Origin of the sequence: Streptomyces sp. NPDC085866 (assembly GCF_044541035.1) — a bacterium.
GTDB lineage: Bacteria > Actinomycetota > Actinomycetes > Streptomycetales > Streptomycetaceae > Streptomyces.
In genome coordinates, this window is sequence record NZ_JBITSQ010000023.1 from 1 (window position 1) to 57,671 (window position 57,671).

The 57,671-nt window shown below is 69.9% G+C and carries 47 protein-coding genes and 1 pseudogene (1 of these 48 running past the window's edge); 16 read left to right on the plus strand and 32 right to left on the minus strand.

Features of this window, described 5'->3' with window-relative positions; genetic code table 11:
- Positions 1–332: 332 nt before the first annotated feature.
- From ACIF83_RS40490 to thyX, 3 genes are all read right to left on the minus strand, one after another.
- Entirely contained in the window at positions 333–2,018 is a 1,686-nt protein-coding gene (locus ACIF83_RS40490; RefSeq protein ID WP_393483675.1) for a ribonuclease J, read from the minus strand.
- 156 nt (positions 2,019–2,174) lie between these two features.
- A complete protein-coding gene (dapA, locus tag ACIF83_RS40495; protein WP_393483672.1) occupies positions 2,175–3,074 on the minus strand; it encodes a 4-hydroxy-tetrahydrodipicolinate synthase in 900 nt (299 codons plus the stop codon).
- A gap of 211 nt (positions 3,075–3,285) precedes the next feature.
- Complete coding sequence (gene thyX, locus ACIF83_RS40500; protein WP_393483670.1) at positions 3,286–4,026, minus strand: FAD-dependent thymidylate synthase; 741 nt, start codon at positions 4,024–4,026, stop codon at positions 3,286–3,288.
- A 173-nt stretch (positions 4,027–4,199) separates the two neighbouring features.
- Between thyX and ACIF83_RS40505 the strand changes: the two genes are divergently transcribed.
- A complete protein-coding gene (locus ACIF83_RS40505; RefSeq protein ID WP_393483667.1) occupies positions 4,200–4,436 on the plus strand; it encodes a hypothetical protein in 237 nt (78 codons plus the stop codon).
- Positions 4,437–4,526: 90 nt separating this feature from the next.
- Positions 4,527–5,081 carry a hypothetical protein gene (locus ACIF83_RS40510; protein WP_393483665.1) on the plus strand — a complete coding sequence of 185 codons (555 nt, stop codon included), beginning with the start codon at positions 4,527–4,529 and terminating at the stop codon, positions 5,079–5,081.
- Positions 5,082–5,175: 94 nt separating this feature from the next.
- On the opposite strand, the gene ACIF83_RS40515 is transcribed toward ACIF83_RS40510, so the two are convergent.
- From ACIF83_RS40515 to rpsO, 5 genes are all read right to left on the minus strand, one after another.
- Entirely contained in the window at positions 5,176–5,628 is a 453-nt protein-coding gene (locus tag ACIF83_RS40515) for a hypothetical protein (protein WP_393483662.1), read from the minus strand.
- Between the two features lie 13 nt (positions 5,629–5,641).
- Positions 5,642–6,394 carry a 4-hydroxy-tetrahydrodipicolinate reductase gene (dapB, locus tag ACIF83_RS40520; protein WP_393483659.1) on the minus strand — a complete coding sequence of 251 codons (753 nt, stop codon included), beginning with the start codon at positions 6,392–6,394 and terminating at the stop codon, positions 5,642–5,644.
- A gap of 27 nt (positions 6,395–6,421) precedes the next feature.
- A complete protein-coding gene (locus tag ACIF83_RS40525) occupies positions 6,422–7,801 on the minus strand; it encodes a M16 family metallopeptidase (protein WP_393483656.1) in 1,380 nt (459 codons plus the stop codon).
- Positions 7,798–10,017, minus strand: coding sequence for a polyribonucleotide nucleotidyltransferase (locus ACIF83_RS40530; RefSeq protein WP_393483653.1), 2,220 nt, complete (start codon positions 10,015–10,017; stop codon positions 7,798–7,800). The genes ACIF83_RS40525 and ACIF83_RS40530 overlap by 4 nt, the downstream gene beginning before the upstream one ends.
- A 339-nt stretch (positions 10,018–10,356) precedes the next feature.
- On the minus strand, positions 10,357–10,644 hold the full coding sequence (gene rpsO / locus ACIF83_RS40535) for a 30S ribosomal protein S15 (RefSeq protein ID WP_033529274.1): 288 nt from the start codon (positions 10,642–10,644) through the stop codon (positions 10,357–10,359).
- 272 nt (positions 10,645–10,916) lie between these two features.
- Between rpsO and ACIF83_RS40540 the strand changes: the two genes are divergently transcribed.
- A complete protein-coding gene (locus tag ACIF83_RS40540; protein ID WP_393483650.1) occupies positions 10,917–11,210 on the plus strand; it encodes a DUF397 domain-containing protein in 294 nt (97 codons plus the stop codon).
- Positions 11,211–11,287: 77 nt separating this feature from the next.
- Here ACIF83_RS40540 and eccD read toward each other — a convergent pair whose 3' ends face one another.
- Complete coding sequence (eccD, locus tag ACIF83_RS40545) at positions 11,288–12,796, minus strand: type VII secretion integral membrane protein EccD (RefSeq protein ID WP_399735105.1); 1,509 nt, start codon at positions 12,794–12,796, stop codon at positions 11,288–11,290.
- A gap of 337 nt (positions 12,797–13,133) precedes the next feature.
- On the opposite strand from eccD, the gene eccCa reads away from it, so the two are divergent.
- Entirely contained in the window at positions 13,134–17,099 is a 3,966-nt protein-coding gene (gene eccCa / locus ACIF83_RS40550; RefSeq protein ID WP_399734962.1) for a type VII secretion protein EccCa, read from the plus strand.
- Between the two features lie 130 nt (positions 17,100–17,229).
- On the opposite strand, the gene ACIF83_RS40555 is transcribed toward eccCa, so the two are convergent.
- From ACIF83_RS40555 to ACIF83_RS40590, 8 genes are all read right to left on the minus strand, one after another.
- Positions 17,230–19,269: a protein kinase gene (locus tag ACIF83_RS40555; RefSeq protein ID WP_399734965.1), complete on the minus strand. Its 2,040-nt coding sequence runs from the start codon at positions 19,267–19,269 to the stop codon at positions 17,230–17,232.
- 179 nt (positions 19,270–19,448) lie between these two features.
- Positions 19,449–21,644, minus strand: a complete 2,196-nt coding sequence (locus ACIF83_RS40560) for a protein kinase (RefSeq protein ID WP_399734968.1) — start codon at positions 21,642–21,644, stop codon at positions 19,449–19,451.
- 15 nt (positions 21,645–21,659) lie between these two features.
- Positions 21,660–22,634 carry a serine/threonine protein kinase gene (locus tag ACIF83_RS40565; RefSeq protein WP_399734971.1) on the minus strand — a complete coding sequence of 325 codons (975 nt, stop codon included), beginning with the start codon at positions 22,632–22,634 and terminating at the stop codon, positions 21,660–21,662.
- 111 nt (positions 22,635–22,745) lie between these two features.
- Positions 22,746–23,045 carry a WXG100 family type VII secretion target gene (locus tag ACIF83_RS40570; protein WP_399734974.1) on the minus strand — a complete coding sequence of 100 codons (300 nt, stop codon included), beginning with the start codon at positions 23,043–23,045 and terminating at the stop codon, positions 22,746–22,748.
- A gap of 77 nt (positions 23,046–23,122) precedes the next feature.
- Positions 23,123–23,473, minus strand: coding sequence for a WXG100 family type VII secretion target (locus ACIF83_RS40575; RefSeq protein WP_094221042.1), 351 nt, complete (start codon positions 23,471–23,473; stop codon positions 23,123–23,125).
- Positions 23,474–23,627: 154 nt separating this feature from the next.
- On the minus strand, positions 23,628–24,842 hold the full coding sequence (locus tag ACIF83_RS40580; protein ID WP_399734977.1) for a S8 family serine peptidase: 1,215 nt from the start codon (positions 24,840–24,842) through the stop codon (positions 23,628–23,630).
- 99 nt (positions 24,843–24,941) lie between these two features.
- Positions 24,942–26,744: a hypothetical protein gene (locus ACIF83_RS40585; RefSeq protein WP_399734980.1), complete on the minus strand. Its 1,803-nt coding sequence runs from the start codon at positions 26,742–26,744 to the stop codon at positions 24,942–24,944.
- A gap of 2 nt (positions 26,745–26,746) precedes the next feature.
- Positions 26,747–27,151, minus strand: a complete 405-nt coding sequence (locus tag ACIF83_RS40590; RefSeq protein ID WP_399734983.1) for a hypothetical protein — start codon at positions 27,149–27,151, stop codon at positions 26,747–26,749.
- A gap of 778 nt (positions 27,152–27,929) precedes the next feature.
- Between ACIF83_RS40590 and ACIF83_RS40595 the strand changes: the two genes are divergently transcribed.
- Both ACIF83_RS40595 and ACIF83_RS40600 read left to right on the plus strand, forming a co-directional pair.
- Positions 27,930–28,664: a hypothetical protein gene (locus ACIF83_RS40595; protein WP_399734986.1), complete on the plus strand. Its 735-nt coding sequence runs from the start codon at positions 27,930–27,932 to the stop codon at positions 28,662–28,664.
- Positions 28,665–28,768: 104 nt separating this feature from the next.
- Entirely contained in the window at positions 28,769–29,179 is a 411-nt protein-coding gene (locus ACIF83_RS40600) for a hypothetical protein (RefSeq protein ID WP_399734989.1), read from the plus strand.
- A gap of 101 nt (positions 29,180–29,280) precedes the next feature.
- On the opposite strand, the pseudogene ACIF83_RS40605 reads toward ACIF83_RS40600, so the two are convergent.
- Both ACIF83_RS40605 and ACIF83_RS40610 read right to left on the minus strand, forming a co-directional pair.
- Positions 29,281–29,830 (minus strand): annotated as a pseudogene (locus tag ACIF83_RS40605) (transposase family protein); the annotation flags it as partial.
- 176 nt (positions 29,831–30,006) lie between these two features.
- A complete protein-coding gene (locus ACIF83_RS40610) occupies positions 30,007–30,234 on the minus strand; it encodes a GntR family transcriptional regulator (RefSeq protein WP_399734992.1) in 228 nt (75 codons plus the stop codon).
- A 126-nt stretch (positions 30,235–30,360) separates the two neighbouring features.
- On the opposite strand from ACIF83_RS40610, the gene ACIF83_RS40615 reads away from it, so the two are divergent.
- Positions 30,361–30,654: a hypothetical protein gene (locus tag ACIF83_RS40615; RefSeq protein ID WP_399734995.1), complete on the plus strand. Its 294-nt coding sequence runs from the start codon at positions 30,361–30,363 to the stop codon at positions 30,652–30,654.
- Positions 30,655–30,917: 263 nt separating this feature from the next.
- Positions 30,918–31,631, plus strand: a complete 714-nt coding sequence (locus tag ACIF83_RS40620) for a hypothetical protein (RefSeq protein WP_399734998.1) — start codon at positions 30,918–30,920, stop codon at positions 31,629–31,631.
- Positions 31,632–31,720: 89 nt separating this feature from the next.
- On the opposite strand, the gene ACIF83_RS40625 is transcribed toward ACIF83_RS40620, so the two are convergent.
- From ACIF83_RS40625 to ACIF83_RS40635, 3 genes are read right to left on the minus strand one after another with little or no spacing between them, the layout of a single operon-like run.
- Positions 31,721–32,236, minus strand: a complete 516-nt coding sequence (locus ACIF83_RS40625; protein ID WP_398141154.1) for a hypothetical protein — start codon at positions 32,234–32,236, stop codon at positions 31,721–31,723.
- Between the two features lie 33 nt (positions 32,237–32,269).
- Positions 32,270–33,541, minus strand: coding sequence for a putative T7SS-secreted protein (locus ACIF83_RS40630; protein WP_399735002.1), 1,272 nt, complete (start codon positions 33,539–33,541; stop codon positions 32,270–32,272).
- Positions 33,542–33,573: 32 nt separating this feature from the next.
- Positions 33,574–33,795, minus strand: coding sequence for a hypothetical protein (locus ACIF83_RS40635; RefSeq protein ID WP_393483613.1), 222 nt, complete (start codon positions 33,793–33,795; stop codon positions 33,574–33,576).
- Between the two features lie 458 nt (positions 33,796–34,253).
- Here ACIF83_RS40635 and ACIF83_RS40640 point away from each other — a divergent pair, with 458 nt between their 5' ends.
- The 5 genes from ACIF83_RS40640 (at position 34,254) to ACIF83_RS40660 (ending at position 37,723) form a co-directional block, all read left to right on the plus strand.
- Positions 34,254–34,595 carry a DUF4333 domain-containing protein gene (locus ACIF83_RS40640; protein ID WP_393483610.1) on the plus strand — a complete coding sequence of 114 codons (342 nt, stop codon included), beginning with the start codon at positions 34,254–34,256 and terminating at the stop codon, positions 34,593–34,595.
- Positions 34,596–34,729: 134 nt separating this feature from the next.
- Positions 34,730–35,170: a hypothetical protein gene (locus ACIF83_RS40645; RefSeq protein ID WP_393483608.1), complete on the plus strand. Its 441-nt coding sequence runs from the start codon at positions 34,730–34,732 to the stop codon at positions 35,168–35,170.
- 76 nt (positions 35,171–35,246) lie between these two features.
- A complete protein-coding gene (locus ACIF83_RS40650) occupies positions 35,247–36,572 on the plus strand; it encodes a hypothetical protein (protein WP_399735005.1) in 1,326 nt (441 codons plus the stop codon).
- Between the two features lie 80 nt (positions 36,573–36,652).
- Positions 36,653–37,150 (plus strand): hypothetical protein, encoded by a 498-nt coding sequence (locus tag ACIF83_RS40655; RefSeq protein ID WP_393483603.1) that lies wholly within the window; start codon positions 36,653–36,655, stop codon positions 37,148–37,150.
- A gap of 60 nt (positions 37,151–37,210) precedes the next feature.
- Entirely contained in the window at positions 37,211–37,723 is a 513-nt protein-coding gene (locus tag ACIF83_RS40660) for a hypothetical protein (protein WP_399735009.1), read from the plus strand.
- A gap of 202 nt (positions 37,724–37,925) precedes the next feature.
- On the opposite strand, the gene mycP is transcribed toward ACIF83_RS40660, so the two are convergent.
- Entirely contained in the window at positions 37,926–39,200 is a 1,275-nt protein-coding gene (mycP, locus tag ACIF83_RS40665; RefSeq protein ID WP_393483597.1) for a type VII secretion-associated serine protease mycosin, read from the minus strand.
- Positions 39,201–39,227: 27 nt separating this feature from the next.
- A complete protein-coding gene (gene eccB, locus ACIF83_RS40670; protein WP_393483594.1) occupies positions 39,228–40,751 on the minus strand; it encodes a type VII secretion protein EccB in 1,524 nt (507 codons plus the stop codon).
- Positions 40,752–40,957: 206 nt separating this feature from the next.
- Here eccB and eccE point away from each other — a divergent pair, with 206 nt between their 5' ends.
- The 3 genes from eccE (at position 40,958) to ACIF83_RS40685 (ending at position 46,945) form a co-directional block, all read left to right on the plus strand.
- Positions 40,958–42,328: a type VII secretion protein EccE gene (eccE, locus tag ACIF83_RS40675; RefSeq protein WP_393483591.1), complete on the plus strand. Its 1,371-nt coding sequence runs from the start codon at positions 40,958–40,960 to the stop codon at positions 42,326–42,328.
- Positions 42,328–43,092, plus strand: a complete 765-nt coding sequence (locus ACIF83_RS40680) for a hypothetical protein (RefSeq protein ID WP_393483588.1) — start codon at positions 42,328–42,330, stop codon at positions 43,090–43,092. Before eccE ends, ACIF83_RS40680 begins: the two co-directional genes overlap by 1 nt.
- A gap of 361 nt (positions 43,093–43,453) precedes the next feature.
- Positions 43,454–46,945, plus strand: a complete 3,492-nt coding sequence (locus tag ACIF83_RS40685; RefSeq protein ID WP_399735015.1) for an SCO5717 family growth-regulating ATPase — start codon at positions 43,454–43,456, stop codon at positions 46,943–46,945.
- A gap of 111 nt (positions 46,946–47,056) precedes the next feature.
- On the opposite strand, the gene ACIF83_RS40690 is transcribed toward ACIF83_RS40685, so the two are convergent.
- The 8 genes from ACIF83_RS40690 to nusA form a co-directional block, all read right to left on the minus strand.
- Positions 47,057–48,004: a bifunctional riboflavin kinase/FAD synthetase gene (locus tag ACIF83_RS40690; RefSeq protein WP_393483582.1), complete on the minus strand. Its 948-nt coding sequence runs from the start codon at positions 48,002–48,004 to the stop codon at positions 47,057–47,059.
- 131 nt (positions 48,005–48,135) lie between these two features.
- Positions 48,136–51,684: a trypsin-like peptidase domain-containing protein gene (locus ACIF83_RS40695; protein ID WP_399735018.1), complete on the minus strand. Its 3,549-nt coding sequence runs from the start codon at positions 51,682–51,684 to the stop codon at positions 48,136–48,138.
- A 272-nt stretch (positions 51,685–51,956) separates the two neighbouring features.
- The gene (truB, locus tag ACIF83_RS40700) at positions 51,957–52,862 is read right to left on the minus strand and encodes a tRNA pseudouridine(55) synthase TruB (RefSeq protein ID WP_393483576.1); all 906 of its coding nucleotides are present in this window, start codon (positions 52,860–52,862) and stop codon (positions 51,957–51,959) included.
- On the minus strand, positions 52,859–53,320 hold the full coding sequence (gene rbfA / locus ACIF83_RS40705; RefSeq protein WP_386576392.1) for a 30S ribosome-binding factor RbfA: 462 nt from the start codon (positions 53,318–53,320) through the stop codon (positions 52,859–52,861). Before rbfA ends, truB begins: the two co-directional genes overlap by 4 nt.
- Positions 53,321–53,360: 40 nt before the next feature.
- Positions 53,361–53,654: a DUF503 domain-containing protein gene (locus ACIF83_RS40710; RefSeq protein ID WP_067301563.1), complete on the minus strand. Its 294-nt coding sequence runs from the start codon at positions 53,652–53,654 to the stop codon at positions 53,361–53,363.
- A gap of 194 nt (positions 53,655–53,848) precedes the next feature.
- Positions 53,849–56,935: a translation initiation factor IF-2 gene (gene infB, locus ACIF83_RS40715; RefSeq protein ID WP_399735022.1), complete on the minus strand. Its 3,087-nt coding sequence runs from the start codon at positions 56,933–56,935 to the stop codon at positions 53,849–53,851.
- Positions 56,936–57,101: 166 nt separating this feature from the next.
- On the minus strand, positions 57,102–57,383 hold the full coding sequence (locus ACIF83_RS40720) for a YlxR family protein (protein WP_393483568.1): 282 nt from the start codon (positions 57,381–57,383) through the stop codon (positions 57,102–57,104).
- A gap of 101 nt (positions 57,384–57,484) precedes the next feature.
- Positions 57,485–57,671, minus strand: the end of a protein-coding gene (gene nusA / locus ACIF83_RS40725; RefSeq protein ID WP_393483565.1) for a transcription termination factor NusA. Its footprint extends 812 nt past the window's final position; the window shows 187 of its 999 coding nt (coding positions 813–999); its start codon lies beyond the right edge, outside the window; the stop codon is at positions 57,485–57,487.

Below are 57,671 nucleotides of genomic sequence, written 5' to 3' on the forward strand. Positions count from 1 at the left end.
ACGCTGTTGAGTTCTCAAGGAACGGTCGCTTCCTTTGTACTCACCCTCTCGGGCTTTCCTCCGGGCTTCCCTTCGGTGTTTCCGACTCTATCAGACCTTTTCTCGATCCGATTTCCTCGGCGCTTTCCAGGTTCCCGCTCTCGCGGTTTCCTTTTCGGCGGCTCCGACTTTATCAGAAGTTCTGAGCCGGATTTCCCACCCGCTCCGGGGCACCGTCGTCCAGCACGCGAGGTACTGGGGGGTTCCCGGTTGGGCGGAGCCGTAAACGTACTGGAGCGGGGCACCCCGATGCAAATCGAGGGGCCCCGCTCCAAGTTCACGCCGACGAGGTGTCAGACCTCCACCACGACCGGCAGGATCATCGGCCTGCGGCGATACGTGTCGGAGACCCACTTGCCGAGGGTGCGCCGGACGAGTTGCTGCAGCTGGTGGGGCTCCACCACGCCGTCCTGGGCCGAGCGCTCCAGAACCTCCGTGATCTTCGGGAGGACGTCGGCGAAGGCGGAGTCCTCGATGCCGGAACCCCGGGCCTGGACGTGCGGGCCACCCGTGATCTTGCCGGTGGAGGAGTCCACCACCACGAAGACCGAGATGATGCCCTCGTCGCCGAGGATCTTGCGGTCCTTCAGGGCCGGCTCGCCGACGTCGCCGACGGAGAGGCCGTCGACGTAGACGTAACCCGCCTGAACCTTGCCCGAGATCTTGGCCTTGCCCTCGATCAGGTCGACCGCCACGCCGTCCTCGGCGATGACGATCCGGTCGTGCGGGACACCCGTCATCGCGCCCAGCTCGGCGTTGGCGCGCAGATGCCGCCATTCGCCGTGGACCGGCATCAGGTTCCTCGGGCGGCAGATGTTGTAGAAGTACAGCAACTCGCCCGCGGAGGCGTGGCCGGAAACATGCACCTTGGCGTTGCCCTTGTGGACGACGTTGGCGCCCCAGCGGGTCAGGCCGTTGATCACCCGGTAGACCGCGTTCTCGTTTCCGGGGATGAGGGACGAGGCCAGGATGACCGTGTCGCCGTCGACGATGCGGATCTGGTGGTCGCGGTTGGCCATGCGGGACAGGGCCGCCATCGGCTCGCCCTGGGAGCCCGTGCAGACCAGGACCACCTCGTGGTCCGGCAGGTCGTCCAGCGTCTTGACGTCGACGACCAGGCCCGCGGGCACCTTCAGGTAGCCGAGGTCGCGGGCGATGCCCATGTTGCGGACCATGGAGCGGCCGACGAAGGCGACCCGGCGGCCGTACTCGTGCGCCGCGTCCAGGATCTGCTGGATGCGGTGGACGTGGCTGGCGAAGCTCGCCACGATGATCCGCTTGCGGGCGCCGGCGAAGACCTGGCGCAGGACGTTGGAGATGTCCCGCTCGTGCGGGGTGAAGCCCGGGACCTCGGCGTTCGTGGAGTCGGTGAGCAGGAGGTCGATGCCCTCCTCGCTCAGCCGTGCGAACGCGTGCAGGTCGGTGAGGCGGTTGTCCAGCGGGAGCTGGTCCATCTTGAAGTCGCCGGTGTGCACCGCCATGCCGGCGGGGGTGCGGATGGCGACGGCCAGGGCGTCCGGGATGGAGTGGTTGACCGCGATGAACTCGCAGTCGAAGGGGCCGATGCGCTCGCGGTTCCCCTCCGCCACCTCCAGGGTGTACGGGCGGATCCGGTGTTCCTGGAGCTTGGCCTCGATGAGGGCGAGGGTCAGCTTGGAGCCGATCAGCGGGATGTCCGGCTTCTCGCGGAGCAGGAAGGGGACACCACCGATGTGGTCCTCGTGGCCGTGCGTGAGGACGATGCCCTCGATGTCGTCGAGGCGGTCCCGGATGGACGAGAAGTCCGGCAGGATCAGGTCGATTCCGGGCTGCTCCTCCTCGGGGAAGAGCACTCCGCAGTCGACGATCAGAAGACGGCCGCCGTACTCGAAGACCGTCATGTTTCGGCCGATCTCACCGAGGCCGCCGAGCGGGGTGACTCGCAGGCCGCCCTCGGGGAGCGGCGGGGGCGGGCCGAGTTCAGGATGCGGATGACTCAAAAGACTCTCCTCACCATGCACGCCACGTACCGGTCGGGCACGTGGCGCGCATGACGTTCGTGCAGAAGCAGTTGTCGTTGTGGGGTGCGGGCACCGGTGGCCCGCTTATGCGGTTGTGGATTCAGTTGTGAAGCTCGGGTGGTGCCAAGTCTGTTGTCAGAGCTGTACCCCGCCGGCGGCAAGATCGATCTTGAGCTGGGCGACCTCCTCGGCCGAGCACTCGACCATGGGGGCGCGCAGGGGCCCGGCGGGAAGTCCCTGGAGGGCGAGCGCGGCCTTCGTGGTCATCACGCCCTGGGTGCGGAACATGCCCGTGTAGACCGGAAGCAGCTTCTGGTGGATCTCGGTGGCCTTGACCACGTCGCCCGAGGTGTACGCGTCGACGAGGGCGCGCAGGTCGGGGGTGACGAGGTGGCCGACGACCGAGACGAAGCCGACCGCGCCCACGGAGAGCAGGGGCAGGTTCAGCATGTCGTCGCCGGAGTACCAGGCGAGGCCGGACTGGGCGATGGCCCAGCTGGCGCGGCCGAGGTCTCCCTTGGCGTCCTTGTTGGCGACGATCCGGGGGTGCTCGGCGAGGCGGACGAGCGTCTCGGTGTTGATCGGGACGCCGCTGCGGCCGGGGATGTCGTAGAGCATGACCGGCAGCCCGGTGGCGTCCGCGACGGCCGTGAAGTGCCGGTACAGGCCCTCCTGCGGGGGCTTGTTGTAGTACGGCGTGACGACCAGCAGGCCGTGAGCGCCGACACGCTCGGCTTCGCGGGCCAGCTCGACGCTGTGGTGAGTGTCGTTGGTGCCGACGCCGGCGACGATGTGGGCGCGGTCGCCGACCGCCTCCAGTACGGCTCGTACGAGGTCCGATTTCTCCGCGTCGCTGGTGGTGGGGGACTCGCCGGTGGTGCCGTTGATGATCAGGCCGTCGTTGCCTGCGTCCACCAGGTGGGTGGCGAGCCGCTGCGCGCCGTCGAGGTCGAGTGCGCCGTCCGCCGTGAAGGGCGTGACCATGGCGGTGAGGACCCGCCCGAAGGGGGTCTGCGGAGTCGAGGTCGGAGCCATGGGTAACACGCTACTCGGTGCTCCATGCGTGGTCTGCCCTTGGGGTGCCTGGAAAGTCCGGACAAATGCGGAGCCCGGCACTGCCTGCTCGGGGGTTCAAGCAGTGCCGGGTCCGTTTGATCAGGCTAGATGAACTTCTCTAAATGCCGCAATACGGACACTTCGCGCGGCTGATCCGTACATCCGTTCCGCGTGGGGGAACAGGGCTTCGTTACGGGGCCACACGGCCGTTCGCATTGAAGGCAGCGTAGGTGAGCGGCATGAGCCTGGCCCACTCCGCCTCCATCTTCTCGCCGACCATCTCGATCTCCCGCTGCGGGAAGGACGGCACCTTCGCCAGCTCGTGCTGGGTGCGCAGGCCGAGGAAGTGCATCAGCGAGCGGGCGTTGCAGGTGGCGTACATCGAGGAGAAGAGGCCGACGGGGAGGACCGAGCGGGCGACCTCGCGGGCGACGCCGGCGTCGAGCATCTCCTGGTAGGCCGTGTAGGCCTGCAGGTACGTGTCCTCCATGACGCGGCCGACCAGCTCCTGCTGGGCCTGGGTGCCCTCGACGAAGACGTACTTGCCGGGGCGGCCCTCCTGGACCAGCTTGCGAGACTCGTCCGGGACGTAGAAGACCGGCTGCAGCTCCCGGTAGCGGCCCGACTCCTCGTTGTACGACCAGCCGACCCGGTGCCGCATGAACTCGCGGAACACGAAGATCGGGGCGCTGATGAAGAAGGTCATCGAGTTGTGCTCGAACGGGCTGCCGTGCCGGTCGCGCATCAGGTAGTTGATCAGGCCCTTGGAACGCTCCGGGTCCTTGTTCAGCTCGTCCAGGGACTGCTCCCCGACAGTCGACACACGGGCCGCGAAGAGAACGTCCGAGTCCGCTGCGCTGTGTTTGACCAGTTCGACGGTGACATCACTACGCAGATCGATCTTGAGTTCGTCGTCGGGGGTGGGGGTCACGATTCGGCGGGTCCTTCCCATCTCGTCTGTTGCGGACGCCACTCTACGGCCCGCCAAACGGGGCGTTCGTCGTCGTGCCTGAATGAAATCGGTGAAACCGGGCACCGATTGCGACGCTTGTTCGTCTGTGTGGGTGAGACTCATCCGTTTCATCCCGAAGGGAGCCGTACCCCATGTTCCGTCGGCGTGAGCCCGTGCCCTTCGCCTTTGTGGCCGACGCGGACAGGTTCCGCAGCAACGTCGCTCCCCCGCCCCGTCAGCGGGCGTCCACCGGCCGGATAGCCGGGAACTGGCTTCTGGGCCTCACCATCGTGGCCGGGCTCGTCGGCGCGGTGATCCTCGGCATGCCGGCCCTGTCGACGCCGTCCAGTACGCCGGCTCAGCAGTCCCAGGCCTCACAGGGGCGCTGACCCTTACGGCCGTCCAAGGGTGGTGAGCGGGAACCCGGCCGGATAGCCTCACCGGGCACAGCACCAGCAAGGATTGAGTGAGGACCAGCCGTGCCCCTGCCCTTCCTGACGGCCGACCGCACCTTCGAGGCGGCTTCCGAGAGCCCGCTGCCCTTCGACGACCGCGAGCGCTGGCGGCGCCCCTACCGGCCCGGCCCCGGACGCGTGGGCGGGGCGGCCCTGGGGCTGCTGCTGTCCTCGTTCGTGCTGTTCGCGGCGGTCCTGATCGCCCTGACCGGCTCGGTGTCCTCGGCCGGCGTGGTCCTCGGCCTGGCGCTGGCGGTCATCGTCTGCGCGCTGCGGATGCTGCGCATGGGCGTGTGGGTGAGCGCACGCGGACTGCGCCACGTCAGCTTCCTGATGACCCGTACGGTGCCCTGGCAGCGGGTGATCTCGGTGCGGACGGCCCAGCAGCCGGTGCGCTGGCTGGGGCTGCCCCGCACGGTGCAGGGGCAGGCCCTGACGCTCGTACGCAAGGACCGACCCACCGAGGACACGCCGCCCCTGCTGACCACGCACGGCCTGGACTTCCTGAACCGCCCTGCGGCCTTCGACCGGGCGGCGGACACGGTGGAGGCGTGGGCCGCGGAGTACGGGCTCCGCTGACCGGTACAGACAAGCCGGAGGGGCCGGTCCGCTGTGCTGCGGACCGGCCCCTTCGACGTGCAGGGTCTCTTCTTCGGCTTGCCGCCGCTGCGGCTCAGGCCTGGACGGGTCTGCCGTCGTGCAGAGCGATGGCGCGCTGCATCGCCTTGCGGGCGCGCGGGGTGTCCCGGGCGTCGTGGTAGGCGACGGCGAGCCGGAACCAGCTGCGCCAGTCGTCCGGAGCCGCCTCCGTCTCGGCCTTGCGCCTGGCGAACACCTCGTCGGCCGAGTCGCGGTCGATACGGCCGCCCGGGGTGCGCTTCAGCTCGTCGACGGGCAGACCGCCCTCGGCGTCGAGTTCGGCGGCGAGCTGGTTGGCCTTGCGGACGAACTGGGTGTTCTTCCACAGGAACCAGAGGCCGATGACCGGCAGGATGAGCACCGCGATCCCGAAGGTGACGGTGAGGATCGTGCCGGACTGGATGAGCATGACGCCGCGGCTGCCGACCAGCACGAAGTAGAAGAGCAGGACGGCGGCCGTGACGAGGTAGGTGATCTTCGCGCGCATGACGTCTTCGGGCTCAGCTCAGGTCCAGGAAGTTCTCCAGGCCGAAAGTCAGGCCCGGAGTCGACACCACACGGCGGGCGCCGAGCAGGATGCCCGGCATGAAGCTGCTGTGGTGCAGGGAGTCGTGGCGGATGGTGAGGGTCTCGCCCTCGCCGCCCAACAGCACCTCCTGGTGGGCCAGGAGGCCGCGCAGCCGCACGGCGTGCACCGGGACGCCGTCGACGTCGGCACCCCGGGCGCCGTCCAGGGCCGTCACCGTGGCGTCCGGCGCCGGGGCGGTGCCGGCGGCGCGGCGGGCCTCGGCGATGAGCTGGGCGGTGCGCGTGGCGGTCCCCGAGGGGGCGTCCACCTTGTTCGGGTGGTGCAGCTCGACGACCTCGACCGACTCGAAGTACGGCGCGGCGATCTGCGCGAACTTCATGGTCAGGACGGCCCCGATGGAGAAGTTCGGCGCGATGAGCACGCCGGTCTCCGGGGACTGGGCGAGCCAGCTCTTCAGCTGCGCGAGGCGCTCGTCGGTCCAGCCCGTCGTACCGACGACCGCATGGATGCCGTGGCGCACGCAGAAGTCGAGGTTGCCCATGACGGAGGCGGGGGTGGTCAGCTCGACGGCGACCTGGGCGCCGGTCTCCGCCAGCGTCTCCAGCTTGTCGCCCCGGCCGAGAGCGGCGACCAGCTCCATGTCCTCGGCGGCCTCGACCGCCCGTACCGCCTCGGACCCGATCCGGCCCTTGGCACCGAGGATCGCCACGCGCAGCTTGCTCATGTTTCCTGCTTCCTAACCGGTGGTGTTTCAGGCGACGGCGTCGTGCAGACGGGAGGCCTGCTTGTCCTTCAGCGGGCCGATGACCGACAGCGACGGGCGCTGTCCCAGGATGTCGCGGGCGACCGAGCGGATCTCGTCCGGGGTGACCGCGGCTATCCGGGCCAGCATGTCGTCGACCGACATCTGCTCGCCCCAGCACAGCTCGCTCTTGCCGATACGGTTCATCAGCGCGCCGGTGTCCTCCAGGCCCAGGACGGTGGAGCCCTGGAGCTGGCCTATGGCGCGGCTGATCTCGTCGTCGGAGAGGCCGCCCGCGGCCACGTGGTCGAGTTCGTCGCGGCAGATCTTCAGCACGTCGTGCACCTGGCTCGGGCGGCAGCCCGCGTACACGCCGAACAGGCCGCAGTCGGCAAAACCGGAGGTGTACGAGTACACGCTGTAGGCGAGACCGCGCTTCTCCCGGACCTCCTGGAAGAGGCGGGAGGACATGCCGCCGCCCAGGGCGGTGTTGAGCACTCCCATGGCCCAGCGGCGGTCGTCCGTGCGGGCCAGGCCGGGCATGCCGAGGACGACGTGCGCCTGCTCGGTCTTGCGGGCGAGCAGCTCGACCTTGCCGGCCGTGCGGATCGTACGGCGGCCGTCGCGCGGGGCGATGGGCTGCGCGTCCAGGTTCTTGAAGGCGCCCCCCTTCTCGAAGGCCGCGCGGACCTGTCGTACGACCTTGTTGTGGTCGATGTTGCCGGCGCAGGCGACCACGAGGTGGGTCGGGTCGTAGTGCTTCTTGTAGAAGCGGCGGATGCGGTCGGCGCTGAGGGCGTTGACCGTGTCGACCGTGCCGAGGACGGGGCGACCGAGGGCGTTGTCGCCGAACATCGTGTGCGCGAACAGGTCGTGCACACAGTCGCCCGGGTCGTCCTCGGTCATCGCGATCTCTTCGAGGATCGCGCCACGCTCGACGTTGACGTCCTCTTCGAGGATGAGCGAGCCGGTCAGCATGTCGCAGACGACGTCGATGGCGAGCGGGAGGTCGGTGTCGAGCACGCGCGCGTAGTAGCACGTGTACTCCTTGGCCGTGAACGCGTTCATCTCGCCGCCGACCGCGTCGACGGCGGAGGAGATGTCCAGCGCCGACCTGCGGCCGGTGCCCTTGAAGAGCAGGTGCTCCAAGTAGTGCGTGGCGCCGTTCAGGGACGGCGTCTCGTCACGGGAGCCGACATGCGCCCAGATGCCGAAGGTCGCGGAGCGGACCGAGGGCAGGGTCTCGGTGACGATGCGCAGGCCACCCGGGAGGGTGGTCTTGCGGACCGTGCCGATGCCGTTGGTGCCCTTGATCAGGGTTTGGGTACGGGCGACGGCCCGCGCCTCCGAAGAGGTGCGGGCCGTCGCCTTGGAGCTACGGGACGTCACTGCTCGGCGTCGTCCTTCTTCGTCTCGTCGCCTTCTTCGCCCTCGATCACCGGAACGAGGGACAGCTTGCCGCGGGAGTCGATCTCGGCGATCTCGACCTGGACCTTCTGGCCCACACCGAGAACGTCCTCGACGTTCTCCACGCGCTTGCCGCCGGCGAGCTTGCGGATCTGCGAGATGTGCAGCAGACCGTCCTTGCCGGGCAGCAGGGAGACGAACGCACCGAAGGTGGTCGTCTTCACGACCGTACCGAGGTAGCGCTCGCCGACCTCGGGCATCGTCGGGTTGGCGATGCCGTTGATCGTGGCGCGGGCGGCCTCGGCGGACGGGCCGTCGGCGGCACCGATGTAGATCGTGCCGTCGTCCTCGATGGTGATCTCGGCGCCCGTGTCCTCCTGGATCTGGTTGATCATCTTGCCCTTGGGGCCGATGACCTCACCGATCTTGTCGACCGGGATCTTGACGGTGATGATCCGCGGAGCGTGCGGGGACATCTCGTCGGGCCGGTCGATGGCCTCCATCATCACGTCGAGGATGTGGAGCCGGGCGTCGCGGGCCTGCTTGAGGGCCGCGGCCAGGACGGAGGCCGGGATGCCGTCCAGCTTGGTGTCGAGCTGGAGGGCGGTCACGAACTCCTTGGTGCCGGCGACCTTGAAGTCCATGTCACCGAAGGCGTCCTCCGCACCGAGGATGTCGGTGAGGGTGACGTAGTGCGTCTCGCCCTCGATCTCCTGGGAGATCAGGCCCATGGCGATACCGGCGACGGGGGCCTTCAGCGGCACACCGGCGTTCAGCAGCGACATGGTGGAGGCGCAGACCGAGCCCATGGACGTCGAGCCGTTGGAGCTCAGCGCCTCGGAGACCTGGCGGATCGCGTAGGGGAACTCCTCGCGCGTCGGCAGGACCGGCACGAGGGCGCGCTCGGCGAGGGCGCCGTGGCCGATCTCGCGGCGCTTCGGGGAGCCGACGCGGCCGGTCTCGCCGGTGGAGTACGGCGGGAAGTTGTAGTTGTGCATGTAGCGCTTGCGGGTCACCGGGGAGAGGGTGTCCAGCTGCTGCTCCATGCGGAGCATGTTGAGGGTGGTGACGCCCAGGATCTGGGTCTCGCCACGCTCGAACACCGCGGAACCGTGCACCCGCGGGATGGCCTCGACCTCGGCGGCCAGGGTGCGGATGTCGGTGACACCGCGGCCGTCGATGCGCTTCTTCTCCTTGATCACGCGCTCGCGGACCAGCTGCTTGGTGAGCGAGCGGTACGCGGCGGAGATCTCCTTCTCGCGGCCCTCGAACTCCGGCAGGAGCTTCTCGGCGGCGAGCGCCTTGACGCGGTCCAGCTCGGACTCGCGCTCCTGCTTGCCCGCGATGGTCAGCGCGGAGGCGAGCTCCGGGCGGACGGCGGCGGAGAGCGCCTCCAGGACGTCGTCCTGGTAGTCGAGGAAGATCGGGAACTCGCCGGTCGGCTTGGCGGCCTTGGAGGCGAGGTCGGCCTGGGCCTTGCAGAGCACCTTGATGAAGGGCTTCGCGGCTTCCAGGCCGGCGGCGACGACCTCCTCGGTCGGGGCCTCGGAGCCGCCCTCGACCAGCTTGATCGTCTTGTCGGTGGCCTCGGCCTCGACCATCATGATCGCGACGTCGCCGTCCTCCAGGACGCGGCCGGCGACCACCATGTCGAAGACGGCGTCCTCGAGCTCGGTGTGCGTCGGGAAAGCGACCCACTGGCCACGGATCAGCGCGACGCGGACGCCGCCGATCGGGCCGGAGAAGGGCAGACCGGCCAGCTGCGTGGACGCGGACGCGGCGTTGATCGCCACGACGTCGTACAGGTGGTCGGGGTTGAGGGCCATGATCGTCGCGACGACCTGGATCTCGTTGCGCAGGCCCTTCTTGAAGGACGGGCGCAGCGGGCGGTCGATCAGACGGCAGGTGAGGATCGCGTCCTCGGAGGGACGGCCCTCACGGCGGAAGAAGCTGCCGGGGATCTTGCCGGCGGCGTACATCCGTTCCTCGACGTCCACCGTCAGCGGGAAGAAGTCGAGCTGGTCCTTGGGGTTCTTGGAGGCGGTGGTGGCCGACAGCACCATGGTGTCGTCGTCCAGGTACGCCACGGCGGAACCGGCGGCCTGCTTGGCCAGACGGCCCGTCTCGAAGCGGATCGTACGGGTGCCGAAGGCGCCATTGTCGATGACGGCCTCGGCGTAGTGGGTCTCGTTCTCCACTAGCGTTTTCTCCTCGTCTTCGTCCCTGGGCTGCCCGTGTGGCAGGGGGACGGTTACGGAGAAGCGCGCCGTGCTGTGCGGGCCGGTCTTCGATCGAAGCACCCGGGGCTCGCTTCCCCCCGGGGGCCACTACCGAGGACCGGCGGCGGCTAAGGAGCGCTTCTCCTCGTTCTTGTGTCGTGCGTACTGCGTTGTGCTACCACACTACAAAGCGTGAGTGACACTCCGCATGTTTCCGCACGTACGACGGGGGCTTGCCTGCATACGACAGGACTTCCCCGTATACGGCAAAGGGAGCGGTTCCCGAGTCTTTCCGGGAACCGCTCCCCTCACGGCGTCTTACTTGGCGCCCGCAGCACCGCGGCGGATGCCCAGGCGGTCGACCAGCGTACGGAAGCGCTGGATGTCCTTCTTCGCCAGGTACTGCAGCAGGCGACGGCGCTGACCGACCAGGATCAGCAGACCACGGCGGGAGTGGTGGTCGTGCTTGTGGGTCTTGAGGTGCTCCGTCAGGTCGGAGATCCGACGCGAGAGCATGGCGACCTGGACCTCGGGGGAGCCGGTGTCGCCCTCCTTGGTACCGAACTCGCTGATGATCTGCTTCTTCGTAGCGGCGTCGAGCGACACGCGTACTCCTCATAGTCCGTGAGTGCCCACCGAGCGCCCCCGGTCTGCGTCTCGGGGGAGCTTCCATGACTCGGAAGGCGGGGATCCGTTGGGCGCGGCCTCCAGAGCCTTCTGAGAGGGCTCCGGGGGTGCGTACACAAACGGCCGTCACACAGCGTACCAGCCGGTGGCGGGAACCCTCTCCCGCCTTTCGGAACGCCCCGGGCCGGCGGGAGGCGGCCACTAGGGTGAGCGTGCTGATCGTACGTACGTCGGGAAGGGGTCGCTTCGGGATGGCGGAGACGCAAGCGGAGATCAAGGCGCGCAAGGAGCGGGAGCGCGACGAGCTGTACGCGCTCGACATCTCGGACGTCGAGTGGCACTGCGCCCCGGGTACGGAGGAGCACGAGGAGCGGGTCGAGATCGCGTACCTCCCGGAAGGGGCGGTGGCGATGCGGTCCTCCCTCGACCACGGCACCGTGCTGCGGTACACGGAGGCGGAGTGGCGGGCGTTCGTCCTGGGTGCCCGGGACGGGGAGTTCGATCTGAAGCCGATGCCGCACGACGGCGGGCCCGCGGCGGAGTGAGCGGAAACACGAAAAAGGGCGGCACGCGCGCGTGCCGCCCTTTTTCCGCTTTCTGCCTCTGGTGAGCCGGCGAGGACCTAGCTGGTCATCGCCCGCGCCCGCTCGTACACGTCGAACACGGCCAGCGCCAGCGGGATCAGCGTGAGCAGGACGAAGCTCTCGGCGATCTCCAGGAAGCGGCCCCAGAAGGGGGTGACACCGCGCCGCGGCGTGATCAGACCGATCGCGGTGACCAGGGCGGTGGCCGCGCCGACCGCCGCGGCGAGCCAGACGCTGCGGATGTCGAGGGCGGCGTGGTCGCCCTGGAAGGCGTCGATCAAGTAGTTCCGGGGCGGGTTCAGGGCGAGCCCGAGGCCGAGGAAGACGATCGCGGCGAGGCCCGCGGCCAGGGTGGCGCCGACCTGCGCGGTGTAGCGGAACAGATGCGCCCGCATCAGCATCGCCACGCCGGTCGCGAGGGCCAGGAGCTGGGCCCAGATGTTGCTGGAGAAGCCGAGGACGATCGACGCGCCCACCGCGACGAGGGCACAGCCGCCGACGAAGCCGACGAGGAGTTCGTGGCCGCGCCGGGCCTGGGCGGCCACCCGCTCGAGGTCCACGGGCTCCTGCGCGGCGGGCTCGCCGCTGTCGTAGCCGCCGCGGGAGGGGTTGGGCGGCTCGAAGCCGATGGGCAGCCGTGCGAAGCGCATGGACAGGCCCGGCAGGAAGGCCAGCGCCACGACGGACAGCGGGGCGCAGACGGCGGCCGTCTCGATGGGCTTCAGCTCGGTGAGGATCGCGATGAAGCTGGTGATCAGACCGATGGCGGAGGCGAAGACGAACGCAACGAAGGGTCCGTCGCCGCCCGGCGACACCAGGGTGAGCACCACGGAGGCGACCAGGACCGCCGTGCAGGCGAGCAGGAACTGGAGTCGTCCGATGCCCTGGCCGGCGGAGAGGGACAGCAGCCCCGAACCGGCCACGGCCACGTTCGGCAGAGCGCCGAGTCCCAGCGCGACCGCGGAGCCCCGGTCGCCGTACACACGCGCGCGTACGCAGGCGATGGTGACCAGCAGGACGCCGGTGACGCCCGCGATGATCCCCTGCAGGCTGTACATGTCGTGGTGGATCTGGGAGCTCCAGGCCACGAACGCGAGCAGCGCGGGCAGGATGCCGCCCGCGACGAGGCCGGCGGCACGGGTGAGGTCGCCGCTCCACAGGGTGCGGTCGCGGGTGACGGCGGAGGCCACCGCCTCGGAGACGTCGTCGAGGACGGCGGGCGGCAGCGACTCGGCGAACGGACGCAGGGTGAGCAGTTCGCCGTCGAGGATGCGCTGTGCCGTGAAGGACCGCGCGCCGTCGAGGACGGTGCCGTCACGCCGTACGAGGTGGTAGCCGACCGGCGCGCCCTCGGAGGGCCCCTGCTGGGACAGGCGCAGGATCTCCGGGTACAGGTCGGCGACCGGTACGTCGTCGGGCAGCGCCACGTCTATGCGACTGTCGGGCGCCACGATGGTGACCCGGCAGAAGCCGAATCCCATGCCTGCCCCGGAAGGGGCTCCGGTGCCCGGTCCACCGGTCGCGCCGGCAGGCGCGGAGGCCGTCATGCTCACCTGCTGTTCCCCCTCGTCGGTGGTGGGGCGGCCTGTGGTGCCGCCGCGCACTCTTCCGCCCGTAAAGATCCTGTGTAGGTTGTGCCGCGCCCTCCGCACCGCCGGCCAACCGAGCGGTCGTATCCGGGGGTTGCGAGGTGGCGCTTGCTTCGAACCGTTGCGGATTGCCCGGGTTTTCCCGGCACGATTCGCAACTGCTCACGCGTCTCACCGGCACCCTACCGCCCGCCGTTGTCCGTGGTTGTCAGTAGGATCGCGCTTCGCGGTCGACGTCCGCCTGACACGGGGCGGCGGACGAAACATCTCGGTCCGGCAAGGGAATTGGTGCGTAGTGAGCCACATCGTCGTCAAGCGCCCACCGCGGGCACTGCCGAAGGAAGTGCCCACGGACGAGGTCGTACTGCAAGCGCCGCCGGAGCTTCCGCGCGGTCAGCAGGAAGGCGCTCTGATGCAGCTCCTGCCCATGCTCGGCATGGGTGGGTCCGTGGTGTTCTTCTTCAACCCCCAGGCCCAGCCCTTCATGAAGATCATGGGCATGGTGATGGTGGCCTCGACGATCGGCATGGGCATCTCGATGCTGATCCGCTACCGCCGCGGCAGCCAGGGGCAGATGGCCGACATGCGCCGTGACTACCTCCGCTACCTGTCGCAGACCCGGCGCGCAGCCCTGGGGACCGCGAAGTCGCAGCGCGACGCCCAGTACTACCTGCACCCTTCACCGGAGCAACTGTGGGCGCTGGTCGCCGAGGGCAGCCGGGTGTGGGAACGGCGCACCGGTGACGAGGACTTCGGGCAGGTACGGGTGGGCCTCGGCCCGCAGGCCCTGGCCACTCCCCTGATCCCGCCTCAGACCGCCCCGGTCGACGAGCTGGAGCCGCTGACCGCGGGCGCCATGCAGCGCTTCCTGGCCACGCACAGCGCCCTCGACGACCTGCCGATGGCGGTGTCGCTGCGCGCCTTCTACCACGTGACGATCAGCGGTGAGCCGGGCACCGTGCGCGGCACCGCCCGCGCCGTCACCGCCTCCCTCGCCTCGCTGCACTCCCCCGAGGACCTGGTCATCGCCGTCGTCACCGGACGCGCGTCGGCGCCCGAGTGGGAGTGGGCCAAGTGGCTGCCGCACGTGCAGGCCCCGGGCGTCGCCGACGGCGCCGGCAGCGTGCGCCTGATCACCACCGACCCGGTGGAGCTGGAGGACCGGCTCGCCTCCCGCCTGGAGGGCCGCCCGCGCTTCCACCCCGGCGGACCGCCGGTTCCCGAGCAGCCGCACCTGGTGGTCGTGCTCGACGGCATCTCCCTGCCGCCGACCTCGTTGCTGGCCAGTCCCGAAGGCATGCAGGGTGTGACGGTCCTGGAGGTGGTGCCCGGCGACCTCACCATCGGCCGCGGCGACCTCTCCGTCATCGTGCAGCCCCACGAACTGCGCCTGGAGTCGGCGCACGGCATGGTCTACGACGGGACGCCGGACGTCCTGTCGTACGAGGCCGCGGAGGCGCTCTCCCGCCAACTGGCCCCGCTGCGCATGGCGTCGGGCGGCGACGACGACGAACCGCTGCTCGCCAACCTGGATTTCACGGACCTGCTGAACCTGGGCGACGCGGCCTCGGTCGACACGAAGCGGACCTGGCGGCCGCGCTCGCAGTCGGAGCGGCTGCGCGTGCCGATCGGTCTCGGCGAGGACGGCCGGCCCGTGATGCTGGACCTCAAGGAGGCCGCCCAGGAGGGCATGGGCCCGCACGGCCTGTGCGTCGGTGCGACCGGTTCCGGCAAGTCAGAGCTGCTGCGCACGCTCGTTCTCGGCCTCGCCGTCACCCACTCCTCCGAGACGCTGAACTTCGTCCTCGCCGACTTCAAGGGTGGTGCCACCTTCGCGGGCATGGCCCAGATGCCGCACGTGGCGGCCGTGATCACCAACCTCGCGGACGACCTGACCCTCGTCGACCGCATGGGCGACTCCATCCGCGGTGAGCTCAACCGCCGCCAGGAGATGCTCCGCGACGCGGGCAACTACGCGAACATCCACGACTACGAGAAGGCCCGCGCGGCCGGCGCGCCGCTGCAGCCGATCCCGTCCCTGGTCCTGGTGATCGACGAGTTCAGCGAACTGCTGACCGCGAAGCCGGACTTCATCGAGATGTTCGTGCAGATCGGCCGTATCGGCCGTTCGCTGGGCGTGCACCTGCTGCTCGCCTCCCAGCGTCTGGAGGAGGGCCGACTGCGCGGTCTGGAGACCTACCTCTCCTACCGCATCGGTCTGCGGACGTTCTCGGCGGCCGAGTCGCGCGCCGCGCTCGGCGTCCCGGACGCCTACGAGCTGCCGAACGTCCCGGGTTCGGGTTTCCTGAAGTTCGGTACGGACGAGATGGTGCGCTTCAAGGCGGCCTACGTCTCCGGCGTGTACCGCACCAGCTCGCAGCAGGCCGCCGCGCTCGGCGGCCCGCTGCCCGTCGACCGCAGGCCGGTCCTCTTCACTGCGGCCGAGGTCCCGGTGCAGTACGTGCCGGTACCGAAGCAGCGCCAGGAGGCGACCGACCAGCAGAAGGACGACGCGCTCGCCGACACCGTCCTCGACGTGATCGTGCGGCGTCTGGAGGCGCAGGGTCCGGCCGCCCACCAGGTGTGGCTGCCCCCGTTGGACAGCCCGCCGTCGCTCGACGCGCTGCTGCCCGGGCTCGCCCCGGTGCCCGGCCGTGGCATGACCCAGCCCGGCTACGAGGGCGCGGGCCGGCTCGTCGTCCCCGTCGGCCTCATCGACAAGCCCTACGAGCAGCGCCGCGACCCGCTGTGGCTCGACTTCGGCGGAGCGGCCGGCCACATGCAGATCGTCGGCGGCCCGCAGTCCGGCAAGTCGACGCTGCTTCGCTCGATCATCGCGTCGTTCGCCCTCACCCACACCCCGCGGGAAGTGCAGTTCTACGGCCTGGACTTCGGCGGTGGCGGTATGGCCGCGGTGGCCGGCCTGCCGCACATGGGCGGTTTCGCCTCGCGTCTGGACCCCGAGAAGGTCAGGCGTACGGCAGCCGAGGTGTACGGCGTCATGACCCGCCGCGAGGAGTACTTCCGTTCCGCGGGCATCTCCTCCATCGCGGAGTTCCGCTCCCGCCGCGCGCGCGGCGAGATCTCGGTGACCGACCAGCCCTGGGGTGACGTCTTCCTGGTCATCGACGGCTGGGGCAACTTCCGTTCGGACTACGAGGCCCTGGAGCCGTTGGTCCTGGACATCGCCGCGCGCGGTCTGGGCTACGGCATCCACCTCATCCTCACCGCCTCGCGCACGATGGAGGTCCGCGCGAACCTCAAGGACCACCTGATGAACCGCCTGGAGCTGCGGTTGGGCGACCCGATGGACTCCGAGATCGACCGCAAGGTCGCGGCGAACGTCCCCACCGGTGTGCCGGGTCGTGGTCAGACCCCGCAGAAGCAGCACTTCATGGCGGCGGTCCCGCGCATCGACGGCCTCTCCTCCGACACCGACCTCGCGGAGGCGTCGACCGCCCTCGCGGCCGAGGTCAGCCGTCACTGGCAGGAGCCCGGCGCGCCGGAGGTACGCCTGCTGCCCCGCGAGTTCGCCGCGGCCCAGCTTCCTCCGGGCGACCGATTCCCGAACCGCGGCATCTCCTTCGCCCTGGACGAGGACAACCTCGAGCCGGTGTTCGTGGACTTCGAACAGGACCCGTTCTTCCTGGTGTTCGGCGAGAGCGAGTCGGGGAAGTCGAACCTGCTGAAGCTGCTGATCAAGCGCCTCACCGAGCGCTACGACGGCAACTCCTGCAAGCTGTTCGTCGTCGACAACCGCCGCTCACTGCTCGGGGTGACCCCACCGTCCCACCTGGCGGAGTACATCCCCATGTCCAACCAGATGCAGCACCACATGGACGCACTGGCCGACCTGATGCAGCGCCGCACACCGACGGCCGACGTCACCCCGGAGCAGCTGCGCGAGCGCAGCTGGTGGCGGGGCCCCACGGTCTACGTCATCATCGACGACTACGACCTCGTGTCCACGTCCAGCGGCAACCCGCTGGCGGGCCTGACGGAACTGCTGCCGTTCGCCCGCGATGTCGGCGTCCGTTTCATCATCGCCCGCTCCACGGCGGGCGCGTCCCGCGCCGGCTACGAGTCCTTCATGCAGCGCATCAAGGAACTCGGCGCGCAGGGCGTGGTCCTCGCGGGCGACCCGGCGGAGGGCGACCTGCTCGGCGGGGTTCGGCCGCGGCCGATGCCTGCGGGGCGGGGGGTGTTCGTGTCTCGGAAGAGGGGGAAGCCGATGGTGCAGGTGGGGTTGGTGGAGTCCTAGGAGACTTCGCCTTCGGAGTCGTTCTCCGACAGGAACGGCTCTCGCCTCCTGATCCGACCTGGATGCCGCGGACCATGCCGGTCCGCGGCATCCTGCCGTTCCGAACGCGGTCGAATGACCTGCTCACCGCTCAGAACGTCGAAAGAGCGATGACCGAGCTGTCGTACATGACGAAGACGCGGTTTCCGGCGGCGGCCAGGCGGGCGTAGTCGGGGTCGGGGACCATGTAGCTCCGTGAGTCCTTTCCGTCCGAGGCCCGCACCGCATTGATCAACAGCTGGGGGCCATAGCCGTTTTGGGTCCTGCCGAACGTCCAGACGCCGTGGCCTTGCCGTACCACAGGGCTCCCCCACGTCGCGTTCTGCGACGCCTCCCACAGCACCTTGCCGTTTCCCTTGTCCAGGCACCTGGTGCCGGTACCCGCGTTCGTGTAGACCGCGTCCGCATAGATCGCGGCAGGGCCCCACTTGTAGCCGTCGGTCTCCCAGTCGTCGAGTTTGGTGTTCCAGATCCTCGTTCCGTCGCTGAGCCGGCGGGCGTCCATGGACTTGCCGTTGATGTACACGATGCCGTCGTAGACCACCGGGCTGACCGTGAGGTCCTTGTCCTGGTCGAGGCGGGTCCATGCCGTGCTGCCATCGTTGGTGTGCACGACGAGCACGGTGCCGTCCACGGCCGATACGACCAGCCTGCCCTGGCCGGCAACGGCAGGGGCGAGCAGATTCCCGCGGAACTTTGTGGGGACGGCAGTCGTCCAGCGGATCCTGGCGTCGGAGCGGCTCACGCTGCGCAGCCTGTGGTCCTTCGTCACCAGGTACACGGCATCGTCGTCGGCCGCGAGCAGCGCCGCCGTCTCTGCGGCCGGGCACGTCCACTTGGGTTCGCCCGTGGAAGGCACGAACGTCCGTAGGACACCCTTGTCGTCGGCGCCGATGACCAGCCGGTCGGAGAGAGACAGATAGCCGCTCTTCGTCCTGAGGTGAGGCGCGCTCCAGCGGCGCTTGCCGTTGGTGATGTCGAATCCCGCGATGCCGCCGGTCGCGACACCGAAGACGATGACGTCCCCGATCGGCAGCAGCGTCTGAGAGTAGGCGTCCGCCTGGCCGTGCACTTGCCAGAGGTCCGTCGGCTGAACGTCATGGTTGATCGGGTCCTCGATGCCGTGGACGTCCAGCTTTTGCGGGGGAACAGGCACCGCCGCAGGAATGTCGAAAGGACCGCTTTTCGTCCTCGTCGATCCACCGCGTGTTCCGAACCACCACGCGGCCGTGCCGCCCCCGCCCGCCAGGACCACGCCACTGGCGGCCAGCCCGGTGAGCGCCCGCCTGCGGGTGACGGACGGAGCCGTCTCCGTCGTGACCGGTTGGGACAGTCGGCGTGCCGCGACCTCCCGCTCTCTGATGGCGTCGGCAACCGGTCCGCGCCGCCAGACTCGATCGGCTCTCTTCGGCGCCGCCATGGCCTGCACGATCTGGGGCGGGGCAGGACGCGCGGCCGACTCCTTGGCCAGGCAGGGCAGGATCAGTGACTGCAGATGCGGTGCGATGCCGTCGAGCCGTGGTTCTCCGTGCACCACTTCGTACTGCACGGCCGCGACATGCGAGCCCTCGTACGCCCGTCTGCCACTTGCCGCGTAGGCCAGAACCGCGCCGAGCGAGAACACGTCCGCCGCCGGAGTCACCCGTCGACCGAGCACCTGCTCGGGAGCGCCGTACCCAGGAGTGACGGGCACCTGCCCAGTCGTGGTCAGGGTCAGACCGTGTTCGGGCCGAGCGATACCGAAGTCGATGATGCGCGGTCCGGCCGAGGTGAGCACGATGTTCGGCGGCTTCAGGTCACGGTGGATGAACCCGGCAGCGTGGATGTCGGCGAGGGTCCGGGCGAGCGCAGTGGCAAGGGCGCTCAGAGCCGACTCGTCGAGAGGTCCGTAGGTGTCGACGGCTTGGTCCAGGGTGAGTCCCGCGAGGAACTCGGTAGCGATCCAGGGCCGTCCGCCCTCGGTCCATGCGCCGAGTACATTCGCGATGCCGTTGCTCCCGACCGCCTGCGCGGCCTGCGCCTCGCGCACGAACCGCTGAGCGAGGTGGGTGTCGTGAGCGAGTTCCGGCCGCAGCACCTTGACAGCAGCCAGGCTACCGGCGCCGTCCTGGCCGACGTAAACCTTACCCATGCCGCCTTCGCCGAGAACGCCGAGAACGCGATAGGGACCGAGGCGGAGTGGGTCGCCGGTGGCAAGGGGTTTCATGGTGGGTCCTTCTGCCCGAGAGGGGTCGGTGGGGGCGGCCGAGCGGCGAGGCTGTCGTCGTGCGCAGTTCCGCGCGACCGGTGTTCTGCCGCTTCGAGGTCACGTCACTGGAGGGGATACGCGGTCAGGTTCTGGCTGTCCACGCCGAGGACCAGCTTCGCATCCGCGTCCGCGTAGAACTGTCTGCCACTCGTCCGGTATGTCAGCGAAGTAGTGTGGCTCGACAAGTTGATCGCGCGCAGCAGAGTCCCGTTCTTGTAGTACGCGTAGCGGGTGCCGAGGACGGGCGGCCAGGCGGTGGACGCCTCCGACACCTCCCCGCCGCGCTCGGTCCAGAGCACCTTTCCGCTGCGCGCGTCCACCGCCGTCAAACCGACGCCGCCGCCCACGGCGTACAGGATGCCCGCCTTGAGCACTGGCGGACCGTGCACGTGCCCCGTCGAGGTCTTCCACGTCACGGCCCCGTCGCTCAGCCGCAGCGCCCAGAGCCGACTGCCGCCGAGATACAAGTGATCGCTGTCCGCGGCGATCCCGCCCCGCAGGACGTCCGGCTCGTCAATACCGTACGGCCGCTCCCAGAGGACGGCGCCGGTCGAGGCGTGCCGAACGACGATGTGGACGGTCCCGTCGTTCACTTCCTGGAGTGTCACCAGGCGGCTGCCGACGGCCTTCGCGGCGAGGAAATGCAGCCTCGAGCTCAACTCGAACCGTACGGGCAGCGGTTTCGACCACAGGAGCTTGCCGGTCTCGAGGTCGGCGGCACCCAGGGTGTCGGTCTCCCCGACCGAGAAGGCGCCGGTCGCGTCGTTCTTCCCCTTGCCTACGACGACGTATGCGACGCGGTTCGTGACGCACAGGAGTTGATGTGTCGGGAGCTCGTCATTGGTGCCCGCGAACCGGGCCAGGGTTTTGATCGTTTTCCCGTTCTTCGGATCGACGGTCTGGAGCGTGACGGCGGCCCCGATCCCGTCGCTGGTTTCCTCCCCGATCGAGAGGCGGTAGAGCCGACCACCCGCCACGAGCGTCTGCCAACTGCTCTCTTCGGAGTAGCTGTCCCACTTGCGGGCTCCGCTCGCCGAACTGACACCCTGGCTCCCACCGCCCGTGGGCACGACGATCATTCCGCCGAGCGCTTGGGGAACGACCGCGCCCAACTGAGCCGTGACCACGACGTCTACCGTGTACGTCCACAGCGGCTCGATGTTCTGCGTCCTGTGGGTGCTGCTCTTCGTTCTCGTGCCACCGCCGCCCCGTGCTGGGGTGCGCTCCTGCCACCACCACACGCCTCCGCCCGCCGCCGCTCCGACGGCGAGTGCGCCGCCGAGGGCGAGGAACCCGCGGCGCGACCGGCGACGACCGACCGCCGTGGTGCCCGCCATGGCCTCCGGACCGGCCACCGGCGCGGGCAGCCGCTGCGGCACCAGCCGCCAGACGTCGGCGGCCCGCCGTCCGATGTCTGCGAGCAGCTCGTGCGGAAGGAGGTCGGCGAACTCACCCTTGCCGTCGTGCAGTTGTTCCGCGAGCTGAGCCGTGGTGGGTCGGGCCCCCGGCTCCTTGGCCAGACATTGGGCCAGCACCGGCACGAGCGCGGTCGGTACGCCGCCGAGGTCCGCCTCGGCGTACCGCACCCGGTACAGCAGATCCGCCGCCTGCCCGTGCCCGAACGGGCCGTGCCCGGTGGCCGCGTACACCAGCACTCCGGCGAGCGCGAACACATCGCCGGCCGCGTCGTGCTCCTGCCCGGTCGCCTGCTCCGGCGACATGAAGGCCGGTGTACCGACGGCGGCACCGGCGCGGGTCAGCCGGTCGTCGCCGATCGCCCGCGCGATGCCGAAGTCGATGACCTTCGGACCGTAGGCGGTGAGGAGGAGGTTGGACGGCTTGAGGTCGCGGTGGACGACGTCCGACCGGTGCAACTGACCGAGCGCCGAGCACAGGGCGGCGCCGAGGGCACGTACGGACTGTTCGGGCAGCGGTCCCCCGGCTTCGACAGCCTCGTCGAGCGGGGGTCCGAGCACATACTCAGTGGCCAGCCAGGGCGTTTCGGCGAGTGGATCCGCGTCCATTACCCGTGCCCCGAACTGGTCGCCTATGACCCGGGCCGCGTCCACCTCCAGCCGGAAGCGGGTGCGGGCCGCCGGATCGGTGGCGATGGCTGCGTGCATGGTCTTCAGAGCGACGGTACGTCCACCGGCGGAACGTGCCACGTAGACGGTGCCCATGCCTCCGCTGCCGAGCCGGGCGATGAGCCGGTAGGGGCCGAGGGTGACGGGGTCGTCGTGGGTCAGAGGTGTCGGCATGGGGGGTTCTTGTCGTCAGCGGCTGTGATGGGGTGCGGGGTTCGGGGACAACGCGCTGCCAGGCGGCCAGGACGGATGCGCCGGTAGGTGCGCCTCCGCGGCCAGGACGGACGCCGACTGATGGACGATGGCGGCGACGATCCCGGCAGGCAGCCAACCGGGGCCGAGCAACGCGTCCGCACGCGTGGGCGCAGCGAAACCCGCAGGAGCGCCCGATGGGGCACTCCCCACCAGCTCGTCCACAATCTCGGAGAGTTGCGGCCGGTGAACCGGGTCGCGGGACAGGCACCGAGTCACCAAAGAGCGCAGCGCGGGCGGTAGCTCCTCCCGTTCCGGCATCGTGTATCCCGTGGCGGCGTAGGCCAGCGTCGCGCCGAGGGCGTACACATCACCCAGCGGGCGCGGTTGTCCACCCTCCGCCTGCTCGGGCGGCAGACTGCCGGGGTCGATCCCGGGCATCTCCTGCCGAGCGACACCGGCCGGCCCTGCGGCCCGTACCGCACCGAAACAGGTGAGCCGGGGCCCGTCCGCGGCGATCAGCACGGCGGATGGGCAGAGCCCCGCGTGGATCAAGTTCTGCCCGTGCATGATGGCGAGGTTCTCGGCCAGTGCGAGGCCGAGCGCCTTTACTGTCCGTTCGGGCAGCGGGCCGCCGTGGACTGCGAGGGCTATGGGCAGCGGAAGCACGGGCAGATAGGGCTGCGCATGCCAAGCCTGCTCACCCGGGGCGGCGAGTTCGACAGCTGGAAGGACCCAGGATCCCAGGAGGTAGCGCGAGGAATCAGCCTCGGCCATGAAGCACTGCGGGTCGACCGTCGCCAGAGGCCTGCTGAGCAGTACGGTGCGGTCGCCGTCGGCGCTGCGGGCGATGAAGCGGTGCTCGGAAACGGGTGTGTGCGCGGGCATGCCGCTGTCGAGCCGGGTGACGACCGTGTATGGGCCGATCTGCCGCGTACCTCGGGTACCCGGTCCAGTGTCTGACGCGCGCATGTTCACCCTTCGTGCCTTGATGGCCCGGCCCCAGCTCTTCGGCTCGGCACAGCAGCAGGGTGGGCGCCTCCCGCGCGCGCCCACCCTGGAGTTGCTTCTGCGAGCCTCGGCCTACCGGAAGTAGGAGGCCGCCTTCTTGTCACCTTCCATGTACGTACCGCCGGACTGGGCGACGACGTGGCCGATGCCGGTCAGGGCCTGGTGGATGTCGTTCGCCTCCTTGTCCCAGCGGTGCAGCTTCTCGTTGAAGGTGCCCTGCGCCTCGCCCTCCCAGTACTGCAGGCTGCTGACGACCAGCTTGCGGAGCTCCTGCAGGTCCTGCTCGAGCGTGCTCGCCTCGTTACCGATCTTGGTTGCCGCGACGTCGAGCCCGTCATAAGTGACTGACAGTCCCTCAGCGTTGTTGGCCATGCCTGTTCCCTCGTCTCGCTGATGTGTAGCTGGTGGGTGCGCCGGCTGCCCGGCGGATGTTCTGTGTCTCGCTCGACTCAGTAGGAGCTGAGGGAAGACGTCGGAACGGTGGGAGCGCCGTCCTGGAGGTCGATCTTGTTGACCGCCGCGCGCACCTCGTCTTCCTTGCTGTCCTTGATGTTGCGCGTCGAGGTCATCGCCTCGATGACGTCACCGAGGATGTTGCCGATGTTCCGCAGCGACTCGTTGATCTCGAACTGCTTCTTGTCGAAGGCGGCACGGCCGATACCCTGCCACTGGCCCTCGAGGCCGTCGATGACGCCCTGAAGCCCGTGCACGCGCTTCTGGATGCCCTCGTACTTCTCCACCATCTGCTTCTGCAGGTGGACTACTGCGGCATCTTCGAGCTTCTGCTTTCCGCCGGCCATGATCGGCCCTGCCTTTCGTGTGTCCGATGTTGATCTGATGGTTTCGGCTCACCGCTGCGTTTGTAGCTCTGCAGCGTGAGTACGCAGTCCCTGTCCTGCCCGAAGTTCTGCCCGCACAGCACACGGCTGCTACGGCTGTTGACGACTGATCACGTCACTTGGCGCGTCGCGCCCGCATGACGGCCAGGCCTCCGCCGCCGATCACGATGACCGCGGCGGTGGCGCCGAGCGCGATCCAGAGGGTGTTGTTGTCGCTCGACGATTGGGTGCTTGATCCTGCCGCCGAGATTTCGCCGGTGGAACCCTTTTGCTGGGCTTGTGACGTGGCTGATGCAGAAGGGGAGGGCGAGGAGGAGGATCCGGATTTTGCCAACAAGTCCCCGCCGTTGTCCTTGGCGAGCGGGTCGACGTTTGCCGGGCCGGCGTCATAGTTGGGGTCCTTGAGGACCAGACGGGGACGGATCATCCCATAGCCAGCGTACTTACTCGGGTCGTCCTTCGGCCACTTGCGTCCAGCGGTGTCGATCAGGGAGCGCACAACTTGGTTCACCGTCCAGTTCGGGTGGGCGGACCAGATCAGGGCGGCGGCAGCAGAGGTGATCGCGGTGGCCGGACTCGTGCCGTTACGGTCGTCGCAATACGAACGGAAGGTGGCGTCGCACCAACCGGGAAATCCCTCACCAGGCGCTGCGAGGTCGACATAGTTTCCGAACGATGAGAACTTCGACACGGTGGCAGACTTATCGGCTGCCGCGACTCCAATCACGTAGGGGTAGGCGGCGGGATAATCGATGTAGCCACTCTTCCCATCACCCGCATTGTTGCCAACTGCAGCGATCAGCAACTTGCCCTTCGAGGCCGCATATTTGACCGCAGCCTTATCCTCGTCGGTGGTCATACCGCCGAACGACATGCTGATGATCTTTGCGTCAGTGTCAGCAGCCGCCTTGAGGGCTTGCCAGGCCTCCGGAGTCTTCTCCTTCTCCTCGCCGTCCTTGAGCCCCTCGAGCTGAACACGGTAGGGAACGATCTTCGCCCCCGGTGCCAGCCCCTTCAGTCCACCGCCTGCCCCGGTACCTGCGATCAGTTCAGCCATGCTCGTGCCGTGGCCGGCGTAATCATCCGTAGCGTGGTAGGCAACCGCCTTGGGAACCTCGTCGGCGAGGACTTGCCCCTTCAGCGACGGCGTATTCGCGTTCACCCCGGTATCGATGACCGCGACCTTGACGCCCTTCCCCGTGCTCACTTTCCACATCTGCTCGGCTTGCATGGGGCCCAGGTACCACTCCTTCGACTGTTCGTCGGAGGCAGCGGCGGCTGGAGCCAACCCCACGGTCACAGCGGCCAGGACGCCGACGACCGCACCCACCGCGCACACTCGTCTTCCGCTGCGCGCCCTGCGGAGCTCAGCCTGCTCGGCTCGTGGGCTGGTCCCTGACTTCATGGCGTTGAATGTCCTCGCTCGCGTTCAGTTAATGACCGGCGGCACATCGCGCCGGGGCCCGCTCGGCAGGTGTGTCTCTTCGTCTTCGACCAGGTAGTCGGGCCGCGGTGTCCCGTCCGCCTTCCGCTCTTCGCCAGGCTTTCCGTTGTGGCCGGCGCCACGCGTGAGTCCGGCACCACCACGGGTCATGCCGTTGCGTTCGGCTCCCGCCGCAGAGGTTCGTGCGGCCGGCCTCCCGGTGACCGCCTCAGACGTTCCCACGCGGGCACGGGAGCCAGTCCCACCCGAACCGGGCCGCGTCGTGGACTCGGACTCGGGTGTTCCGAAGACACCGCGCTGGCCGAGCCGGCCCGTCGTGGTCCGGGGGTTGGTTTCCCCCTCACCGCCGATGATTGTGCCGCGAGGAATCCTCGACCCGTTCTTCGACGACGGGTTCGTCGCGGAGGGCCGCCCCCCGACGACTCCGTTGGTCCGGCCGGCGCCGGTCGTCGGCCCGCTGGTCGTACGCTGGCCCGCCGTGGCTGCGGGGCGCGGCGTACCACCCGTGACCCCTCGCCCCATAGGGGAAGACGCCCTCGGTCCGGAACCTGCGCCCTTGACAGCGGACTGACCGGTCGACGTAGCGCGGCCCATCTGGTCCATGGGCCCTCGCCCCGTGGATCGTCCGGAGCCTGGATTGGTCAACTCGGACGCACCCGCGCGTCCCTGAGCCGACGGAGGGGTGCGGAAACCACCGGCGCCACTCAAGCCCCGACCCGATGGGCCATTGGGGACGGGGAGCCTGAATCCACCACCGCCGAACACATCGGGCTGGCTGCCACTTGTGGGAGGCGTGCCAGTGACCGGCGGAGTATGGCTGGGCCCAGGTGTGGTGGTCGTGGGCGGCGGCAGCGTGCCGGTAGTGTCGATATGCGTTCCGACGGGAACGTCTGGGTGCCTGGCTTGGTCCGTAGCGTCTTTTACGGGTGCCGGTGCCGGTGTGCCGGTTGCGTCGGGCACATTTGTGTGACGCGCCGGCGCCACCGTGACGTGATGCCCCCCAACCGCCGTCGAGCCCGTTCCTGTGGAACCGTGTGAAGCGGACCCTCCGGGAGCAGGATCGGCGAATGAGGTGGGTTTGGGCACCCCGACCTCGGGGAGACCCTTGAACTCAGGCTCATTCTTGTGCAAGTCCTGCAGTGATTGATTGGACACCGCGTAATACGACGCCAACCGATTCATCTGGTTGATCGCCTCTTGGCGGTGCTTCTCCACCTGGACCGCAGCGGCGTAGTCCTTGTTGGTCGCAACCTTCTCGGGGGCAGGGAAGTCCTTGGCGGATGTCGGATTCGCTCGGGTGTCGCGAGGGGGCATGGCCTTCCGGACGGACGCCAGGCCCTCGGCGGCGGCGGTGATCTGGTCGCCCGCTCCGCCAGCGAAGCCACTCAGCTGGTAGGTGCTCGCAACGAGCCCATCGCCCCACGTCCGGAAGTTGTCGCCCGCCTTGCCGACCCATGGGACCGTGTGGAATTGGCCCTTGAGTTCGTCGGCCGCCGCCTTGATGGCATCGCGCGCGTCCCAGAGAGCCCGGCCGGAGGACTCCAGGTCCTCCGGGTCCGTCTGCTCAACCAGGTCGATCATCGCGTTGAGGTCATAGTGGTCGAATTCCGTACGACTGACCATGGCCTGCGAGTACGGGGTGTGCTTGACCGCAGTGCGAATGGCGTTGTCGACGATACCGACAAGGCCGCCGCCCTCGTAAGGATGCTCCCCGAGGCCCCGGGCGTAGTCCGTGACGTTGTTCTGGGCGGAGGCCCGATCCAGGTCCGCCTTGTGCTCGTCGGTCATCGTCAGTAGCCCCCCGTCTGCCTGCCGCCGGCGCGCTTGGCGCCCGTCATGTCCTGGAGTTGCCCAATCTCCGCCTGGATCTCCCAGAACCGACGACGCTGCTCCTCTTCGAGGTTGTCGAAGGTCCCCTTCGCACCCAGAACCGCGATGCCGATGGCCTCGATCTGCAGGTGCAAGGTCTTGGAAAGGGTAGTGAGCCTCTCATGGACGGCGTTGAACGTCCCGTACAGGGCGTCGGCCTCATGGAAGCCTCCACGCCCGCTGCTGAGCGACCCCTGACGGATCGACTGCTCCCCGACCCGCGTCGGATTGCCCGCCGACTTCTCGAGGGTCTGCAGCACCCCGTCCACCCGACTGACGAACTTCTTCAGCGCGTCACCGCTGGCCTCCAGGTTCGCCGCCGACACGCCCCCAACCATGTCTGCCGGAAGCACGACGCTCCTCCCCGTTTCCCCGTACGCCTCGTGAACGAGACGGTCTGACCACTCACCGTACGATCGCAAAGCGAGCTGCGTCTCACAACGCGTTTACCACTGTAGTCAACCTGTCCAACGGGTCCAACCTGTGTATGTGTTGACTCAGTTACAAGACTGAACCAGGCCCAGCACTTTGCCCGATTTGCATGCCTGTGACGGGCGGGTGTACGGACACCTCGCCACCCACGCTTCAAGGTGCCGATCGATCGTGACCGCGAACAGCACTGACCATGCGCCCCCGTTTGCGATCTTCGCGAAACTTCCACACACGACTGATCGCGACTCCACAGCAACGCCCGTGCGGCATGAACCGGTCTTGCTAGCGTGCTTCAGACCCTGCCGGAGTCTCAGATGGTTCAACGAGGGCAGCAGGCAGTCGAGCACGGCCACGGGAAGGATCATGTCAGATGGCATGGGACGAGTGGGAGCAGCTGAAGTCCGAGGCCGCCGAAAGGCGTTCGACGCACATGCGCCTCAACCAACTACCGGCGGACGGCGGGGGCGGAGGCGGAGACCTCGTTGCGTCTCAGGACGACCTGGGCGCCGTCGGCCATGAGGCCTTCGTCCTCTGCAACGAGCTCCACACAGGGACCAACATCGCCGCAGCAGGAGCCGACAAGGGCAGCGTCGGCTCGACGATGCAAGCCGCGGCCGCGCTCAAGTCGCACGGCTTCGCGACGGGCAGCGCCCTGGAGTCGACTGTCGAAATGTGGTGCGTGAGAGCCTCGGTGACATCACCGCCGAATACATGGGCGACTTCCAGACAACGCTCGCCGGTACACACAACGACCGCTTCACGACATTCGGCGTGTCCGCGCACCTCGATCCGACCACGGTGGAGCGATTCCTAGCCGAGGTCGGGCAGGATCCACACGCATATGCGGCCATCACCAGCGCCCAGCAGGCATACACGGCGAACGTCGTCAACGACGTCATGAACGGGCACAGTGACTCCACCGTCCCGACGTCGGAACAACTGCGCAACGCCACTCGGCCCGGCGGCATCATCGCCGGCATCATGAGCGAGTCCCGGGCGGACGCCGTACTTGACTATCACTCCGCGTCCGACCAGGAATTCAATGACGCCGCCGCCGAGAAGCAGAAGTGGGTGGACCGTCTCCTCGGCATGGGAGTCGACAAGGCAGCGGAACGTGTACCCATTCTCGGTGCCCCCATTGGATGGGCTTCCGAAGACATCCAGGAAAGCATCATGAAGAGCATCGAAAGGGATACTTCAGACCAGTCCGAAGGGGACGCGACCCGCACCTATCTGAAGGGACGCGAAGCCGTCATGGACTCCGCGCGAACGGCCGTCGATGCCGCCGCCCGGAACGGCACCTTCAACTGGGACACTGTGCAGGATCTCCAGGACTCCGCAGCGAATGGAGCCGACGACGGTCACACCACCGGCGCCAAGATGGAGAGCTCTGGAGACGCCTCATGAGACGAGTCAGCCTGACAAGTGCGCTTACTCTCGGTTCTCTCCTTGTTCTGTCCGGGTGCTCAGGCCAAGACAAGAACTACTCGGCACCGTCCTCGATCTGCGGAGTGTCCGTCGACAAGGATGCTCTCAATGATCTGCTACCTTCCGGGGACAAGCTCAAGGTGAAGGCCTCAGCGAATCACGAAAAGCCGGAAACTCGATTCTGCAACGTGATGGTCGACGGGAACGTCGTGCTGTCCACCGAAGGTACTTGGCGGAAGGCCGGGTACACCGTCAAGGATGCGGCCGAGGACGCTCTCGCCTTCAACTATCGTGCGACCAGCGGCGGAAAGTACGCCGTGTGGGACGACGGGGCCGCCACAGTCTTCGACTGCAAGAACTCCGGGCAGGGCGCGGCTCGGTTCTCCGTCGAGTTCCATGTCGTACACCCGAAGGGGAAGATCGAGGACAAGGCAGAGAGGTTTATCGCCGACTACGCGGAGGCGTACCGGAAGACGGTGTCATGCGAGGGATGACCGCCAGCACGCACGTGAGACTCGTAGCCGCCTGCGAGTCCTGCCAGCCTGCGGCCAGGACGTGTGGCCACCAAGGTCGCCGCACCGCTCAATGAGCTTCTTCAGCGGTGCTTCTCCAAGGTGAGGATGGCCTTAGACATTGATGTCAGGCGGTTGGGGCTGCAGCGGGCGCGGCGGAAGATCCGTCAGGGCTTGAATTGGGCGAAGGCCCTCTCGACCGGGCTGCGGAGCCGGGCGCGCGCGGCTAACGGACTTCTGTCGCACGGTCAGCTCACGGCCGCAGTCCCGTTTGAACGGTGTACAGGCATTTCCGCCGACTCCTTATCAGCTCGCCGGGCGGGCCGGTGACGGCCTGGATGTTCACTCCGTGCCGTCTGGCCTTGTCGGAGTAGTCGCGCTCGCCGTCGCCGACCCGATCGCATTCGGCGATGGTGCCGTCCGCCAGGACGCACTCCGGCTTGGCCCGCCGCAGGGCGCGGGTGGGGCACGGGGCCGTGTCCGCCAGCAGCGCTGTCACGCCATGTACGTAAGTGTGCGCGGTGGGCTTCGCTGATGCGGAAGCCTGCGGCGATCTTGGCAAGGGTGGTGTGCTCTCGGAGGTACACCAGGGCCACCATGGCCCGCTGGGAGGGGTCCCAGCTTGCAGCGGCGGCCTACCGAAGACGCTTGGAGAGTCGAAGGCGCTATCGATCGCAGCCAAGTAACTGCCACCAAGAACATCCCCGTTCGAGCATATGGCCCCGGCGAACACTCCGCCCGCGGCCGCCCTGTCTGCACCGCAGATCAGTCGCCCTATCCAGCAAGGGAGACCAAAGCCCCCGCCCATCTCACCTGTCAGCGACGAACGAGCCCTGGCCAAGGACGGTGTAGAGCCTGCCCTCCTCACGTAGGGCGGCCACGGCCTTTTGGATCGTGGACGGGGCAACGTCCAGTTCCGTCGCAAGGTCCACTACAGCGGGAAACCGCGCCCCCGGGGCGTACGTACCCGCGTCGATACGACGGCGCAGTTCATCCGCGATCTGGGGCCATACAGGTTTGCTGCGGTCGAGATCCATACGGAGAGGATGCGCGTAGCCTCGGATTCCCGCGACCGCGTATGCGCGTATGCGCATATACTCAGATTCGCAGCCGAAGCGAACGGCCCGGCAACATGTCCACGAGCTACCGAGGAGCTGACGCCAGTGAGCCAGACCCGTCGCCTTCGCCTACTGCCCTGGAGCGGCCCGGAGGGCAAGCCGGCATATCTCGTTACGGACGGCACAGCCAGCCCGCTGGCTCTGCTGGCGGACAGAGTTGAGGCCCAGCAGATGGAGACAGCCGCCGTCGTCCTGAGCCTGGCGCAACCGATGATCGAGGAAGAGGCGAACCTCACCGTCGACGAACTGCGCTTCATCACCCGCCGTCTCATCGAGGCACTGACGGACGTACTCAACATCGCTGAGAGCCGCAGCCGAAGAATCCCCCCCGTACGCTGACGAGAAGTAGTCGCCCCTGAACGACAAGCCCCAAGGCATGCTCGTTCTGACGCGTCTCGGGGCTCCGGCACCTTCCCGGCTCCCAGAGCGCCAAGCTGCTGTTCGCCGACGAAACCGCACGCTCTACGATGCGAAACTCCCCATCTCGGCGTCGATCGAACGTGGCCTTGTTCAGTCGCCAAGGACCTCGCGTCTCCGGACATCTGCGATCAAACGGAAGGCACCGTTCACCGCCTCACCCCCGTCCGCCATAATCTGGGCCCATGGAGCATTGGGCCGGGGAACTCATCAAGTGGTCGCTGTTCGCCTTCATCGCGGGAATGTTCATCCTCGTGTTCACGGTGTCGTCGCGTGGGCGTAAGAAGGATGCGCGGATCAAAGAGGGCTATGAGCAGCTTGCCCGGATCGCACCGGAACGTGGGTGGACATACCAGAAGCGCGTGCAGGGGCAGATCGATCAGTACTGTGGCGTACGGCCCTTTCCCGGACGTGGGAGCAATCTGCGGGCGTGGCACTACACCACGGGAGAGTTCCGCGGCCGCTCCTTCAAGTACTTCGAATACCGCTCCATGAACCTCCAGTCGGGCGCGGACACCGGGGAGCGCAAGCAGCCCAACATCGAGTCCGTTTTCATCGTCACGGCGCCTGGTTCCGGGCCGTTCGTGCAGATACTGCGGCCGAGCGTGCTGGACACGCTGTTCGACCGGCGGCCCAAGATGCAGCTCGGCGTGCCGGAATTCGATCAGAACTTCCGGGTCATCACCCGGGACGAGGATTTCGTCCGCGCCGCTCTGAGCCGGACGGTGGTGCCCTACCTGGTGACCGATCCGAAGACCAGGTCCTCGCTCCAGCTGCGCGAGAACGAACTGTTCACCTGGTACAGGGGTCCCCTGACCCCCCAGGCCGTCGACGAGAAGCTGAACTACCTGTGCGATGTCCTGGACCGGGTTCCGGAACAGGCGTGGAGCGCCGCCTGAGTAAAAGCCAAAGCAAGAGTCCGGGCAAAAGTCGGAGTGCCCGTTCTCCCGAGACCGGCAGGTTCACGGGAGAACGGGCACTCTGTCGTTCAGTCGGAGTCTTCCTCCGCCGGGCGCACCGTCCGCAGGAAGGCCTTGAAGTCGTCCAGCACCTCGGCCATCTGGCTCTGCTTCGCGGTGAGGACGAGTTCGATCACCGCGCGCTTCGCCGGGTTCCTGACGTCCTCCATGCCGAGGTACACCTGGCTCTGGAGCAGCTCCAGCGGCTCGCCCCGCAGAGTGGTGTGGAGGCGGAGGTTCTGGATCACGCCGGGGGCGTCCGTCAGGCCCGGGATGTCCGGGGTCCCCACTTCGGCCTTCTTGACGACCTCCACGGTTCCCGCCTGCTCGAGCCGGTGCACCGACTCGTCGGCGATCTGCCCCATGGTGGCGCTGTCGTTGCGCATTCGACCGGCGATGGTGATGTTCGCCGTGAACCCGCCGTCGATGGAGGCGGGATGGAGCGCGACGAAAGCGGCGCCGGGTGCCCCCACCTCGTCCGGCGGCGCCGCCTGCCAGCCCTCCGGCAACGAGAACGAGATCTTGACCGGCAGCGTGGCCGCCATGATGCTCCCTTCCTTGATGAGCGTCAGCTCAGCCTAGAACCAGTCACCGATCGCGTCGGCGGCGTCACCGAGCGAGTCGACCACCTTGTGCGGATCGATGGTGACGTCGAAGGAGACCTTGCCGCCGATGCCGAGGCCGACTCCGACCTCGCCGCCGATGGTGAACTTGCCGTCCTTCATGCCCAGGTCGGCGCCGGCGGACGCGCCGGCACCCGCCCACGCCTCGCCGCCGACACCGGCACCGACGCCGGCGACGTCGCCGGAGACCGAGTCGGTGGCCTTGGCACCGGCGAACGCCTCGGCGCCGGCGTGCACGCCGTCCTTGCCGACGCCCACGTTCGCGGAGGCCTCGGCACCCGCGTAGGCCTTGCCCTCGGCCTGGACCGCCGCGTAGCCGTACTCGGCACTGCCGCTCGCGGAGGCCTGGGCGAGGTACGCGCTTCCCGAGAGGCCGGCCTGGAGGCGTCCGTTGGTGATGCTCGCGGCGGCGGACCCGTCGACGCCGAGCGCCGAGACTCCGGCCGAACCCTTCAGCTTGCCGTCACCCGCGAAGGACGTCTCTCCGTTCGCGCCCGCCGACCAGACGTTGGCACCGCCCTGCCACTCGGCGAGCTTGACCGTCAGGTTGGTCTTCTTGCCGGGGGTGGTCCCGTCCTCCTCGTCCCCGGTCGGCGCGGGCTTGTCCCGGATGAACCAGTTGCCGTTCTCGTCCTTGCCCCATTCCTTGTCGGCGCGGTAGTGGCCGTCACCCTTCGGGAGCCAGCGCTCGGTCTCCAGCTTCCACCGGTTCTGGGTCGTCTTGCCGACGCCGTGGTCCTGGATCCACTTCCAGTCGTCGACCCGCTGCCTGGCGTTCGTCAGCCAGCCGGGACTGTGCGCCGCACCGCCGGCGAGGTCGTCGAGCTTCTTCGTCAGCTTCTCGAGCTCGGGCTTGAGTTGCTTGCGCGCGGCGTTCAGCGTCGTCTGTGCCGCGTCGTGGTCGCCGGACTTCCACTGTTCGATCGCGGTCGAGGCCTGCTTCTGGGCCCATCCCAGCGTGGAGGAGTACGAGGTGACCGCGTCGGCCGCGCCCGACATCGCGTCGGCCGCGAGGTACCAGTTGGACTTCTCCTTGGACAGGGTGGGCCAGAAGGCGTCGCTGGCCTCGCCTTTCCAGCCCGTGATCTTCAGGTCACGCAGGCCGTCGCCGATCTTGTCGAACTTCTTGGACCAGCTGGTGAGGGCGGAGGCGAGCTCGGTCAGCTTTCCGGTGTCACCCGGGATGAGCTCCTTGGGGTCGGTCGTCGACCCCAGCTCGGTTGCCATGGATTCGGATTCCCCGTCTCTGATTCAGTTTTCTAACTCAAGTCCGACTTGACCGAATTCACCGCGTCGCGGATGGCCTGGTCCGTCTCCGTGAAGTTATTGTTGGCCGAGTTCAGACCCTCCGCCAGGGAGGCCGCGCAGTCGGCGAGGAACTCGGCCCCCAACTCCCAGGTGCCGCAGAAGGTGACCAGGGCCTCGGCCGCGGAGTCGTCTCCGATCGCGGAACCCTGTTCGGCCAAACTCTTCAGATCCACCTTCTGAACGGGCGTCAGACATTCCAGAATGTCCGAAGCGCCCTTCTTAAGGACCCCCGGCTCCACTCCCAGGTCAGCCGTCACGAAATCCCCATCCCTCTTCTTTCAACCCCGCCTGCACACACGCTCCTTGGCGGTCGGCGCGCTCACGCTAGCACCAATATCAAGCCATAAATGTCGAGCTCACCTCGCCCACACGACTCCTGCCGTTGAGCGTCACCCGAGCCTCGCCGTCCGGCCGACACGACAGGAAGGCGGCCGGCCTCACCCCGTGGAGAAAATGAAGAGTTCCGCAGGCGGAGTGAAGGAGATATGGAGGGTGCGCGCATTCTCGGCTTCGCGCGGCCGGCTAATGGCCGGAGCACCCTTCGTCCTGCCCACAGCACCTCGCCAAGTACGCTATCCGGGTCTTCTTGCCATAACCCGCCGACCCGGAGTACACGATGCTCAAAACCCGGATGACCACCGTTGTTTCGATCCTCGCGGCCGCAGCAGCCGGCACGCTGCTTCTGGGCTGCTCGGCCTCGGTCGAGGTCAAGAAGTCCACGCCGCCCAAGCTGTCCGCGGACAAGCTCTCCAGCACGCTCTCCGAAAAGCTCGCCGCCGCCACAAATCAGCCCAAGCCCCGCATCTCCTGCCCCGAAGACCTCGTCGGCAAGGTCGGCACCACCACGCGCTGCAAGCTGACGGCGAGCGACGGCAGCACCTTGGGCGTAACGGTCAAGGTCACCTCCGTCAGCGGAGACCAGATCCACTACGACTTCAAGGCCGACGACAAGGCTTCCCCGGCCCCGAACTGACCGGCGCCCAGGGCTGTTTGGGGAGGTCTTTACGTAACCGAAGGCATGAAAGCGCTACGGTACGACCCGATCGCTGCAACGGGGGTGCCCGCGCTGCCGGCACCGTACGACGGCAAGCAGGGAAGGCGGGGCTCATGGCAGGGGCGGAGCAGGTGCAGCCGGGAAGCGACGGGACGGCACAGCCCGTCGGTATGCGACTGAACCAGGTGCCGGGCGATGTCGGGGGCTCCTCCGCTCCCCCGGGACTGACCGGGGGTCAGAAGCTCGTTTCCACACCGGCCCAGAAGCAGACCGCGGCCAACGCCATCGAGCAGCACATCGAGCCCGACACCAGTAAGGCCGGCGACTACGCGGACACGGAGACCGACACCGCAGTCACGGCCTTCCGTGACGGATGGCACACCTCGGGGGCGCTGAAGAAGGCGCATGCGTCCTGGGGCGGACAGGTGAAGAACCTGATGAACATGCTCGCCTCTGACAAGGCGGCCCTGCGCAAGGCCAACAACACCCTGCAGACCACGGACCTCCAGGTCGGGGCGCACTCGAACTCGGTGTCGGTACTCAACGGGTACTGACCGGGCGGCATCACACGCTCAGTCCTGAGCCACGTCTCAACCGGCAGTCCGCTACGGGAATGACAACGGGGATCCCATGCCGACCTATCACGAGATCATGACGACCGACCTGTCCGCGCTCACGACGGCCGCAGAGCGCTGGGACGGGATGGCGAAGGAGTTCCACAAGCAGGAGGTCGCGTACCAGCGGGACGTATGCGGCATCACCCTGGGTCCAGGCTGGTCCGGGCAGAGCGCGGACGCCGCCAACGGACGCTTCAACACCACGCTCAAGCAGTTCCAGGCCGCGCAGGTCGAGGCCAAGGCGGTGGCCTCACTGCTGCGTGAGGCGCACACGGACTTCACGAACATCCGCAAGAAGCTGGAGTCCGCCCGGGCGGACGCCGTCAAGGCCGGCATGGCGGTGTCGGAGGGAGGCGTGGTCTCCTACGACACCACGAAGCTGAGCGAGGGCGAACGCACCGCCCTGCATCATGACCCCGACTACCAGGAGTCCGTGGGCAAGGCCAAGGCCTCCTGGCAGGCGGAGATCAACCGGCTCGTGAAGGAGATGTGCGACACCGACAGCGAGGTCGAGAATGCCCTCACCCGGGTGGTGATCGACTCCGACCTGAGTGACGGCACGCTCACCGGCTTCAACAGCCAAGCCCACGGCGACATCAAGACGTACGAGGACGAGGCCAAGCGCGAGGCCGCCCAGACCAAGCCCGACGGGTGGAAGTCCGAGGGCAAGACCGAGACGTCCGGCCCCGGGGTCGGGGCGAGCGCGAAGGGGCCCGACGCCGGATCCGGCAAACTCGGCGAGGCGGAGGCGCACGCCGACCTGGGCAGCGCGAGCGCCGAGGGCTCGCTCACCAGGGGGCCGTGGAAGCTCGACGGAAAGGCCGAGGCCTACTCGGGCGCCAAGGTCTCCGCCGAGGGCGGCGTCTCCCAGGACGGCATCGAAGGAAGCGCGAGCGCCTTCGCCGGGGGTGAGGGCTCGGCCGAGGGTGGCGTCAGTCTCGGCCCGGCCGGCGTCTCCGCGAAGGCCGAGGGCATGGTGGGCGCCGAGGCCAACGCCGACGCCGGGGTGACCAAAGATGGTGTCCACGTGGGCGGCGAGGCCTTCGCGGGCGCCAAGGGCGGTGGCGAGATCGGTGCGGACGTCGGAGGCGTCTCGGCGGGCTTCTCTGCCGAGGGTTGGGCCGGACCCGGTGCCGAGGCGAGCCTGGACTTCGGCAAGAACCAACAAGGCGCGTGGGAGTTCAGCACCAAGGTGGGCCTCTCCCCCGCCCTCGGCGGTGAGGTGGGCGTCAACTTCAGTGTCGACCCGGACAAGGTCGTCCACACGGCGGGGGACCTGGCCGACGCCGTGGGTGATGGCGTGCATTCGCTCGGGAATGCGATCACCAGTGTGTTCTGACCCTCTCACCCATCGGCTCTGAACCGGCACTCCCGTGGCCCACCGCCACGGGAGTGCCGTCGTAGGAAGGAAACCTCGCGATGTCGACGACCCTGCCGATCCCGCTCCAGTTCGATCTGCCGCACGGCTGGCGATCCGCACCGCCGGACGAGGTCGGCGCGCCCGGCGCGGCGTTCGTCGCGGTTCATCTGCCGTCGGACGCCGGCTTCACCGCGAACATCACCGTCGACGGGGCGTACCGCCCCGACGCCGCGACGCTGCCCGAGATCGCCGACGAGTCGGTGGGGCACATGGACGAGGCCGTCGCCTCGGTCCTGGTCACCGACCGGCGTGAGACCGGCTCCGTGGATGCGCCGGGGCTCACCCAGACCCTGGCCTTCTCGGTCCTCGCGGGCGGGAGGAGCCGCGACCTCGTGCAGTCCCAGGTGTACCTGTCCGTGCTCGACGTCGACGATCCGCACCGGCGGGTGGTGATCCGGCTGATGCTCACCTCCACCGCGTCGCAGCACCCCGCCCTGCTGGAGGACTTCCGGGAACTGGTGCGCACCGTCCGCCCGGGCGAGGGTGCCACGCCGTAGCGACTTCCCTGGAGTCGGCGAAGCTTGTGCCGCCGACCCCGTCCTTCGTAGGTTGGCCCCATGGGACTCTTCGACAAACTCACCGGCACCCAGCACCCCCCGGAGGGAGTTTCACCGGTCCCGGGAGAGGAACTGCGGACGGCACTGCTCGGGCTCAACCAGCCCGATGTTCCCTACGTCATCCGTTACGGCGGCGGTGAACAGTGCGACCTGCTGGCGGAGTGGCGGTTGACGGAGCCTGCCTGGCAGCACATCTTCGTCCAGTCCCAGGTCAGTCACGCGGTGCGGATCCGCATGCGGCTGGACCACAAGGAGCACGAGGTACGCGCTCTCGAGGAGCAGTGGGAGGTCAGCCGGGTCGGGACCTCGACGACGCTCCAGAGGACGTCGGAGTACACGCGCGGGCCGAGCCGGACCGTCAGCCGCCGGTGGACCGTCGGACGTGGGGAAAGCGGTCGGCTCGAGGCGGCGGAGACCTTCAGCTTCGACAGCGCGCAGTTGCGCGAGCCGCTGCGCGACACCGTCCTCAAGTCCGGCTGGACCTGGCGGAGCGTGGTCTTCGGCAAGCTGTGAGCCTCGGCACCCCAGCGTCGGCATCCCACCGGAGCTCAGCACTCACCCTTCGGTGGCTCCATGGCGATCCCGTACCCGGGTACGTCAGCGTCTCCTCCCGGCCACCGGTACCCGGCGGCGTGTGCGGGGCGTCGCCGCCGCCGTACCGGATCAGCTTGTAGCGGTACGGCGGCCAGGGCCGGGCCCAGCACGTTCAGCCCGGTCAGGCCGTCGATCGGCCGCCCGGCAGCTGCCTGCCGCGCCTGCGGCGTCCGTCCCGTACCGCCACGGCCGTACCGCTCAGCCCCGCCACCACGACCAGGCCTCCCACCACGACGTACGTCGCCATGCGGGAGTTGCGTTCGTCCGCCGTCTCACCGAAGTGCAGGGGCGTGACCGAGGGTGCCTCGCCCTTGGCGACGCCGTCCTCGGGTTTCGGTGACTCGACGGGGTGTTCCGGATCCACATCGGTCAACGCCTTCACCGGATCCACCACCCCCCAGCCCACCAGTCGGTCCTGCCCCGGGATCGAGCGTTCCGCGGTCTGCTCGATCTGGGCGGCGACCTCCTGGGCCGTCCAATCGGGGTACTTGGCCTTCAACAGGGCCGCCACGCCCGCCACATACGGCGCCGAGAAGCTCGTGCCGTTGTCCGAGCAGTGGCCGCCGCCCGGGACCGTGGAGATCATGTCGACGCCGGGAGCCGAGACCCCCACGAAATCCCCCGACTGTGAAAAGGCCGCCCGTTCGTTGTTGCGGTCGGACGCCCCCACCGCCAGGACACCCTTGTACGACGCCGGATACGTCCGCTTGACGTTGCCGCCCAGACCGTCGTTGCCGGCCGACGCCACGACCACGACCTTCTTGCCCAGCGCGAAGTCGACGGCCTCCTTCAGACGCGAGTCGGGCTCGACCGCGTTGGCCGTGTCCTGGGAGATGTTGATGACCTTCGCGCCCGCCTGCACCGCGTAGTGGATCGCCGTGGCGAGGGTGACCGCCGTGCCGTCGCCTTCGGCGTCGTTCTGCTTGATCGGGATGATCGTCGCCTTCGGGGCCAGGCCCACGAAGCCCGTTCCCTTGGCCGGGCGGGCCGCGATGATGCCGGCCACGCGCGTGCCGTGGCCGACCGTGTCCGTGGTGCCCGAGCTGTTGCCGCGCTCGATCTTCTCGCCCTTGGCGTTCTTGGTGGGCAGCAGGTTCTTGCCCTTCGAGGCGTCAACGGCCCCGGTGAGCTGCGAGTTCTTGACGTCCACCCCGGTGTCGATCACGGCCACACTGACGCCCTTGCCCGTCGACTGCGCCCACAGCGCGTCCAGGTTGACGCGCTGCAGCGCCCAGGGCCGGCCCGCGTAGGGCTTCGACGGGAACGTGCACTGGCCGTCGTCCGCCCGGGCCGGGGAGGCCGGGAGGGCGACCACCGTGGTCGTCGCGGTGAGGACCACCGCGGCGGCCACGCCCGCCGTCCGGGCCGCGGTCCCAGGTGTCCTTGCCTTCAGCATGAGTTCGCTTCTCCTCCGCCCGCTCCGCTACGAACCCTGCGGCTGCCGCGCCGCCGCCTCCGACAGGCGCGGGCCCGTCGGCAGGAACCTGGACCACTCCAGGGGAATGGGCGTGGGCTTGACGTTCTCGTAGCCGAGACGGGTCTGGGCGATCTTCGCCTCGGTCAGCTCCTCCTTGCGCTGCTTGGCGGAGGTGCCGATGCCCTGGTCGTCGGTGGCGCTGTCGCTGTTGGACTGCAGGGCGTAGCGCAGGCCCGTGTCCGTGACCAGGAAGACACCGCCGGCGTCGGTCTCCGTGCCCTGGAACTGGCGGTAGAGCTGGCCGGAGCCGGCGGTGACGTAACCGCTGGAGGAGCCGGTGGGCAGCTGGGCGGGGAAGTCCGTGCCCACCCAGGTCGACAGCGTGGTCCGGCCCTTGCCGGCGACCGAGCGCATGACGTTGCAGACCGTGTTGCGGCCGCTCGTGGTGCTGGAGCCGTCGTTCACCGTCTTCGGCTTGTACGTCGGCCAGTTCTTGTTCCCGTCGAACGTCGTGCTGTCGGCGACCGCGCCGGGGCTGACCTGCTGCGCCTCACCGGCCTGGTCCGTGCCGATGAGGTCCCCGCTGTTGAGCAGGAGCGTGGCCGTGAACTCGGAGATCCGGGCGACCTTTCCCTGCAGCACGACGTAGTACTGCATCGACTGGCCGTCGTAGGCCTTGATGACCTCGCCGATCTTGTCGTACTGGCGCAGCAGGGGCGAGGCGTTGGCCTTCGCGCCGGGCGTGCCCTGGATCGGCGGGATCGCGATCGGGCTGCCCTTGTGAAGGGTGTCGAGCCATTGCTGGGAGACGCGCTGCGGGGCGCGGCCCTGGGTGTCGAGGGCCTTGAGCAGTTCCTTGTCGGCCGGGTCGGCGATCTGGTACGCCATGCCCCGCGCGTCGACGACGTACTGGGTCTTGCCGTCCGGGGCGACGACGTACATCAGGTCACCGTGGGTGAGCTTGTTCGGCCCCTCCGTCTTCGGCCATTCCCTCTTCGCGAGAACGAACGCCGCCTTCTGGATGGCGCGGCCTCCGTCGCCGGGGCGTTCGCAGACCATCCAGCGCTTGGCGGTCGAGGCCTCGTCCGAGGTGGGCAGGCGGTCGGGGGCGTAGGGGATGCCGATGGTGGCGCCGTGCGGGGGCTTGCCGCTGTCCAGGATCTTCTCGTCGACGGTGATGACGCTGTCGTGACTGGGGTCCAGAAGGAGCTTGGCCGAGGCCATGTTGAGGACCGGGTGCAGCTGCGTCTGTGTGCCCGTCTTCAGGACGACGTACCGCGTGGTCGACTCGCTTGCGACGATGACGTGTTCTTCGGGTTTGTCCCAACCCTTGGGCGCGGTCGGGCTGAACATGCCGATCGCGCCGAACACCGCGAGGATCACCACGCCGACGACGGCGCCGGGCACCAGTGCGCCCAGCGGCTTGGGGGCGCCCTCCTCCGAGCCGGAGGGGGAAGGCTGCAGGAATGATGCGAGCGTACGGCGCTTCGCGAAGGTGTAGGCGTTGAGTTCGTCCCGCCGTGATGCCATCTGTGTCCGCTCTCTCCCCGTTGCGGAGCCGTGGGGGACCTGTGAAGATCCGTCCCCCGCCCTCGGTTGCCTCTGGTGTCTCGACTGTCAGACCCGGCCCCTACTATGCCTGTTGCTAGGACGTGCGTGTGGCACGGGTAGGGTGCTCAGGGCTTGAAGGGACCGGAGCGCAAGGGTTTTCGGGAGAGTTCGGGGGTTTTGGAGTGATGGCTTCCGCAACGCGGACCCGGTCGCGATCGCAATCGGGGTCACGATCGGGTGGCACGCGCCGGTCGCGTGGTCGTGGCACTTCTTCCCCCCGGCCGGGCGCCCAGCAGGCACCCACGCCGTATCAGGGCGCTTTCGCGCCACATCTGGAGTCCCGTTCGGGGCGCGGCGGTTCGTTCGCGGTGCAGCGGCTGGTGCTGCTGGAGATCGCGGGCGCGCTCGTGGTGTGCGGGTGGCTTCTCGGTATGGTCGCGCTGATCGCCGCCGTCACCGTTGCCGCCGTGTTCGTGGTGCTCGCCGTCGTACGACGCCGGGGGCGCTCCCTGCCGGAATGGCTCGGCACCCTGCTGGCGCTGCGGGCCCGCAGGCGGCGGGCCGCGAGCACACCGGTGCCGCCGGGCACCGACTCCGGTCTCGCGCCCGCCGTGGAGTGCGACCCGACCCTGCGCACGTACAGCTACAGCCGCGGCGACGACCGCGACCAGCGACCCATCGGCATGGTGGGCGACGGCGGCTTCCTGACGGCGGTGCTCCAGGTGGAGTCGGGCGCCGACGCGCTGCGCGCGGAGCGCAGCCGCAGACCGCTGCCTCTGGCCCTGGTGCGGGACGTCCTCGAAGTCGACGGAATCCGGCTGGAGTCGGCGCAGATCGTGGTGCACACGCAGCCCGCACCCGCGCTGCACCTGCCCCAGCAGTCGGTCGTGGTCAGCAACTACGCGCCGCTGCAGGCCCAGACCGGCTCCCCCGCGGTGCGCATCACGTGGATCGCGCTGAAGCTCGATCCCGAGCTGTGCCCGGAGGCGGTGGCCGCGCGCGGCGGCGGGCTGGTGGGCGCGCAGAAGTGCCTGACCCGCTCGGCCGAGCACCTGGCGAGCCGGCTGACCGGCGCCGGGTTCCAGGCGAACGTGCTCACCGAGGAGGAGCTGACGGCCGCCATCGCCACCTCCGCGTGCGCCAACCCGATGGTGACGGCTCAGGCGGCCCAGGCCGGGCGGGGCGAGGCGCAGCAGCGCCGAACCGAGGAGTCCAGCCGCAGCTGGCGCTGCGACAACCGCCGGCACACCACCTACTGGGTGCGCCGCTGGCCCCAACTGGGCGGATCCGGCGGGTCGCTGGCGCAGTTGGTGGCGCAGCTCACGGCGGTTCCCGCGCTGGCGACGACCTTCAGCCTGACGCTGGCCAAGGGCACGCAGCAGGACGTGGCCATCACCGGCCATCTGCGGATCACCGGCCGCAGCAACCAGGAGCTGACCAACGCGCGGCGCGATCTGGAGCAGGCTGCGCGGCAGACGCGGACCGGGCTCGCGCGCCTGGACCGTGAACAACTCCCCGGCGTTCTCGCCACTCTGCCGCTCGGAGGTGCCCGCTGATGGCCATGACGACTTCGCCCGCCCCTTCGGAGACGAACCGGTCGGCGCCGGGCCTCGGCGAGCGGCTGCGCACCGGCTTCGGCCTGCTGGGCCCCCGTCACCCGCGGCACGCGCTGCCCCTGGAGCAGGCCGACGCGCTGTCCCTGCCGATAGGCGACGACGGAGTGGTGGTCGGCGACAACGCCGAGGGCCAGCCCGCCGTGCTCGGGGTGAACCGTCCGACGCCCTACGACATCGTGCTCATCGGCGGCCTGTGGACCGCGCAGGTCATGGCGCTGCGCGCGGCCGCGACGGGCGCGCGCGTGGCCGTGGAGACGGGCCGGGCGCAGGCCTGGATGCCGATGGTGCACGCCATGGGCGGCGGGCAGAACGGCCTCGCGGTGTACGACGTCGGCCGCGTGCCCCCGCAGGGCGCCTCGGCCGGCACGCCCGTGCTCGTGGTGCGGGACTGCGGTATGCGGCCCCCGCGCGGGCGCGTGGTGTCGGCGCCGTGGCAGTCGGTGCTGACCCTGCTGCCGTATCTCAGCCCGGTGGCGCCGCGGTTGATGCGTCAGGCGCGTCTGGTGGGCGTGCAGCGCGTGTCGCCGGACGAGGCGGCGGAGATCGGGCGCGTGCTCGGGCTGCCGCGTACGGAGCTCGAGTCGCTGCCCACGCTGCCGGACGGCGTGACGCTGTGGTGCACGGAGCGGGACCGGCAGTACGTGGTGACGCGCGCGACGGATGCCGAGACCGGACTGCTGGGCGTGGCACGCCGGATGGACTGACGGACGTCCAACTTGGTCCGTTATCACGGGAACTGGCGCGCTATCGCGTGAATTCATGTGCTATCGAGGGCTGAGCGCGCCGCGCCTTCGTCACGTTTTGATGTACGTAGACATGTGCCGCGGAGGTCTCGGGCCCGGTGTGACGCGTCGGACGGGCACGAAGGGGCGGCCGGGCCTGCCGGGCCCGCGCTTCAGGTGATTAGGCTGGTGCCGGGCACGTCGCGAGTTTCCGTGAGCGGGCGGTGCGCGCTCCGCGACAAAAGGGGCCAACCGGCCCCAGGGGGAAGCCCGGCGAATCGTACGACAGGAACGGTCGCCCCCAAGCACGGCACAAGGGTGTTCGACCACACCAGGAGGAACTGTGAACAGCGATCGGGACGGGATCCGCGGGGGTTGGGACACACCCGACGACGACCAGACCGACGCGGAGTCCGGCATCGAGATGACGGGCGAGTTCACGATCGACTACGCGCCGCCCGCCTGGTACACGCAGAACGCGTCGGGCGGTGCGTCCGGTGCGCCCGCTTCGGCTCCGGTGCCGCCACCGGCGGCCACTCCCGCCGCGCCTCCGCCGCCGGTCGGCCAGCCCTTCGGGGTTCCGGACGTGCCGCCCGGTAGCGGCTTCCAGCCGGCCTGGACGGCGGGGTCCGCCCCTGCCGCCCCGCCTGCGACCCCGGCCGCCCCCGTCGCCCCGCCTGCCGCCCCGCCCCAGGCCCCGCTCCCCCCTGTCGTCGCGCCCTTGGTGCCGACCGAGGGGGACAGCGGAGACCTCGTCAGCGGCGCGACCATGCGAATCTCCTCCTCCGCGCTGAAGCGGGAGATCGCGGAGCGGTCCGCCGCGGCGGCCGCTGCCGAGCAGGCCGGTACGAACACCGACACCGGCAGCCACGTGTACGGCAGCGAGCCCTCCGCCGAACAGCGGGTCGGTACTGCCGAGTCGGCGGCGGGCGGGGACGGCGACGGCGTTCCGGAGGCGGACGCGCACGCGGACGCGGACACGGACGCCGAGGACAAGTCCTCCGCTGCTGCCACGGCGCACGTGGGCGAGGAGCCGGACACCGGCGACAGCGCGTCCGAGGGAACGGAGCCGGACGCCCACAAGGACGCCGCGGAGACCGACCTCCCGGCCACCGGTGACGAGTCCGCGCCCGTCAGCGAGCACGAGCACGGCGAAGAAGACACGGCCGGCGCCGACGCCGCCCAGGCCGACGGCGCGTCCCCGGAGGCGGCCTCCGCGCCGAGCGCGCAGGCGCAGACGGCTGCCTCGGAGAACAGCGACGCCCAGGAGGGCGAGGCTCTCGCCGCGGGCGCGGACGCGCAGGGCGACGGCCCCACGGCAGTGGCCCCGGAAGCCGAACAGGTCGCCGCATCCGCCCCTGTCGGCCCCGAGGCCGCACAGGCCGCCCCATCGGCCCCCGCCGGCCCCGAGGCCGCGCAGGCCACCGCATCCGCACCCACCGGCCCTGAAGCCGCGCAGGCCACCGGATCCGCCCCCGCAGGCCCCGAAGCCGCACCGGGAGCCCAGCCCGGCTGGGCTCCCCCACCGGCGCCGCAGGGCAATGTGCCCCCGCTGCCGCCCTCCTACCAGCCCGCCGCTCCGGCCCCGGCCGCACAGTGGCCCGCGCAGCCCCTGCCGGCCGACCCGTCGATGCCGCAGCCGAACGCCGCCCAGGCGCAGCCCCACGCCGCTCCGGGGCAGTCGGCCGTGCCGCCCCAGCAGCCGCCGTTCCAGCCGCAGGCGCCGCAGCCCGCGCCCGCCGCCTGGAACCAGCCGGGCATGCCGACTCCGCCGGCTCCGGCGCAGCCCGCACCGCAGCCGGGCGGGCCCTACACCCCGGGCGCTCCTGGGGTCCCCGGTGCCCCCGGCGTCCCCGCCCCTTCGGCGGAGCAGCCGACGGCACCCGCACCGCAGCCGACCCCGCCGGGCGGTTACGGCTTCCCGCAGCCTCCGGCGCCGCAGCCGACCCCGAGCGGCCCCAACCCGCAGTCGGGCTACGGCTTCCCGCAGCCCGGCACCCCCAACCCTCCCGCCCAGCCCGGGGGCTACGGCTTCCCGCAGCCCGGACAACAGCCCCAGCCCCCACAGAACCCCGAGGCCGCTCAGAGCGCCCCGCAACCCGGCACCCCCAACCCTCCCGCCCAGCCCGGCGGTTACGCCTTCCCCCAGCCCGGACAACAGCCCCAGCCCCCGCAGAACCCCGAGGCCGCTCAGAGCGCCCCGCAGCCCGGCACCCCCACCCCGCCGGCCCAGCCCGGGGGCTACGGCTTCCCGCAGCCCGGACAACAGCAGGCCCCCAGCGGCCCCAACCCGCAGTCCGGCTACGGCTTCCCGCAGCCCGGCACCCCCAACCCTCCCGCCCAGCCCGGCGGTTACGGCTTCCCGCAGCCCGGACAGCAGCCCCAGCCCCCGCAGAACCCCGAGGCCGCGCAGGGCGCCCCGCAGCCGGCCGTCGATCCCCGTGCCGGTGCCGCCTGGCCGCAGCCCGTGCAGCACGACCAGCGGCAGATGACCAACCCGGGTGCGGCGCCGCTGGGTTACACCGCGGCCGTGGAGCTGTCCTCGGACCGGCTGCTCAACTCCAAGAAGCAGAAGGCGAAGAGCGGTCGGCCCGCGGCCGCCGCGTCCCGCTTCAAGCTGGGCGGCAAGAAGGAGGAGGCGGAGCGGCAGCGCAAGCTGGAGCTGATCCGCACGCCGGTGCTGTCCTGCTACCGGATCGCGGTCATCAGCCTCAAGGGCGGTGTCGGCAAGACGACCACCACCACCGCCCTCGGCTCCACCCTCGCCATCGAGCGGCAGGACAAGATCCTCGCCATCGACGCGAACCCGGACGCCGGCACGCTCGGCCGGCGAGTGCGCCGGGAGACCGGTGCGACCATCCGCGACCTGGTCCAGGCGATCCCGTACCTCAACTCGTACATGGACATCCGCCGGTTCACGTCGCAGGCGCCCTCCGGTCTGGAGATCATCGCCAACGACGTCGACCCTGCCGTCTCGACCACGTTCAACGACGAGGACTACCGGCGCGCGATAGACGTGCTCGGCCGGCAGTACCCGGTCATCCTGACCGACTCGGGTACGGGTCTGCTGTACAGCGCGATGCGCGGGGTGCTCGACCTCGCCGACCAGCTCATCATCATCTCGACGCCGTCCGTCGACGGTGCGAGCAGCGCCAGTACGACCCTGGACTGGCTGTCCGCGCACGGCTACGCCGACCTGGTCTCCCGCTCCATCACCGTGATCTCCGGGGTCCGCGAGACCGGCAAGATGATCAAGGTCGAGGACATCGTGTCGCACTTCGAGACGCGCTGCCGCGGTGTGATCGTGGTGCCGTTCGACGAGCACCTGGCCGCCGGTGCCGAGGTGGACCTCGACATGATGCGGCCCAAGGTGCGCGAGGCTTACTTCAACCTCGCCGCCATGGTCGCCGAGGACTTCGTACGCCACCAGCAGTCGCACGGGCTGTGGACGAGCGACGGCAACCCGCCGCCGGTGGCCGCCCCGCCGATGCCGGGCCATGCGATGCCGGGCCAGCCGATGCCGGGTCAACCCATGCCTGGTCAGCCGATGCCGGGTCAACCCATGCCTGGTCAGCCGATGCCGGGTCAGCCCATGCCTGGTCAGCAGTACCCCGGCCAGCCTTACCCCGGTCAGCCTTACCCGCCGCAGCAGAGCCAGCCGCAGCCGTACTCGCCCCAGCAGCCGGGCCTGCCCCACCCGCAGGCCGCCCCGGGCCAGCCGTACCCGCCCCAGCAGGGACAGCCGCCGCAGGGCCGGCCGCCCCAGCCCGAGCTGTACGGCTACCCGCAGCCCCCGCAGGGCGGGCAGCCTCCGCAGGCCCCGCCGCCGCAGTAGTAGGACGGCACGACGAAGGGGCGGCCGGTGCTCATCGCACCGGCCGCCCCTTCGTGTCGTAGAAGCAGAAGAAGAGTCGTGGAGGAACTCAGGCCTACGAAGAACGCAGGCCTACGCCTCCTCGGCGACGATCTCCCGGCACCGCTTCACGTCCTCGGCCATCTGCTCCAGCAGGGCCTCCAGCGACTCGAACTTCGCCTGGCCGCGCACGTACGCCAGGAAGTCGACGGCGACGTGCAGGCCGTACAGGTCGAGGCCGACGCGGTCGATGGCGTACGCCTCCACCGTGCGCTCGGTGCCGTCGAACTGCGGGTTCGTGCCGACGGAGATCGCGGCGGGCATGACCTCGCCCTGCGCGTGCAGATAGCCGGCGTACACGCCGTCGGCGGGGATCGCGGTGTGCGGGAGCGTCTCGACGTTGGCCGTGGGGAAGCCCAGCTCGCGGCCGCGCTGGGCGCCGCGGACGACCACGCCCTCCACCCGGTGCGGGCGGCCCAGGATCTCGCGGGCGCCGGCCACGTCGCCCTCGGCGACCAGGCGCCGGGTCAGGGTCGAGGAGAACGGCTCGCCGCCGCCCGCCGCACCGCTGACGTACAGGTCCACGACCTCGACCTCGAAGTCGTAGACCTTGCCCTGCTCGGTGAGGAACTCCACGCTGCCGGCCGCCTTGTGGCCGAAGCGGAAGTTCGGGCCCTCGACGACCGCCTTGGCGTGCAGCTTGTCGACCAGCACCTTGACGACGAAGTCGGCCGGCGACAGCTTCGAGAACTCGGTGGTGAAGGGGAGGATGAGGCAGGCGTCGACGCCCAGCTCCGCCATCAGCTCGGCACGGCGGTGGTGCGCGGCGAGCAGGGGCGGGTGGCTGCCGGGGCGGACGACCTCGCTCGGGTGCGGGTCGAAGGTGACGACGACGGCCGGGACGCCCAGCTCGCGGGCGCGGTCGACGGCATGCTTGATGATCAGCTGGTGGCCGCGGTGAACACCGTCGTAGGAACCGATGGTGACGACGCTGCGCCCCCAGTCCTGGGGAATGTCCTCCAAGCCACGCCAGCGCTGCACTGTGACCGCTCCTCGAACCCGTGTCCGTGTCTACCGTTGACCTCTTGTGCAGGTCTAAGGGTGCCATGCCGGGTGCCCGGGGCCCGCATCGGCATGGGGGCTGTGACCGGGCGCACGTTCCCGGCGGGCGCTCAGGCCGGTACGCGCACGCCCGCCAGGTTCTCGATCATGCGGCGGGCGCTGGGGCCCACCACCGCGGCCCAGTCCTGAGGGGTCTCGCCCAGCCAGCGGGCCAGCCGTGCGGCGAAGCCGGGCACGTGCCGGGACAGGACGACCAGGCCCCAGTCGAACCGGGTCGCGCCGTCGGGGGTACGGACGAGGAGGAGGCCGGTGCGGTGGACCAGTGCGCGCAGCTCCGCGTCCCGGCCCTCGCCGTGCGGGGCCGCCGCCTGCAGGACGGCGTCCAGGACGTCCGGCTCGTGCTCGTGGGCGAGCAGGAAGTCCAGCAGCTCGCGGCGCAGCGGGCGGGAGGCGGGGGCGCCGGGGGCGGCGAGCACGGTGGCGAGGGCCGCCCGGACCCCTTCGGGGCCGCCGTCGAGGAGGCCGGTGACGAGGGGCAACAGGACGGGGCGGGCGGCGGGGCCCTGGTCGAGGCGTCGGTCGACGTACGCGGCCACGTGTCCGGCGGTCTCCGGCCGCAGCCCCACCGCCTCCCGGACCAGGGTGGCGACCCGGCGGGCCAGGGCCGGGGTGGTGACGTCGGCGAGCGTGCGGAGCGTCTCCCCGGCGTCCGGGCCGCCGCGCAGACGGGCGCGGAAGGCCTCGAGGACCGGTTCGGGGTGGCTGGTCAGGGCCGGGACCAGGGCGTCGGGTGGGAACTGCGGGTCGCCGTCGGCGAAGTGGCGCAGGGCCTCGGCGAGATGACGGTCGCGGGTGTCCGGGTCACGCACCAGGACGGCGAGGGCGCCGCCGTGCACGGTGCAGTCGGCGGGGCGGGCGAGCAGGGCGAGGGCGGCGTAGCGCAGCAGTTCACGGTCGGCGGCCGAGCGGACGTGGGAGGCCGCGCGCAGGCCGTACGCCACCGCGGCCACCCGGCGGGCGGGGCGCTCGTCGTGGGCCCAGCGGTCGACGGCCCGGCAGACCGCCGAGGGCTCGTCCTCGGCGAGGCCGACGAGCAGCTCTTCGGCCCTGGGGTGCGCGCTCTCCACCAGCACCTCGGTGAGGTCGTCCAGGGCTCCGTGCCGGTGCGTGTGCAGCAGGGCCTGCGCGGCGGTCGCCACGGTGGCGTGCGGGGTCGCGGGCAGCGGCCGCTCGTCGTCGAACCAGCGGGTGAGTTGCGGCTGTACGGCACCGGGTTCGGCGGCGAGCAGCCGGGCCACGGCGTCCAGGTGGCGCTCGCCCGCGGCGGCGCACCCCGGCTCCGACGGTTCCCGGTCCGCGAGGACCAGCTCCCGCAGCAGTGCGAAGCGCTCCGCCTCCGGGAGGGGCAGGGCGGTCCAGAAGGCGGGGCCGAACTCGGACGGCAGGGGCCGCCCGCCCAGGCTCCAGGCGACGACGCGGTCGGCCAGGAGGCGGAGCACCTCCGTGTACGGCGTCGCGTCCGGGACCTGCAGGAGGGTGCGGGCGAGCAGCCGGGCGGCCCACCAGGACGTGGGATCCAGGTCCAGGGCGTCCACCAACTCCGTTAGCTTGAAGGAGAGTTGGCGGGGGCCCTGCTGGCGGCCGAGGAGGAGCAGTGCCTGGACGACCGGGCCGACGCGGTGGTGCGGGACGGGGAGCGGGTGGGCTCCCTGCGGGGTGCGGGGGCGGTGGACCAGGGCGTGCAGGGCCTCGTCCAGGTCGAGGTGCATGCCCTGGATCCAGTCGGCCAGCTCCTCGTAGGCGAAGCGGTACCCGCCGCCGGCCGGGACCAGGAGGCCTTCGGTGAGGACGGCGGAGGCCCAACCGGAGCCGCCGCCGAGCCGGGCCGGGGCGGGCCCCCAGGGGAACACCGCCTCGAAGGAGGCCCGGTCCAGCTCGCCCTGGCCGGGGCCGAGGCTGCACCGGGCGGCCTCGTGCACCTGCCCGGCCACCCGGGCCGCGAGCCGCCGCACGGCCGTGCCGCGCAGCCCGTTCTCGGCGGCGAGGCGGACCGCGATGCGCAGGCACATCAGATCGAGGTGGGCGGCGAAGACCTCGTGCCGGTCGAGCGGCCCGACGGGCGGGGCGTCCGGGAGGGCGGCCCGGACCTCGGCGAGGAGGCGCAGGGTGAGCGGGTGCCGGGCGTCACGGTCGATGAGGGCGCCGTCCGGGACGCCGTAGCGGGCCCGGGCCGTGCGGGCCTCGTCCCGGGTGAGGTCGGCGAGCCGCACACACGCCGGCCCGTGGCGCAGGTCCGCCGGGAACTCGGCCCCGGCGCGCTCCCAGTACTCCTCCCGGCAGGCCACCACCAGCCGTGCCCCGGTCTCCCGCAGCCAGGCGGCCGTCCCCCTGGTCCACTCGGGCAGCCGGTGGGCGAGGACCGGGGGCATCTCCTCGGGACCGTCGAGCAGGAGCAGCAGCGGGCGGCCGGCCTGCCCGGCAAGGCGGGCCAGCCGCTCGGGGGTGAGCTCGCCGAGGTCGGCGGGGTGCGCGGAACGTGCGGCCGCGACGATCCGGACGGCGCGCCGCAGGGAGCGGCGGGCCGCGTCGGCCACGGAGTCGTCGGCGTCCCTCAGGTCGGCGCCGCGCAACCACAGTGTGGGCGCGGGCCGCTCGCTCCGGCCCCGGCGGGCGGCGAGGGCCGCGAGTTCCGTCGTACGGCCGCTGCCCGGGGCGCCGACCAGGCCGAGCACGGCGGCGCTCCCGCCGTCGGCGAAGGAGGACAACTCCCGTACCGCATCGGCGCGTTCGACCGGCTGCACACGGCCGGGACCGGTCGTACCGACGTACCCGGCGAGGGCGCCCGGCGGGCCGTCCTGGCCCACCGAGGTGGCCGTCAGCTCCAGGACGCCGGCCAGGTTGAGGTCGGCGCCGTAGGCGGGCACGGTGGCCGCGTTGCGGGCGAGCAGCTCGGCCAGCGGGCCGTCGGCCGGCCGCAGCGGCACCGCGAAGCCGGCGTCACGCCCGTCGGAGTGCAGGGCGGTGCCCAGGACGCCCACGACGGCGCCGGTCGCCGCGTCCAGCACCGGTCCCCCGGAGGCGCCGCCGCCGAGCCGGAGTGCGTCCCGGCCGGCGGTGCCGACGGCCAGTTCCAGGGCGTCCTCGATGAGGTGGAAGCGGTCGGTGGCGGTGTACGTCACATGGGTGGCGGCGAGCACGCGTGCCTCGCGCCAGCAGCCCGCGGCGATCCGGACGTAGGTGCCGGCCTCGACGCGCTCCCGAACGGTCAGCGGGAGGGGGGCCACGCCCAGGTCCTCGGTGCGGACCAGGGCGAGGCCGAGCGCGGGCAGCGGGGTGACCGCGTCGGCGCCGAGCACGCAGGTGCGGTCCGTGGCGGTGTGCAGGACCAGCCGGCCGAGTCCGTCGACGGCCTCGTGGCTGGTGAGGAGGGTGCCGTGGTGGTCGGCCAGGAAGCCGACCCCGCGGGGGCGGCCGGCCAGGTCGCGGATCCGGACGAGAACGTGTGTGACGTCTGTGCGAGCCGGGTCGTCGGCACGGTCCGTGCCGTCCCAGCGGCTCTCGTCGTGGTCTCTGTGACCCTCGTCCCGTGCCCGGCCGAAGTCGTCCCGGACCCGGCCGAAGACGCCGGTACGGTTCGCATCACCGCCCCGACCCACCATGGCCGTACCTCCCCGCCCGTGCACACGTGCCCTCGTGATCGACGGTAGGGGCGTGGTGATCAGCGGGACAGCACGCGACGTGAAAGCGCCCCCTTCCGCTCCCCCGCTTCACTCCGAGCGCCTGCCCGGTCGGGTGAATAGGCGGGGGCGGCTGGATACACCCTAGGGGTGGGGGAACCGAGGGGGGACCGTGGAGCGGCGGCAAGGGCAGTACCCCGTGGCCGCCGCTCCACGGACTTGGCTCCGTGGAGCGGCGCGGTACGGGACGCCGGTCAGCCGAAGACGGCCAGGCTCTTCGCCTTGCCCTTGTGCTCCTCGACCAGCGCGAGGAAACGGCCCTCGGGGTCGAAGACGGCGACGGCGCCGACGCCCGCGTACGCCTCGGGCATCTCCAGCCGGACGCCGTTGAGGAGCAGCCGGGCACGCTTGGCGTCCACGTCCCAGCGCGGGAACGCGGCCGCGGCGGCCTCGGCGATCGGCATCACGGTCAGCTCCTGCTGGAGCTGGTCCAGCGTCTTCGCGGAGTCGAGCTTGTACGGCCCGACGCGGGTGCGGCGGAGCGCGGTGAGGTGGCCGCCGACGCCCAGGTCCGCGCCCAGGTCGCGGGCGAGGGCACGGATGTAGGTGCCGGAGGAGCAGACCACCGAGACGACCAGGTCGAGCACGGCGGTGCCGTCCTCGGCGACGGCGTCCCGGACGTCGTACACCGCGAAGGAGGAGACCTTCACCGGCCGGGCGGGGATCTCGAACTCCTCGCCCTCGCGGGCCCGCTTGTACGACCGAACGCCGTCGATCTTGATGGCGCTGACCTTGGACGGCACCTGCATGATGTCGCCGGTCAGCTTGGCGATGCCGGCGTCGATGGCGTCACGGGTCACCTTGGACGCGTCGGTGGAGGAGGTGATCTCCCCCTCGGCGTCGTCGGTGACCGTGTTCTGGCCCAGGCGGACGGTGCCCAGGTACTCCTTCTCGGTGAGGGCGAGGTGCCCGAGGAGCTTGGTGGCGCGCTCCACACCGAGGACGAGGACGCCCGTGGCCATCGGGTCGAGGGTGCCGGCGTGGCCGACGCGGCGGGTACGTGCGATGCCGCGCATCTTGGCGACCACGTCGTGCGAAGTGAAGCCCGACGGCTTGTCGACGATGACAAGGCCGTCGGGCGTGGTGTGCTTCTGGGTCATTCCGCGGCGTCGCCGTCCGTCTCGGCGCTCTCGTCCTCGGCCGGCTTGCGGTACGGGTCGGCGCCGCCCGCGTACGCCGCGCCAGCGGAGGCCTCGCGGACCTTCGCGTCGGACTGCCGTGCCTTGTCGAGGAGGTCCTCGATGGTCCGGGCGGTGTCCGGGAGGGCGTCCGCGACGAAGGTGAGGGTCGGCGTGAACTTCACGCCCGCCGCGCGGCCGACCTCGGAGCGCAGGATGCCCTTGGCGCTCTCCAGTCCGGCGGCCGCGGCCTGCCGCTCCTCGTCGTCCCCGTAGACCGTGTAGAAGACGGTCGCCTCCCGCAGGTCACCCGTGACCCGGGTGTCCGTGATGGTGACGTGCGAGCCGAGCCGCGGGTCCTTGATCCCGCGCTGCAGCTTCTGGGCCACCACCTCCCGGATGAGGTCCGCCAGCCTTTTCGCCCGCGCGTTGTCGGCCACTGGTCCGTCTCCCGTTCTTTCTTCTTCTTGCGTTCTGTGGTCAGTCGTCGTCGCCGTGGAAGCGCCGCCGCACGGACAGCAGCTCCACTTCGGGACGGCCGGCGACCAGCCGTTCGCACCGGTCCAGTACGTCGGTGAGGTGCGCCGCGTCGCCGGAGACCATGGCCAGGCCGATGATCGTTCGCCGGTGGAGGTCCATGTGGTCCACCTCCGCCGCGCTCACGGCGTACTTCCGCTGGAGTTCGGCGACGATCGGGCGGACGACGGAGCGCTTCTCCTTCAGCGAGTGGACGTCGCCGAGGAGGAGGTCGAAGGACAGAGTCCCCACGTACATGTGTGTAGCCGGTTCACCCGCCGGTACGGGATCGATGGCCCCGGGTCCGTGTGGCCGGGGACATCAAGAACGGTACCCCGTTCCTGCCTGAGGCTCGACGGGGTTTTACCGCACCCTGGACTCCGGTCGGAGCCCGGGAACGGCGCGCTGGCCGACAGGACCGGAGTCCCGTCGGCCAGCACGAACCGTGGGCGTTACGCCCGCGGCTTCTCCCGCATCTCGTACGTCGCGATGACGTCGTCGACCTTGATGTCGTTGAAGTTGCCGAGGTTGATACCACCCTCGTAGCCTTCGCGGATCTCGGTGACGTCGTCCTTGAAGCGACGCAGACCCTCGATGTTGAGGTTCTCCGCGACCACCTTGCCGTCGCGGATGAGGCGGGCCTTGGTGTTGCGTCGGACCTCGCCGGACCGGATGAGCACACCGGCGATGTTGCCCAGCTTGGACGACTTGAAGACCTCGCGGATCTCCGCCGTACCGAGCTCGACCTCCTCGTACTCCGGCTTGAGCATGCCCTTGAGGGCCGCCTCGATCTCCTCGATCGCCTGGTAGATGACCGAGTAGTACCGGACGTCCACACCCTCGCGCTCGGCCATCTGCGCCGCGCGGCCGGCCGCACGGACGTTGAAGCCGATCACGATGGCGTCGGAGCCCATCGCCAGGTCGATGTCGGACTCCGTGACCGCACCGACGCCGCGGTGCAGGACGCGGATGTCGACCTCTTCGCCGACGTCCAGCTGGAGCAGGGAGGACTCGAGGGCCTCGACGGAACCGGAAGCGTCACCCTTGATGATCAGGTTCAGCTGCTGGATCTCGCCGGCCTTGAGCACCTTGTCCAGGTCCTCGAGGGACACGCGGCGCGTGCGCTTCGCGAAGGCCGCGTTGCGCTCACGGGCGGCGCGCTTCTCCGCGATCTGACGGGCCGTACGGTCCTCCTCGACCACGAGGAAGTTGTCGCCGGCACCCGGGACGTTGGTCAGACCCAGGACCTGGACCGGCGTCGACGGGCCCGCCTCGGCGACGTTGTTGCCGTTGTCGTCGAGCATGGCGCGGACTCGGCCGTAGGCGTCGCCCACGACCATCGTGTCGCCGACCCGCAGCGTGCCTCGCTGGACGAGGACCGTCGCCACGGCACCACGGCCGCGGTCGAGACGGGACTCGATCGAGATGCCCTGCGCGTCCTGGTTCGGGTTGGCCCGCAGGTCGAGCGAGGCGTCCGCGGTGAGGACCACGGCCTCCAGCAGCGAGTCGATGTGCAGACCCTGCTTGGCGGAGATGTCGACGAACATCGTGTCGCCGCCGTACTCCTCGGCCACCAGGCCGTACTCGGTCAGCTGACCGCGCACCTTGGTCGGGTCGGCACCCTCGACGTCGATCTTGTTGACCGCGACGACGATCGGGACGTCGGCCGCCTTGGCGTGGTTGAGCGCCTCGACCGTCTGCGGCATGACGCCGTCGTTGGCCGCGACGACCAGGATCGCGATGTCGGTCGACTTCGCACCACGGGCACGCATGGCGGTGAACGCCTCGTGACCCGGGGTGTCGATGAAGGTGATCTTGCGCTCTTCGTCGTTGACCTCGGTCGAGACCTGGTAGGCACCGATGTGCTGGGTGATGCCGCCGGCCTCGCCCGCGATGACGTTCGTCTTGCGGATGGCGTCGAGCAGTCGGGTCTTACCGTGGTCGACGTGACCCATGACGGTGACGACCGGCGGACGGACCACCAGGTCCTCCTCGTCGCCCTCGTCCTCGCCGAACTCGATATCGAAGGACTCGAGCAGCTCGCGGTCCTCCTCCTCGGGGCTGACGATCTGAACCTCGTAGTTCATCTCGCCCGCGAGGAGCTGCAGCGTCTCGTCGGAGACGGACTGCGTGGCCGTGACCATCTCGCCGAGGTTCATCATGACCGCGACGAGGGACGCCGGGTTGGCGTTGATCTTCTCCGCGAAGTCGGTGAGCGACGCGCCGCGGGAGAGACGGATGGTCTCGCCGTTGCCGCGCGGCAGCATCACGCCGCCGACGCTCGGGGCCTGCATGGCCTCGTACTCCTGGCGACGCTGCCGCTTCGACTTGCGACCGCGACGCGCGGGACCGCCGGGACGACCGAAGGCGCCCTGCGTGCCACCACGGCCACCGGGACCACCGGGACGGCCACCGAAGCCGGGACGGCCACCGCCGCCGGCACCGGGACCACCACCACCGGGACGACCGGCGAAGCCGCCGCCACCGCCACCGGGACCACCGGGACGACCGGCGAAGCCGCCACCGCCGCCACCCGGACGACCGGCGAAGCCGCCGCCGCCCGGACGACCGCCGCCGCCACCGGGACGACCGCCGCCACCGGGACCACGGCCGCCGGGGCCACCGCCACCGGGACGCGGGCCGGCAGCCGGACGCTGCGGCATCATGCCGGGGTTCGGGCGCGGACCGGCCGGGCCGGGACGCGGACCACCCTGCGGACGGGGCATACCGGCGGGCGACGGACGGGCACCGCCCGGAGCCTGCGGACGCGGACCGCCGCCCTGGGCACCGGGGCCCTGCGGACGGGGACCGGCGCCGGGGGCACCGGGGCCACCATGGCCGCCAGGACGAGGTCCGCCCTGCGGGCGCGGAGCCTGCGGACGGGCCATGCCGGTGGAGCCACCGGAGGTGAAGGGGTTGTTACCCGGGCGCGGACCGGCCGGACGGGCGCCGGGACGCGGGGCCTGACCACCGGGGCGCTGGGCACCCTGACCGGGACGGCCCTGACCCTGGCCGGGAGCGGCCGGACGGCCGCCGGGCTTCGGGGCACCAGGACGGGCGCCGGTACGCGGACCCTGCGCGGCCGGAGCCTGCGGGGCCTGCGCGGCCGGAGCGGCCGGCGGAGCGGTGAACTCCGGGGCGGCCGGGGCCGGACGCGGCGCGGGCTTCGGACCCGGAACCGGACGCGGGCCCGGGGCCGGCGAGGGAGTCAGGGGGGCCGACGGGGTTGCGGCCGCCGCCGGAGCAGCGGGCTGCGGAGCCGTCGGAGGCTTGGGGGCCGCCGGCCTCGGGGCAGCCGGACGGGCCGCCTGCGCCGGAGAGGGCGCGGCGGGCTTGGGGGCGGCCTTGCGCGGGGCGGGCTTGCCGGCGGACTTGCCGGAGCCACCCTGGAAGGCGTCGGTCAGCTTGCGTACGACAGGCGCTTCGATCGTCGAAGACGCCGAACGGACGAATTCACCGAGTTCCTGGAGCTTGGCCATGACGACCTTGCTCTCAACACCGAACTCCTTGGCGAGTTCGTATACCCGGACCTTAGCCACTTCGCTCCTTTGAGGTCCGGGGAAGCCGGACCGTCGCTAGTTCATGGGCGTACTCATCGCGTACTCATCGAGTGCTCATCGCAATCTCGACCTGCTTTCGACTCGCGAGGTGTACCAGGCCGCACGGTGGGATCCGTACGGCTCGCTTTCCTACTGTGTTGCCTGCTCAGCAACTGTCTGTCTGCTCGACGTACTGACGCAACGCCTTTATGTCGAGCGGCCCGGGGACGCGTAGCGCCCGAGGGAACGCCCGGCGGCGTACCGCCTGGTCGAGACAGACCAGGTCGGGGTGTACGTACGCACCCCGGCCGGGCAGCGTACCGCGAGGATCGGGAACGCACTGTTCCTGATCCGCCACGGTGCGCAGCAGATCGTCCTTGGCCGCTCGCTGCCTGCACCCCACACAGGTGCGTTCAGGGCATGCGCGGGCACGCGTCCGGCCAGACACTCCTTAGTCTACCTCCCCGTACCGACCTCACCCCTTCGGGGGAAAAGTCGAACAGTTGCTTGCTGCAGGCTGTCGTGATCTCAGCGGCGTACGGCCGAGATCTATTCCCCGGCGCGCTCCCCGGCCTGCTCCGTGTCCGGACGGATGTCGATCCGCCAGCCGGTGAGCCGGGCCGCGAGCCGGGCGTTCTGTCCTTCCTTGCCGATCGCCAGCGACAGCTGGTAGTCCGGCACGGTCACTCGGGCGGAACGGGAGGCCATGTCGACGACCTCCACCTTGCTCACCCGA

Excerpts from the sequence above, each read along its gene's own strand:
- ACIF83_RS40560 (WP_399734968.1), bottom strand. The coding sequence starts at position 21,644 with ATGCCGACACCTCTGACCCACGACGACCCCGTCACCCTCGGCCCCTAC.
- ACIF83_RS40575 (WP_094221042.1), bottom strand. The coding sequence starts at position 23,473 with ATGGCCGGCGGAAAGCAGAAGCTCGAAGATGCCGCAGTAGTCCACCTG.
- ACIF83_RS40655 (WP_393483603.1), top strand. The coding sequence starts at position 36,653 with ATGTCGACGACCCTGCCGATCCCGCTCCAGTTCGATCTGCCGCACGGC.
- ACIF83_RS40610 (WP_399734992.1), bottom strand. The coding sequence starts at position 30,234 with ATGGATCTCGACCGCAGCAAACCTGTATGGCCCCAGATCGCGGATGAA.
- dapB (WP_393483659.1), bottom strand. The coding sequence starts at position 6,394 with ATGAGCAAGCTGCGCGTGGCGATCCTCGGTGCCAAGGGCCGGATCGGG.
- ACIF83_RS40640 (WP_393483610.1), top strand. The coding sequence starts at position 34,254 with ATGACCACCGTTGTTTCGATCCTCGCGGCCGCAGCAGCCGGCACGCTG.
- truB (WP_393483576.1), bottom strand. The coding sequence starts at position 52,862 with ATGACCCAGAAGCACACCACGCCCGACGGCCTTGTCATCGTCGACAAG.
- ACIF83_RS40585 (WP_399734980.1), bottom strand. The coding sequence starts at position 26,744 with ATGACCGACGAGCACAAGGCGGACCTGGATCGGGCCTCCGCCCAGAAC.
- ACIF83_RS40680 (WP_393483588.1), top strand. The coding sequence starts at position 42,328 with ATGGCCATGACGACTTCGCCCGCCCCTTCGGAGACGAACCGGTCGGCG.
- ACIF83_RS40505 (WP_393483667.1), top strand. The coding sequence starts at position 4,200 with ATGTTCCGTCGGCGTGAGCCCGTGCCCTTCGCCTTTGTGGCCGACGCG.
- ACIF83_RS40620 (WP_399734998.1), top strand. The coding sequence starts at position 30,918 with ATGGAGCATTGGGCCGGGGAACTCATCAAGTGGTCGCTGTTCGCCTTC.
- ACIF83_RS40570 (WP_399734974.1), bottom strand. The coding sequence starts at position 23,045 with ATGGCCAACAACGCTGAGGGACTGTCAGTCACTTATGACGGGCTCGAC.
- mycP (WP_393483597.1), bottom strand. The coding sequence starts at position 39,200 with ATGCTGAAGGCAAGGACACCTGGGACCGCGGCCCGGACGGCGGGCGTG.
- ACIF83_RS40515 (WP_393483662.1), bottom strand. The coding sequence starts at position 5,628 with ATGCGCGCGAAGATCACCTACCTCGTCACGGCCGCCGTCCTGCTCTTC.
- ACIF83_RS40565 (WP_399734971.1), bottom strand. The coding sequence starts at position 22,634 with ATGCGCGCGTCAGACACTGGACCGGGTACCCGAGGTACGCGGCAGATC.
- ACIF83_RS40650 (WP_399735005.1), top strand. The coding sequence starts at position 35,247 with ATGCCGACCTATCACGAGATCATGACGACCGACCTGTCCGCGCTCACG.
- ACIF83_RS40625 (WP_398141154.1), bottom strand. The coding sequence starts at position 32,236 with ATGGCGGCCACGCTGCCGGTCAAGATCTCGTTCTCGTTGCCGGAGGGC.
- ACIF83_RS40710 (WP_067301563.1), bottom strand. The coding sequence starts at position 53,654 with ATGTACGTGGGGACTCTGTCCTTCGACCTCCTCCTCGGCGACGTCCAC.
- ACIF83_RS40695 (WP_399735018.1), bottom strand. The coding sequence starts at position 51,684 with ATGGTGGGTCGGGGCGGTGATGCGAACCGTACCGGCGTCTTCGGCCGG.
- ACIF83_RS40645 (WP_393483608.1), top strand. The coding sequence starts at position 34,730 with ATGGCAGGGGCGGAGCAGGTGCAGCCGGGAAGCGACGGGACGGCACAG.
- ACIF83_RS40630 (WP_399735002.1), bottom strand. The coding sequence starts at position 33,541 with ATGGCAACCGAGCTGGGGTCGACGACCGACCCCAAGGAGCTCATCCCG.
- eccB (WP_393483594.1), bottom strand. The coding sequence starts at position 40,751 with ATGGCATCACGGCGGGACGAACTCAACGCCTACACCTTCGCGAAGCGC.
- ACIF83_RS40540 (WP_393483650.1), top strand. The coding sequence starts at position 10,917 with ATGGCGGAGACGCAAGCGGAGATCAAGGCGCGCAAGGAGCGGGAGCGC.
- dapA (WP_393483672.1), bottom strand. The coding sequence starts at position 3,074 with ATGGCTCCGACCTCGACTCCGCAGACCCCCTTCGGGCGGGTCCTCACC.
- eccD (WP_399735105.1), bottom strand. The coding sequence starts at position 12,796 with ATGACGGCCTCCGCGCCTGCCGGCGCGACCGGTGGACCGGGCACCGGA.
- ACIF83_RS40660 (WP_399735009.1), top strand. The coding sequence starts at position 37,211 with ATGGGACTCTTCGACAAACTCACCGGCACCCAGCACCCCCCGGAGGGA.
- ACIF83_RS40555 (WP_399734965.1), bottom strand. The coding sequence starts at position 19,269 with ATGGGTAAGGTTTACGTCGGCCAGGACGGCGCCGGTAGCCTGGCTGCT.
- eccE (WP_393483591.1), top strand. The coding sequence starts at position 40,958 with ATGGCTTCCGCAACGCGGACCCGGTCGCGATCGCAATCGGGGTCACGA.